The organism is Gimesia sp., assembly GCF_048262075.1.
GTDB lineage: Bacteria > Planctomycetota > Planctomycetia > Planctomycetales > Planctomycetaceae > Gimesia.
The window spans coordinates 230,686-288,356 of record NZ_JBLXFK010000008.1 but is presented as its reverse complement, the minus strand read 5'-3'; the positions used below and the strand labels follow the sequence as shown (position 1 = coordinate 288,356).

Sequence of the window (57,671 nt, the reverse complement as noted above, 5' to 3'; positions counted from 1 at the left end):
GCTTTATCAGGAATTTCAAATGACATCTACCCCCACATCAGAGCCTGTTCAGAACAGTTGGAACCAAAGCTTGTTGATCTGGACTATAAATTCAGAGCAGCAGTTTGATCTGTTCAATCAGGCATGGCTGCTGTTCACAAACAGTACGCTCGAACAGAATCTCAATGACGGCTGGCAGCAGTTCATTCATCCCAATGATTTGAATGGATTTCTGAAGTCCTGTCGAGATGCATTCGCGGCTCGAGCAGCGTTTCAATGTGAATATCGACTGAAACGATCTGATGGACAATACCGTTGGTTCCAATGTCATGCCGAGTTACGCCCCTCTGTTTCCAATGAGTTTTCCGGCTATATCGCAACCAGTATCGATCTACTACGGCAGGATCAGCAGATCGAGTCTACCAGAAATATTGAAAAGCATCTGGAGGGGCTGCTGAACTGTTCCTATCACGGAGTCTGGGACTGGATTGATCTGAAATCCAAAGAGCAATGGTGGTCCCCACGCTTTTATGAGCTGATTGGATACCAGAACCAGGAAATCGATTCCAGCATGGCTACGTTGAAACTTCTTCTGCATCCTGATGATGTTGATCATACATTTCAGGCAATTGAAGATGCTTTGATTAAAAACACCCGCTTTGATCTGGAGTACCGTTTGCGAATCAAGGGTGGCGCATACCATTGGTTTCGTGGTTATGCCAGTGTCTTGCGTGATGAATCCGGTCAGGCAATCAGAATGACAGGATCAATGACGGATATCCAACGCCGTGTACAGGCGGAAGAAGAATTAAACTATTCAAGACAGGAAGCGAATCAGGCGAAAGCGGATAAAAATAACTTTCTGGCAATGATGAATCATGAAATCCGTACCCCTCTCACTGCCATTCTGGGCTTCTCTGAAATGATCCTCGAATCAGCACAGGACCCATTTACTCAGACTTCCGCTGAAACCATTCATATCAATGGGGAGTATCTGCTGGATACGGTCAATAATTTTCTGGATCTATCGAAGATCGAAGAAGGCCGGTTTGATCTGGAGCTACTGGAATGCTCTCCCAACACTGTAATTGAAAATGTTCGAACACTGATGAGTCGAAAAGCAGAGCTCAAACAGTTAAAACTCAATGTAGCATTTGAGCAAGAGCTTCCAGAAACTATCAAGTCAGACCCGATTCGCCTCAAGCAAATACTGTCGAATATTCTGGGACTGGTAATTAAAATCACCGAAAGAGGAAACATCGATCTGAATATCAGTTCTGATTCCAATCCAGAAGGAAAAGAACTCCTGTTATTCAAAATCAACTTCGAAAATAAAAGCTTAAATATAAATCATATAAATCAATTAAAGCAGCTCCTGTCCAGTTCTCAACTGGAAGGGCACGCTTTGCCAGATTTAGGTGGAGGAACGGGGTTGGGACTGTTTGTCTCTAAGCAACTGGCAGCAATACTGGGAGGACAGATCTCAGTTTATCACCAACCAGGAGAAGCTTCTCAGACTTCGATTTTACTATCAATCGCCACAGGAGATCTCAGGCGTAAAAATATTGATCAGTATAATTCTGCCAATTTTATCCGCGAAATTAAAACGTCTAAAGTGAATTATGATCTGCTCAATCAAAACAGTCGTATTCTGCTGGTTGAAGACGGCATCTACAATCAACGCCTGATCAAATTCTTATTAAGCAAAGCGGGGGCTGAAGTAAAGGTTGTCGAACATGGTCAGCAGGCACTGGATGAACTGCAGAAAAATGAAATGCCGGATGAGGATATCGGTGCCGAGTATGATCTGATTCTGATGGACATTCAAATGCCGGTTCTGGATGGATATACGACAACACGCCGACTACGGTCCCTGGGATTTATGAAACCCATCGTCGCTTTAACAGCCAATGTCATGCCAGGCGATCGTGAAAAATGCATAGCAGCTGGTTGTAATGAATATCTTAGCAAGCCCATTGACCGCAGGCGGCTTATTTCTGTAATCAATCGCTGTCTGCAAAAGGAAAATAAGAAAAACCTGATTATGCAATAATCGACTGGAAATGCGCAGGCAACTTTTCTCCCATGAATCAATCTGTTAAAATCAGCCAAGACATACCTCTGTTGATTTTGATTTCAAAGGAGATGATTCAGCGTGAGTGACCTGCAGGCTGCCGACGATCTACCGACCGCGTTTTCTCTACCGGCAGCCTGGAAGGGCAATGAATTATTCACCCGGGACGACTGGCGTGTCACATTATCCCAATCTCATCGGGACGACCTTCAACAGGCGCTTGATGCCATCTCTCTGGAAAATCTGCAGCCGGAACAAATCACCCCGACCCGATTTCCCCTCCCCCATCTGGGACCTGTTTTACGAGAGATCCAGCAACAGTTGGAAACCGGTTCAGGGGCCTGCCAGTTACAACGCCTGCCGGTAGAGAACTATTCTGCTTCCGAGTTAGAAACCCTGTTCTGGCTGATTTCAGTTCACCTTGGTACTCCGGTATCGCAAAGTGCCAGCGGCGAAAAAATATTTCACGTGCGGGATGAAGGTTATCAGGTCGGGCAGAAAGAAGCTCGCGGTCCCAACACGCGAAAACGCTTAAGCTTCCACACAGACCGCTGTGATGTCATCGGTTTTCTCTGCCTGCAACAGGCAAAGTCTGGAGGAAATAACCAACTGGTCAGTTCCGTTTCGCTCTTTAACGAAATGCGTCTGCGTTTTCCGAAACTGACGAAAATCCTGATGCAGCCCTTTTATTATCTCCGGCATAATGTCGATGCAGGAAATCTGAAACCGTTCTGTCAGCAACCCGTCTTTTCTGTTCAGGAAGGACATTTTGCCGGCAGTTTTCTGCGGGTATTAATCGATCGAGCTTATGCTTCCCCGGAACTCCCCGATATGACTCCGCAACAACGGGAGGCATTGGACCAACTGGAAGCGGTAGCGGAATCTCCCGAATTGAGCGTTACCTTTCAGCAGGAACCTGGTGACTTACTCTTTCTGAATAACTGGGTCACATTTCATCGACGTGATGACTTTGAAGACGCAGAGGAATTACATTTGAAACGGCATTTGCTGCGCGTCTGGTTAGCCGTTCCCAACAGTCGCCCCCTGAACCCGCTGTTTGCGGACAATTATGGTAACACTGCGGCTGGCGCCGTCCGCGGAGGCATGTTGCCTTCCCGTTGAATGGATCCCAGTCGTTTTGCGGGATCTGCCTCAATATGAGTTCTGGTGTTTCGGTCTTGTGACAAATCGGGATTCAGTTAAAATCCAGAGTCACTTACTGTTTCATGTCCCATTCAGATCTTGGATCACATGCTTCGTAATTCGCAGCCGCAAAACGACCTTTCCAGTAAACCTGATCAATCCGATCACGCGTTCGAGCGCATCGCCCTGGATGAAATTCATCCTGAATTTCTCGATACACTGGATCAAGCCACCGTTCCCACTGTCACCGGCGTTAAAAAAATCATCTTCCTCATTCTGGCGGCCATGTTTTTTGTGCTCGGTGTCCTGGGAGTTGCTTTACCTGTTCTGCCAACCACACCCTTTCTCTTACTCACCAGTTATTTTCTGATCAGAACCTCCCCGCGATTAAATGCAGCGCTACTGAAGTCGCCTGTTCTCGGTCAAGTACTCAAAGAATGGCAGCAGGATGGGGGCGTACGTCTGAGCGTCAAAATTCAGGCGATCTCGATTGTGATCCTCGTCGTTACAGCTACATTGCTGCTTTCTCCGCTTTCGATTCTGCTGAAATGCCTGCTGGTATTACTGGCTGGCATTGGAATCGTAGTCGTTATTCGACTCCCCGGACTCATCTGAAAAATACACGCAACAGTACACTGGATATCCTGTCCCAGCACCCTGACCGACTCTTGCATGTGTCAGCCGATTCCATGTAAAATCGGGTGCATCCCCAGTCAATATTGGCTAGAATGATTTCTGCGATCAACTTCCACTCGAATCCAGAATTTATTCGTGTCTCAATATTCCTGAATTCGATTCTCAATATATCAGTGCATGACATCATAAATTGAGACGCATACCAGCATTTAAATCCACATCAAGGAGTTCAGCAGATGCAACGTCGAGATTTCCTGAAAAGCAGCATGGCAGCAGGTAGTGCCGCCATCTTAGCCGGGACTGCTGCGCAAGCCGCAGGAGAAGACGAGCCTAAACCGTTCCAGCTCAAATACGGTCCCCATTTCGGTATGTTTAAAAATGCTGCCGGCAATGACCCCATTGATCAACTGAAGTTCGCTGCCGACCAGGGGTTCACCGCCTGGGAAGACAACGGCATGAAAAAGAAACCCAAAGAACTGCAGCAGCAGATCGCAGATACGATGGAAAAGCTGAACATGGAGATGGGTGTATTCGTCGCCCACGGATCAATCGGCAAAACGACTTTTACCCGCAAGGATAAAGACGTCTGGAATTCCGTGCTGAAAGATATCAAAGATTCCGTAGAAGTCGCTAAGCGAGTCAATGCGAAATGGATGACCGTCGTTCCGGGAAATCTGGACGAAGGTCCCCGCAGTCGACTGGCTGAAGGCTATCAGACTGCTAACGTGATTGAATTACTCAGACGCTGTGCAGACATCTTTGAACCGCATGGAATGGTCATGGTTCTGGAACCATTAAACTGGTTTGCCAATCATGGGGGAGTTTTCCTGCAAGGTTCTCCCCAGGCTTACGCACTCTGCAAAGCGGTTGACAGTCCTGCCTGTAAAATTCTGTTTGACATCTATCACCAACAGATTACCGAGGGTAATCTGATTGTGAACATCGACAACAGCTGGGATGAGATTGGGTATTTTCAGTCCGGAGATAACCCGGGTCGCAAAGAACCGGGAACCGGCGAAATCAATTACCTGAATGTGTTCAAACACATTCATTCTAAAGGCTTTGATGGAATTATTGGTATGGAACACGGAAATTCCAAACCGGGTAAAGAAGGCGACCTGGCCGTCATCGAAGCATATAGAGAGGTAGACCAGTTCTAGAGCGCATCACATTTAAGTATAGCATCTCTCAATCGAATGTATTCGGGGCAAACAGCCTTGGAAACGCTACAATAAAACTGGACACAGTCTAATATGACTTTGAAAAAAGCAAAAAACGTTCTCGGAACAGAATTGGAAACCTGCTCGATGGATCCTGTCACTGGATTTTATCGCGATGGCTGCTGCAATACCGGCGGATCCGATGTGGGGCTGCATACGGTGTGCATTGAAGCGACTGAGGAATTCCTTGAATTCTCGAAAGAGCGTGGAAATGACCTGAGTACCCCCCATCCCATGTACGATTTTCCGGGCTTGAAACCGGGGGATCGCTGGTGCCTGTGCGTCGAACGCTGGAAAGAAGCGCTTGAAGCCGGGATGGCTCCCCGTGTCAAACTGGAAGCCTGCCATATTTCGACTCTCGAATTTGTCGATCTCGAAGATCTGCAGGAGTACGCCGTCGAAGTCTGACTTTTCTGAATTACTGTTTCAGACAAAAAAAACCACGGAGACCATGATCTGGTCTGCCGTGGTTTTTTATTGAAGTATAAATCACTTACTTCGCCTTCAGCATGAAGATTTCACTGAAAGAAGAAGAGAGAAACATTTCGCCATTCTGATCCGTCCCGAAAGTCATCATCGGGATACTGGGAGATTCAATCACATGGTTAGCAGTCACCTTTTTATTCTCGGCATCATAGTTCAACGCCCAGAATTTGCCGGAAACATAATCACCATAAATGTATGCTCCCACGATGGCGGGAATCGCTTTACCGCGATAGACAGAACCACCCGTGATCGATTTGCCGACTTCATGATTGTATTCCCAGATCGGCTCTATCAGATGTTTACGAGGCTCAACGCCATTCAGACCAAACGGGTGCTTCCCTTCACGAACTGACCAGCCATAATTTCCACCTTTGACAATCAGATCGATCTCTTCCCAGATCCCTTGCCCGACATCACCTGCCCACAGCACACCGGTTTTCGGATCAAAGGCAATTCGCCAGGGGTTGCGTAATCCATATGCCCAGATTTCCTTGCGGATGGTCGGGAACGTTGCTTTTTTTCCATCTTCAAACGGGTTATCTTTGGGAATCGCGTAGTTTAATCCTTCCGACTTATGATCCACATCGATCCGGCAGATACTTCCCAGCACGCTGGAAAGATTCTGACCGTTATGAAAAGCATCTCCTCCTGCTCCCCCGTCGCCAAAAGCAATATACAGCATACCGTCCGGCCCAAAAACAACTGTTCCGCCATTATGATTCCAGGCGGGTTGTGCAACACGCATCAGAACTTCTTCAGAATCGGCAACCGCTTTATCAGGATCATCTTTAGAAACTCGAAAACGCGAAATCACAGAATAATTATGCGATTTACCGGGCGTGCTGTAGTAGACGAAAAATTCACCATTGGTTTTGTAATCGGGATGAAAAGCCAGTCCCAGTAAACCTTCTTCGTTTTTCTTATCGTGGTACGACACCCGTTCCGAAATATCGAGGAACAACTTGCCTTCTTCCAGATCTTCATCTTCCGGCGTGTTCGGAACAACAAATATTTTCCCTTTTTGCGCGGCAATAAACAGACGGTTCGAATCATCGCCTGCATGGGTAATCACGATCGGCCGATCAATTTTCAGATAGGGAAATACTTTCACAATCTTCACAGGCGCCGGAGAAGTATCGACCTGTTCTTCAGCAAGCAACGATGCAGAAAAACACAGCATAATCAGAAACAGCAGTGTAGAAATGGATTTCATTAGATGTCTTCTTTGTAATGGTTTGGAATTAACAGGTGGGACAATCATGCGAAGCTCTCAACCAGAATAGATAAAACTGTTCCATGATGCTACTGATTGACAAGTCAACTTTTGCGTGAGATACAGAATAACGAATTCACTGTTTCTGCAGCAGAAGCGGGCGCAGCCAGTTCACATGATCATCGATATCAGCATTCTTACCAAACTCGACTTTCAGAGTCAGTTTCTGAACGCCAGTGACATCAATGCGCGGGACTTCGACCAGCCGCCTCTCGTCATCTGAAATCGACTGATGCAAGACAACCCGTTCGTCTACCACAATCAGCACTTCCACATCTCCCCGCCCGGTTGCGGAATCATCCAGCCCGATCAGGGTCTGAAAGCCGGTATATTTACCATCCAACTGGTATTGCAGTTCGCTAGCGCTGTGCATCCCCAGGCCGGAGAAATATTCTTTTCCCTCTGTAACCAGAGGCCCTCGAATAACGTTTCGATTGCGTTGCCAGTCCCATTTTCGGTTAAAATAAGGAGTAAACCGGTAAGAGGAAGGTTCCAGTTCGGAAACTGAAACGGCTTTACCACCCCGTGGCGTAATCGTTTCGATCAAGCTTAACGGGCAAGCCAGACTGTCACCAAATACAGTTTTCGCCGAGACCATCTCCTGCTTCAATGCAAGTTCCGACACGGTAACACGGGTCCCATTCGTGAGGGTCAACACATACCGCAATTGATCAGGCTGTGGAAAATTAACCAGTTCCGGATTGAAACAGAAAAACTGAATCCCCCCGCGTGGAACCGAAGTTTCTCCTGCGTTTGAGTCAAAACGAAACGAACTCTCATCGAAACTGATGAATTCCCCCAGCAGATGATCTCCATTTTTCAAAAAGAAGAGATCGGCATTTTGCTTCGGTCTGTCTGCTTTTTTTAGCAATTCGGTACGCGTGAAACGCGATGCGGGCCAGTCAAAATAAGCAGTCGTGACAGTCTCCAGTGGTACGCGCCATTCTGGCTGCCCCGGGAGTGCAGTCATTCGTACCAGCAGAAATTCCTCTTCAGAACGAACCAGTTCACCCAGAATCCGATCATTGTTTGCTAATATCAGCATGCCTGTCTTTTTCCAGGGAAGGCGGGCATGATCCAGATCGATGCGAATGGTATCAGTGGCTGGTACAGTTTTGCTCCCCGTCTTCACCTGCATCGTCAACTGGTTCTGCTTAATTTCCATCAGCGTCCCGTTCAGTGTTTTCCCACTCACCTGCTCCAGATCTGCAGCCTGCGTCTGACTCAAAATTGTGAGTCCGATGAGCGTGTAGAGAGTAAAGAGAACGGCTGATCGCATGAGGTCACCAAGAACGATTAAAGCTGAAATATCTTAACGTTGAAAGATGGGGATATTATTCCGGGGAATCTGCAGTACGATACACGACATGGCGGTACTGTATTCGACACAGTTAGAACTGTCGGGTCTCCAACTGCCGCTGGACATCTGCCCGGAAAGAAGTTCTTCACGAATTGCCGTATACCAGCCTTCCCAGTAATTTCTGCCTGCCTGCCACATTGCCTGCACGGCGTAATATTGACCGTAGTAATAATGACTGCCTCGAAAGTAACGCTGGTTCGGCAGATGTCGCATCAGATACCCCAGTCCGTTTTCGACTTCTGGGCCTTCGTAGATACCTGCACTGTATAAGGCGACAACGCCGGCAGCGGATCGGGGAAACTCACTCTCTGCCTGACGCACCAGTTGATAGCGAAAACCGCCATCCGGGTTCTGGCTCTGTTTCACATAATCAATACACCGATCGATTACATCTTTAGAAATAAAAATCCCACAGTTTCGCGCCGCCCGGAGTGCCATTATCTGGCAGACAGTCACTGAGAGATCCGCGTCTTTGCTCTCTGGCGTGTAACGCCAGCCCCCTTTGGAATTCTGTGATTTCACAATCAACTCAACTGCTTTTTCCAGTTTCGCGCGCACATCTTTGCTGTGAGTCATCCCATAAACTTCGGCCAGAAACAACGTGGCAAAACCGTGTCCATACATTGGTCCATGAGAAATACTATCCGGGGAAATGATATATCCCGAGGGCTTACAGGATGCCAGAATGAAATCGACGGCTTTCTGCACCTGGATTCCATACTTGCCTCTGCCTGGAGTACTTCCATCCGCGAGAAATGCCATTCCACACAGTGCCGTCACCGCAACATTACTTTTAAAGGTAGTACCTGACCCAAAAGAGCCATCCGTGTGCTGGCGCTCGGCCAGAAACTGCAGTCCACGATTGACGGCAGTCCGCGTTGGCAGGGTGTAATACTTTTTCCCCTGGGCATCAATGGAACGGTTGATCTCCGCCTGTGCCATCAAGTTGGGATGTCCACCTGCGATCATCAGACCTGAAACAATTAGAAGTCTCACAAAGATGATATGAAAGACTGGCAGTTGTTCTTTGTAAATAAATCGATATCGCAAAATAACCACTGACCCTGAACAGAGTTGAAAGCATCACCTCATTTACTGCATTGTACGATATGTCAAGATAATGAAAAGCAGTAGTCAGGAAAAAGCAGGTCACGTGTCCGATTAAGGTCGGATCACTTCTGGATATTTCGAATTCCCACCCGATAATTGAGGTACGGGATGCAAAGTTTCTCCCGGACGTGGCTGAACGTAAGGCCGTGTGCGTATGGACTGTTCGATTGCCAGTCGAGACTCTGTCCTCTGTGTACTGAATTCACGCGGACGCACGACACCAGGTCCCAGTGCACTGGATGGCAAGGGATCTTCCAGTTCCAGCATTTTTCTTTCTTCCATTTTATCGCTGCGAGTCATTGCCTGACGCCCCGAAAAAACACGGGAAATCCGCGTATTAGAGGCATTAATGCAACCTGCACATACAGGCAACAGCAATGTAATCAGCAACAATCGAAAACAGGGATTCATAAAACAGAATACTCAGAAAAAATCAGGTCGGTCCTCACGTGAGGAGAATTAAGCCGGAATGGGCTCTGGGATAAGAGTGAAACTATAACAGATGCTATTGACATCGAATAGACTGATTTTTCACTCATCTGTACCCGATTCTTTGTCTTAACTTACTCGTATTTCTATATTTATGAATGTACAATCAGGATCAAGACTGGAGGAACCAGGAAAACCTGCTTTTTCGAATGCTAAGCGGCTGCTGACGCTGGAAGTAAACCCGTTTTCGGAATAGCATCCTCAGTAACGAGGTGAAATGACTTCGCGAATCGAAATTGAATTGCAAAAGGATGAATTCTGCTCTTATGTCTACTCCCCCCAAAGTTTGTGTGTTACGTGCCCCTGGCACCAACTGCGATATCGAGACAGCACATGCATTTGATTTGTGTGGAGCCGAGTCGACTCGGATTCATCTGTTAAAACTTCTGGAAAACCCCAGCCAACTGGATGATTACCAGATCCTCTGTCTGCCCGGAGGCTTCAGTTATGGAGACGATGTAGGAGCAGGCGTCATCTTTGCCAGCCATCTCCAGGGACAACTGGCTGATGTTATTGGAAACTTCCTCGCTGCCGATAAACTGGTTTTAGGCATCTGTAACGGATTTCAGGTTCTGCTCAAAGCGGGAATCCTGCCCGACGGTGCAACAGGCTGGCCCCCTCAGGCAGAACAGACCCGCGATGCCACCCTGACCTGGAACACGAATGGAAAATACACATCACTCTGGGTCAATCTGGGAGTCGTAGCTCCGCAAAACGTGTTTCTGAAGGGCATCGATCAGATTGAACTGCCGATCGCTCACGCAGAAGGTCGAATTGCCGTCAGTGACCCTGCAATTGTGGAAGGCTGGAAAGCCAATCAACAGATCGCCATGTGCTACCGGACTGCCGGAGATGCAGAAACGACACTTCAGGAAGAAATCCTCCCTTACCCTGTAAACCCGAATGGTTCTGCCTGCAACATCGCGGCCCTCAGTGATCCTGCCGGTCGTGTATTAGGACTGATGCCACACCCGGAACGATTTCTGTTTGCCACTCAGCATCCACAGTGGACCCGTCTGGGGCTCACCGGAGAAGGTGCCGGCATACAACTCTTCCGCAATGCTGTAAACTATTTTGAATAGCCTGAAACGGTAACCGGCAGGTAGTCTGCAGCGACATGCTCAAATTGTGTTCCGTTCTACGCTAGCATCTGCAGGAGTATGGGAACCGAGACAATAGCACGAGAGACACTATTGTGAAATGTGATGCCTTCTAGAGCGCGTCACATTTGACCATAGCGTCTGTCAATCTAATATACTCGGTCCAAGTGGACCTGGAGACGCTACAGTAATACTGGACACAGTCTAGCGTGTCAGCTTCATCAGCAGATCATCATCGACGAGTTCTCCCTTAGGAAGCTCTTTAATGGCCTGCAAGACCCGCTGTACTATCTGCTCATTGGGCTCTTTACCGAGTTCATGGAGCCGATGCAAAATTGCTTTTCGGCCGCTATGACGCCCCAGCACCAGCCTGATACCGGTTTCTCCAACCATTTCCGGTCTGTAAGGCAGATAAGTATCGGGGTTCTTCAACAGACCATCCTGGTGAATGCCGGCCTCTGTGGCAAAAATATTGCTGCCGGCAACCGGTTTCATAGGAGACAGGGGAACCCCGGTCAATTCTGCTACCAGCTTGCAAAGCGGTGACAGACGAGACACATCCAGATGATGGGGACGCTGGAATTCTTCCTGATGCAGGTGCAACGCCATAGCGACCTCTTCCAGCGCCGCATTACCAGCCCGCTCACCAATCCCATTCACAGTACACTGCACCACATTCGCACCGGCATCAATACAGGCCAGAGTGTTCGCCACCGCCAGCCCCAGATCATTATGGAAATGGACCGCCAGCAGCACGTTTTCAATCCCGGGTACTTCATCCTGGATCCGACAGATGAAATCCTGAGCTTTCCAGGGTGTTAAGATCCCCACCGTATCCGGAAAACCAATAGTCGTCGCACCCGCGGCGATCGCTTCCCGGTAGACTTCGCATAAAAAATCCACTTCCGTGCGGCTGGCATCCTCCGGGCTGAATGCCACAATGTCAAACTTCTCTGCCGCATACTGGATGCTGTCCACAATCAGTTTCAGTACTTCCGATTTACTTTTCTCCAGCTTGAACTGACGATGTAACGGACTCGTACCACAAAATAGACTCACGCCCCGTTTGTGAGGTGGATTCCCCGCGAGCGCCTCTTCAGCTGCATCCACATCACCGGGTAAAGTTCTGCACAAAGCCGTTAACACAGGTTTTTTGATCACCCCCACCATACTCTGGATTGCATCAATATCAGCCTGTGAGGAGGCAGGAAACCCGGCATCGAGAGAATGCACTCCAGCCGCTTCGAGGGCTTTCGCGATCTGCAGTTTTTCGATGGGATCCAGTGTCGCTCCCGGCATCTGCTCGCCATCACGAAGTGTCGTGTCGCTGAATAGAACGGCTCCCGTTCGGCGGTGATGCCTGATCACAGCCCGTTTGACTTTATTCTTGATCTGCTTCTTCGCACCGGAGAAAAACTGAAACATCAAATGCATCCATACAAAGGAAAGAGTCCTGGAATCGAATTTGCCGCCGATTATAACTCCACTTCCCATTTAATACAGCGTTAGTTTTTCTGAATCACGTGGTTTTACAACCAGAGCCCCGGACCTTGAATACTCGTCTGTTTCGAAAAGAGAGGCAAGGATCGGATGACAGGATTCAGTATCATCCCCTATAATCCTGTGCCACTCACCGCCATCAATCGACCAGATGAAATTGGAATTCCCAAATCAGTCAGTTGGCCCACCCGATCGACAGGTCTACAATGACAGGCGCGGATTGATTACCAGACACGGATGTTGTGAGAGTCCAAGGATACGCCAGCGATGTTTTATTTTCCCTGCTGCAGTTTACTGCCTGAATCTTTTTCTGTTCTCGCCGTGGCAGATGGAACCATGTGGAATTCCCTGGCAGGAATCCTGGTCCTGCTGGGGGCAGCGTTGCTACTGGGTACGATCGCCGAACAACTGAGGCAGAGCGCACTGCTCGGGTACATTGCAGCGGGAACACTGGTCGGACCAAATCTGCTTGGCTGGGTTTCGAATCAAAAAGATATCTTTGATCTCGCAGAACTGGGGGTGGCACTCCTGTTGTTTGCCATTGGCCTCGAATTCTCACTCCCCCGCCTTCGTCGACTGGGACGGGTACCGCTGCTCGCGGGTTCTCTGCAGGTCATTTTCACCCTGCTGGCCGGATTAGCGGTGACTGCCCTATTCGGCTTTTCCATCGCAGAATCCCTGGCGGTGGGAGCCATGATCGCACTCAGCAGTACCGCCTGCGTGGTTCGCATGTTGAATGATCGTGCAGAACTCGACTCTCCCCATGGACGAGTTGCATTAGGTATCCTGCTCGTCCAGGATATCGCCGTCATCCCGCTGATGTTGATTGTCACAGCTCTGCTCAACGGAGGTACTCCGGGGGAGGTTATGATCCAGTTGGGATTCTCGTTGCTGCTGGCAGCTGTCTTTGTCGTCGTATTTTATGGGCTGTTCAATTTTGTCCTGCCCCGCGTGCTAGAGCTTTCTTCTCTGCGGCGAAACCGTGATTTCCCGATTCTGCTCGCAATGCTGATGGCAGCAGGATCTGCCTGGTCTGCGCATCAGCTGGGACTCAGCCCTGCCCTCGGTGCATTTGTCGCCGGAGTCCTGCTGGCAATCTCTCCCTTTGCCACACAAATCCGGGCCGATATCCAACCGCTGAAAACGGTACTCGTCACCCTGTTCTTCGCCGCGGTCGGCATGTTCGCAGACCTGGGCTGGATCGCCGAACATTTTGGACTCGTACTGGCGGTGGTCGCTGCAATCGTCCTGGGTAAACTGGTCATTACTTTTGGACTGGCGTACCTGTGTGGTCAACCGTGGCAGTTTGCCCTTGGTACAGGGCTCTGCCTGGCCCAGGTGGGTGAATTTTCATTCGTGCTGGCGACAGTGGCCCGCGGTGAACCCGGAGTCAGCAGCATCCTCTCTGAATCGACTTTTCGCGCGATGATCGCCGCGACCATCGCTACCCTGATTCTAACCCCTTACCTGATTCAGCTGGCCCCGGGGGCAGCGGGACTGATTCGTCGTTTTTCACAGCGAAAACCAAAGCAGGCAGACGGCCTGGCAGCGCCAGCGATAATCGAAGAGGAACCTGTCTCCCAAACGGAATCTGATTCCATCATCATTCTGGGCTTCGGCCCTGCCGGTCAACGGGTCGCCGGCGAACTGCTGCAGGTAGGCTTGAAGAAAATCGTCGTCATCGATTTAAATCACGAAAACCTCCAGATCGCCAAGCAATACGGATTGCATGCCCAGTTGGGGGATGCAACCCAAATCGAAGTCCTCGAACATGCGGGACTCTACCGCACACGACTGGTGATTATCACCCTCCCCAGCCCCACGATTGGCAGGCAGATCATTCACCTGGTGCGTCAAATGGCGCCCGGAACTTCGCTGTATGTTCGCTGCCGTTACCATCTGCATCACTGGCAACTTCTGGCAGCAGGTGCAGACGTGATTGTCGATGAAGAAGAACACGTCGGCGAACGTCTCGCACAACAGTTCCTCGAATCATCTCTGTATCAGCTATTGAGTAAATCCTCGCGTGAGCCAGAAGATAAACGGGATCACCAGGATTCTTGAACCACAGTTTCCCTGCTGTAAAAAAACAGGCTCCTCTGCCATTAAGACGAAGGAGCCTGCCTATACTTATTTTCGTCAGCAAATCTTACAGATTAGCTGATGTCGGAACCACGAATGGTTTACGATACTCACGAGACAACATCGGATTTGCTTTGGAAGCCATCCCACCGGTGAAGGTTTCTGACTTGCTGTCCAGTTCCAGTTTAGGGCCCATGCTGATCACAGTGTCAGTTTTGTCGAGCTTGTTGTTGCCCAGATGATCCTGGAAGCGACCCAGTGTCTCCAGAGCTTCGCTGTCTCCCTTGAACTCGCCGGCAACTTCCTTCACAGGCATTTTTTCGCCGAGTTCGTAAGAGATGTTACCCAGATGACACAGGGCACTCGATACGTGACCTTCTTCGATATCCGCATTCAGATCACTGATCTTGCGGCTGCGAACAGCGTCTACGAAGTTCGCAAAGTGGTCTGCTGAGCCGGAGAATTTCTTGATCAGTTTTCCATCCAGGTCGAAGGCAGAAGCACTGTTGTAGGAAGGAATCACAACGTAACCATCGGTTCCGTAGAAGATCACTCCTACTTTGGCACCACGGTAGGCATCTGTTTCCAGACCACGTACTTCAAAAACCAGTCGCTTGTCGCCAAACTGGTGAATGCTGACCTGAGTATTCGCAACATCGCCGGCATCGGTGTAACCCAGTCGGCCACCATATGCCTGTACGCTGGAGCCGACGTTATCGACACCCAGACCCCAGCGGGCCACATCCATCTGGTGAATCCCCTGGTTACCCAGGTCACCGTTACCGGTTGGTGTCTGCCAGTGCCAGTCGTAATGGAATCGCTGACGAGTCAGTTGTGCCATCGGTGCAGGTCCGAGCCACAGATCATAGTCAACGCTGGCAGGAACATCGTAGTTCCCTTTGGGACCGATTGATTTACGACGTTTGTAACAGGTACCACGGGCCAGTTTGACTTCACCGATGCCACCAGCTTTAACAAACTTCACGGCGTCAATCAGACCAGGTTGTGAACGGCACTGTGTTCCTGTCTGGACAATTTTATTGTACTTGCGGGCTGCTTCTACAATACGTCGGCCTTCACTCACATTGTGACTGACCGGTTTTTCGCAGTAAACATCTTTGCCAGCTTGAATGGCCCAGATCGCTCCCAGCGCATGCCAGTGGTTGGGAGTCGCAATGCTGACAATATCAATATCCTGGTCGTCAAACGCTTTTCGCAGGTCTTTGTAGTAAGCCGGTTTTTTGTCGGTCTTCTTGTAAACATTACCTACCCCTTTCGTCATTCCGACGCTCTCGTCAGGATCGACAATGGCAACGATCTCGGTATCTTTGCGACCAGCGAAGGCATTTAAGTGAGATTGACCACGACCATTCACACCCAGCAATGCGACACGCAGTTTTTCGTTGGGGCTGCTGGACTGTGACTCGGCTGCTGACAGCTGAGGAATCGAAGTGCTCAAGGCAGCGGCACCGGCTGCAGCAAACATCGATTGTTCAAGAAATTCGCGACGTGATTGTTGAGACATCTTCTTTTTTCTCCTCAATATATATTGTCAGAAGGTAGGGTTGCACTGTGCACATTCAAGGCGGGGTCGAAACAACAGCATCGTTTCTGGAAAAGGGATTCAGATCGTACTTATCTGAAAACACACCTGCCACACGCTGGGAATCGAAGACATTCTTAATACTCTTCATCAAAGTGTAACCGATGAAAGTACGAATTTTCAAGGTTGAACCAAAATTCAGCTACCAGACAGGCTTATTTTCCACCCGAAGCAGCGGTAACGACTCGATTGACGAAATCAGCATACCTAACCATCTCTACGCTCATTCCGCAGACGTTAATGGTAGAAAACTCTGAATTCCGATCTCTTCCCGACTGGCAAAAGGTTCACCATAAGCCCGATGAATCGTCCAGCCCCAGTACCGGGCTCGATCTTTGATGTCGTCCAAGACGGTCGGATGTTCGGTCGGGCGGCCTGTAATCAGCTGGCTTTCATAACACTGCACCGCCTGCATTTTCTGGTCAATATACTCAGAAATATCAAAAACAAAGCTCGGCTTGGGATGAATCCGCAAGTGGATACTCCAGAAATAATACATCTGAGGCGGCCAGTAACGTTCCCCCGGCATATCCGTTTTACTCAGCTTTGCCCAGAAACGAGCCGCATCCACCAACTGGCTGGCAGCCACATGATCGGGATGCACGTCTTCCCAGTACGGAGCCAGAATAATCCGCGGACGCTGTGTCCGAAAGACAATCGCCAACTCACGCCGTGCTTCCAGGTTCGACTCCAGACTCCGGTTCGGCAGTCCCAGATTCGCACGCCAGTCCAGATCCAAGACCGCGGTAGACGCAGCCGTCTCCTGTTTCCGGATCTCCGGGCTGCCATAAGGCGTTGGTTCACCATTGGTTAACTCCACAACCCCCACGCGCATCCCTGAAGCTTTGCAGGCCAGAATCGTGCCTCCCACACTGATTTCCGCATCATCAGGATGCGGAGCCACCACAAGTACATCTAAAGCAGAATCCACGTAAACTCCTTCACAGCCGGGCTGAAAGACACCTGAGTCCCCTGTCTCAAACAGGGGTAGACTCAGTTTTCAAAATCACTAAAATGCCGCACTCTCTCTCACGGGGATCTCCCCAACTCAACAATTATCACATCTAAAATTAGGTGACCATCAATCTTAACGGTTGAGGACCCGCTTGTCCTCATCTGGCGTGGATTGTATGGAGGAACATCTCATGAAATCGTTGATTTTGACCTCTCTCGTCCTCTCTTCAGTGTTATTTATTGGTGCCGGTTGTAATGCCATCATGCAGCCTATCTCAGAACTGAACCGCGAAACCATGCGGGCCTTCAAACCCAAACCGTTCGACGCAGACTGGAGTGGAGAAGAGGAAATCGACCAGTGGAGCTATGTCGGCGATGAAGCCCGCGGCGATCGCCCCAAAGAATCCGATCCTGATGGCTGGTGGCAAAAATACGTCATGAGCAACAAAGCCCGTAATATCGAACGTAATCTGGGAATCGAATAACCCCAGAGATCTGAGTTCATTCGTGAGTAACATCTCCCGGCAAAACGGGACATTTTCTTGCATCTGCTCACTCCGGAAGTTAAGATAAGAGGTGGCTTTAGAGCCTCCTACTTTATTTGAACTTACCTGCTGACCGTTTTCCAAACCGTCAGCTACCGTTGATCTTACTGACCGACGGACTGGTGTCACCAAACCTGAAATGGCAATAAGGGAATCAGGCGACACTCTGATGCGACTCTGCAAGAGTGTCAATTCACCTGCGCTCCCGCCTTGCATTCCTACCCGAAGGTGAATACCCATGTTTGATCTCTCCCTGAGACCAGTTTCTCAGGCAGGCCTCGCATTCCTGCTCATCACCGCTACCACTGCGGTCTACGCGGAATCTCCCGCAACAAAAGTACCAGGGAAATCCGCAACCAATATCGACGTCGATTTCAATCGCGATATCCGTCCGGTCCTGTCTAAAAACTGTTTTCACTGTCACGGCCCCGATGAAGGCACCCGCGAAGCCGACCTCCGACTCGACGAGCGTCCCGCCGCCATCGCCAAACTCCCCAGCGACGCACATGCGATTATTCCCCACAAGGCTGAGCAAAGCGAACTCTTTCTGCGCATCACTTCCACTGATGAAGACGCCGTCATGCCCCCTCCCGATGTCGGGGAAAAACTGACCGAAGCACAGATCGCAAAGATCAAAGCCTGGATCAACCAGGGCGCCCCCTACTCAAGGCACTGGTCCTTCATTCATCCAGAACGTCCACCACTCCCGAACATCACACAACAGAAGTGGCCGACCAATCCCATCGACCACTTCATCCTCGCGAAACTGGAAACATCCGGCTTAAAACCCAGTCCGCAAGCCAATCGCTATACTCTCATTCGCCGCCTCAGTTTCGATCTCCGTGGCCTGCCTCCTACCCAGACAGAAGTCGATCAGTTTATCAACGACACCTCGTCCGACGCCTACGAAAAACTCGTCGATCGCTGCTTAGCTGATCCCGCGTACGGCGAACGCTGGGCCCGGAAATGGCTCGACCTCGCCCGTTATGCCGATTCCAAAGGTTACGGATCCGATCCCCTCCGCATGACCATCTGGCGTTACCGCGACTGGGTCATCTCCGCACTCAACAACAACATGCCCTACGATCAATTTACGCTGGAACAACTGGCCGGCGATCTCCTCCCCGAAGCCACACTCGAACAGCAGATCGCAACCGCCTTCCACCGTAATTCGATGACCAATACCGAAGGCGGCACCGATGATGAAGAATTCCGCGTCGCCGCCGTCAGCGATCGCGTCGATACCACCATCCAGGTCTGGATGGGCCTGACCATGGGTTGTGCCAAATGTCATACTCATAAATACGATCCGATCTCGCAGAAGGAATACTATCAGCTCTACGCCTTCTTCAATCAGACTGCAGACAACGACCAACCCACCGATGCCCCTACCATCGCTGCTCCTACTAAAGCGATGCTGCAGGAAACCAAACGCATCAATTCCGAAATCGCCGCCCTCAATAATATTCTGCAGACACCAACCGCAGAACTCGCTGCCGCCCAGCAGAAATGGGAAACCACTCTCCAGGCGAAACCCGACTGGCAGACGCTGACGCCGCTCGCCGCGACTTCGTCCTCCGATAAAACGAAACTTGAAATCCAGGAAGATCAGTCCCTCCTCGCCAGCGGACCCCCTTCCAACGAAACCTACACCATCGAAACCCAGGTCGATCTGCAGACCCTCAAAGCCCTGCGACTCGAAGTACTCCCCGACCCCAGCCTGCCCGCTCAGGGACCGGGCCGCGCCGCAGATGGTAACTTCGTCCTCTCCGAAATCAGCCTCACCAGCAAACCACTGGCAGCAGACACCCCCGTGCAGGGACAGTTCCTGCGTATCGAACAACAGGGAACCCAGAAGCAGATCCTCTCGCTCGCTGAAGTCCAGGTCTTCCAGCATGACCAGAACATCGCCGGCCAGGGAACCGCTACTCAATCCAGCACCACACATGACGGCCCTGCCAGTCTCGCGATTGACGGCAATACCGACGGCCACTTCTTCAATGCCAAATCCACCACTCATACCAACACCGAAGTCGCTCCCTGGTGGGAACTCAAATTGAAAGAAAATACTCCGCTCGATCGCGTTGTCATCTGGAATCGCACGGATGGTTCCGGCGAACGTCTCGCCAACTTCAAAGTCAGCCTGCTCGACGCCGAACGCAAGGTCGTCTGGCAGACCATTGTCACCGACTCTCCTAAACCGTCGGTCACTCTGCCTGTTTCGAACGAACGTTCCCTCCCGGTTCGCCGCGCCTTCGCTTCCTTCTCGCAGACAGGTTTCCCGGTCACCGCCAGCATCAATCCTGCCAGCAAGAATCAGAAAGGCTGGGGCATCGCGCCACAGTTCGGCAAACCCAACTCCGCTTACTACATCCTGGAAAACAAACCCACCGCAGACACCGGCAAACAGCGTCTGCTCATCACATTGGCTCACAACTATAAAGATCCTCAATACGCCCTCGGACATTTCCGACTCTCCTATACGACAGAATCCAAACTGGAACCCCGACTCAAAGTCAGCGATGACCTCCTCGCCATCGTCGACACAAAACCAGCAGACCGCAGCCCCGCCGACCAGAACAAACTCGCCGCCTACTACCGCAGCATCGCTCCTGCTTTGAAACCAACGCGAGATCAGATCGCCAAATTGAATAAAGCCAAGCCCGTTTATCCGCAACTCCCCGTCATGCAGGAACTCCCGGCCGACAAACAGCGCGAAACCCACATCATGGTCCGAGGCAGCTTCCTTACTCCCGGCGATCGCGTGGAACCCGCTGTGCTCAGTTCCTTCAACTCGCTTCCCCCAAAAACACCCGCGAACCGGATCGCCGTCGCCCAATGGCTCACCGATCCTAAAAATCCGTTAACCGCCCGTGTCGCCGTCAATCGCCTCTGGTCTCAACTGTTCGGCAAAGGACTCGTCGTCACCGAAGAAGATTTCGGCACGCAAGGCGAACTCCCCAGTCATCCGCAACTCCTCGACTGGCTCGCCACCGAATTCGTCAGTAACGGCTGGGACATGAAAGCACTCCTCAAAACCATCGTCATGTCCAGCACTTACAGGCAGGATTCCACCACCCTGCCCGTGCATCTGCAGCAAGATCCCAACAACCGTCTGCTCTCGCGGGGCGCCCGTTATCGACTGGAAGCTGAAATGATCCGCGACCAGGCACTCGCCCTGAGTGGCCTGCTTAACCGAAAACTCGGCGGCCCCTCCGTCTACCCCGTTCAACCCGAAGGCATCTGGCGGGCCGCGTTCAACGGTCAGCGAACATGGGCTACCAGTAAAGATAATGACCGCTTTCGTCGCGGACTTTACACCTTCTGGCGCCGAACCGTCCCCTATCCGTCCATGGCCACCTTCGATGCCCCCAGTCGCGAAATCTGTACGATCCGACGCATCAGCACCAACACGCCACTGCAGGCGATGATCACCATGAACGACCCCGTCTTCATCGAAATCGCCCAGGCACTCGGCGAACGCCTCTTCCTCTCGGGAGACTCGCCACAAGCCCGCATTGAATATGGATTGCAACTCTGCCTGGTTCGTCCTCCCCAGCCCGAACAGATTGAACCGCTGCTGAAACTCTACGAATCGGAACTCGCGTTTTACAAAGCCCATCCCGAAGAAGCAGAGAAACTTCTGGAGAACCCGCTGAAACCGATTTCCGCTCAATACGACAAAGCCGAGCTCGCTGCCTGGACAATCATCGCCAATGTACTGCTCAATATGGATGGTGTGCTCACCAAAGGATAAATCATGAATCTCAAACAACAACAGCTGCAGGCAGTCACCCGACGACATTTCCTCGCCCAGGGTTCCACCGGCATCGGTTCTCTCGCGCTGGGCGCTTTGCTCGCCGAGAACCAGCCCCTCGCCGCCAGTACGCCTGCCAAACAAGATGCCGAACTCCCCGCGTATCGGCTGCCGACCAAAGCCAAAAGCGTCATCTTTCTGCACATGGCCGGCTCCCCTCCACAGCAGGAACTGTTCGACTACAAACCCGAACTCATCAAACGCAACATGCAGCCCTGTCCCGATTCGTTCCTCAAAGGTCGTGGCTTCCCCTTCATCAAAGGGCACCCCAAGATGCTGGGGACCCCCTACAAATTCAAACAGTACGGCGAGAGTGGAACCTGGATGAGCGAACTGCTCCCTAACTTCCAGCAGGTCGCCGATGAAATCACCGTCATCAAATCGATGCACACCGACCAGTTCAATCACGCGCCCGCCCAACTGTTCCTCTACACCGGCTCCCCCCGTTTCGGCGGCGCCTCGATGGGTTCCTGGATCACCTACGGACTCGGTTCTGAAAACAAGAACCTCCCCGGCTTCATGGTTCTGCTCAGTGGCGGCAGCGATCCCAGTGGCGGAAAAAGTCTCTGGGGCAGCGGCTTCCTCCCTTCCGTCTATCAAGGCGTACAATGTCGCACCACAGGCGACCCCATCCTCTACGTCTCCAATCCCAAAGGCATCAACCGCGATGTCCGCAGACGCAGCCTGGATGCCCTCAAGTCGCTGAATGAATTCGAACTCAAACAGTTCGGCAACCCCGAAACCCTCACCCGCATCAACCAGTACGAACTCGCGTTCCGCATGCAGATGTCGGTTCCCGAAGCCGTCGACCTCGCCAGCGAAACCAAAGAAACCCACGCACAATATGGCACGACCGGCGGCGCCCCTTCGTTCGCCAACAACTGTCTGCTCGCCCGTCGCATGGTCGAACGCGGCGTCCGCTTCATCCAGCTCTTCGATTACGGCTGGGACATGCACGGCACCGGGAAAGGCAACGACCTGATGACCGCCGTCCCCAAGAAAGCCAAAGACATCGACCGCCCCCTCTACGCGTTGATCTCCGATCTCAAACAGCGCGGACTGCTCGATGAAACGCTGGTTGTCTGGAGTGGAGAGTTCGGCAGAACCTCTATGAACGAAGAACGCAACGGCTCCAAGTTCCTCGGACGCGACCATCACCCCCACTGCTACACCATCTGGATGGCCGGCGGAGGCATCAAAAAAGGCTTCTCCTACGGCCAGACTGACGAACTCGGTTACTTCGTCGCCGAAAACAAAACCAGCGTCCGCGATCTGCAGTCCACCATCCTGCACCTCACCGGATTCGAAGCCCGCAAATTCAATTTCCCCTACCAGGGACTCGACCAGCGTCTCATCGGCCCCGCCGACGAAGACCACCTGATCAAAGATATTCTCGCGTAAGCAGTCAACACGTTCTCTCGCTACAGGAGAATCAAGATGACCGTCACCGAAATCATCGCGCAGCTGGAAGACCTGGGAAGCGAATCCACCAAAAGAGTCCTGATGAACCACGGCGCCTGCGAACCTGTGTTTGGCGTCAAAATCGCCGAACTGAAAGTTCTGCAGAAGCAGATCAAAACCGATTACCAGTTGGCCCTCGATCTGTACGACACCGGGAATTACGACGCACAGTACCTCGCCGGCCTGATCGCCGACGCCGACCGCATGACAAAGAAAGACCTGCGTCGCTGGTTGAGCAAAGCCAACTGCATCACCCATTGTGGCACCGTTGTCGCGGGAGTGACCGCCGAAAGTCGTTACGGTAACGAACTGGCACTGGAATGGATCACGGCCAGCAAAGAAGCCAAAGCCCAGACAGGCTGGACAACGCTCAGTAATCTCGTTTCGATCAAAGACGACGCCGACCTCGACCTGCCCGAACTCAAGCGACTGCTCAAACAGGTCGCCCAGACGATTCATCAGCAACCCAACATGGTGCGCTACGCCATGAACGGCTTTGTGATTTCCACCGGCTGTTATGTCAGCAGCCTGACCGACGTCGCGTTGCGCACTGCTGAAAAGATCGGCACTGTCTCGGTCGATATGGGTCAGACCGCCTGCAAAGTCCCCGCCGCCGTCGACTACATTCACAAAGTTCAGCAGCGCGGCACCATCGGCAAAAAACGTAAGACAGCCCGCTGTTGAAAGGCAGACAATACTCAATTGATGTTTGAAGACGCGCATCTGGTCACTCCTCCCTGAGTTCACCTGATAAAATAGTGCTGTATAAAGTGAGTCGCTACTGAAAAGATTCCTCTTGACGCTTGCCCGCCGTTTCCCATCATTCCCGCTTATAAGTGTGTCGCGCGCGTGGTCCAGTATTTTTGCAGTTGATCAACCCGAACCACTGAGAAGATTCGCACTATAAAAGTCCCCTGTTTCAGAACCATTTTGAACCAAAGCTGCTCAAACATTCTCTGTGTATCGCCACACATCGCGCCCCTGTCACAACGGAACGCCCCGGCATCGCCCCCGTGTCGGCACAGGTCAGCCAATATCGCCACAAATTTTGTAGCATCAGCTCTTGACCTGCCCACGCCCCTGAAGAAAATCTCACCCACTGGCACAACATTTTTCCGTCCCCCCAAAGTTACAAAGAAAGTTTTCATTTTCTTCCAGGCCTTCCATTCGAAAACACGAGCATTCCATAACAGAAGCAGAAGCGCATCACATTTACCCATAGCGTTTCTCAATTCGAACTGTTGTTAGATAAGCGGGACAACCGACGCGAATGTCCTGCGGCTAATCAGTCATACCGGCTGACGAATCACCCCCAGAAAATCAGCCGCACGGCGTTAGCCGCGGTTAACATTGATATTGAAAAACAGAAATTAAGTAATTCACGCTCGGAAAGAAAAAAAACGCTGTCTGCCCCCACAATCAGCTCATGTGTGGCACTGTTGGCCCGCCAACAGTGATCGAGCAACCAGCCTCCACCAGCAACAAAATGGTTGGCCCAAATAAAATTCAAGCAGGAAGCAGCCAGAACAATAACCCGCTCATGATACGGAAAGCCATCAGCCAGGCGAGGTGAAGATCGGGAAGTAGAACACCTTCAAACCTGAAGCCTACTGTATATATCGTCAATTTTGAGATACCGCGTTCCTGGGCGAATATTTACGGAACAATGACCGGACAATAGCTGTTACCCGGTCCTTAAATGTTAGTTCAAGACCAACATGCTCATAACAACACTGTAGTGAACAGTAAGAAAAACCGATAATCGATATAGGAAATTCATTCTAAAATCAGTAAATGGGATCTCCTGAAATAGTCTTTATTATTTCAAAGGCATCCAACTAAGTTATTGAAAATGTTTCACAAACAGATTCTAATCATAGCAATAGCACTTTAGTACATATGTTCAAATGTGAAATCAGAGTACAACTGTATGAGTCATAGAATCAAACATATTGGAAGCACTTAGCTCCAGGAGACTCTTAATGCCCACTATTAGTCGTCGTAATCTTGTCCTGTTGATGTTGGGAATAGACCCAGACGGCGAGATCGCTAAAGGCATCGGTGGAATTACACGTTTGCAAAAACTTCTTTATTTATTGGAGCGTGAGGAGAATCTGACTCCTACTGAAAATGGATTTGATTTTTCTGCATATAAGGCTGGTCCATATTCTTCAAAACTATATGACGATTTGGAGTTTTTAGAGAACCTCGGATTTGTTGAATCTGAAGTGACCGCTGATGCTACTCTTGGAGAGGCAGCAGAAGTAGAGTTGCTCGATTTTGAAGAATTGCTCGGTGACGGGGCAGAGAACTCCAATGATGAAGCTGTGGATGGAATAGCTGCAGCTGATGCTTTTGAAGAACGTCGATTTAAAATTACAGATGAAGGAACGCAACGGATACAGTCCCTTCTGGAATCTGAAGAATACAAACCTTTAAGTGAAGGAATCCGTCGCGTCAAACGGAAATATGGCACATACTCCCTATCTGATTTGTTGTATTATGTCTATGAAAAGTATCCAGACATGACCGTAGAATCGGAAATTAAGGATCAGGTTTTTCGAGGACGAAATAAATAATGTGTCATTCCGAATTAATTGAACTGTTACTCGGAATTCATGTCGCTGTATTACTTGGATCACTAGCAGCTTTCTATGCTTACAGTGACCGAACTGATGGCTTTGCTGCATCACTCAAGGGGAACAACGAAACACTACGAGAACTACGCAGAAAAATTTGTAGAGCTCTAGAAATAAATTTAAATCCGGTTTTTGAGAGTCCGGGTGCTGTTCCTTCACCGGTTCTCGGACCAAATGGTGGAACTTATGTTGAACGCTCAGTAAATCCAGTTGGTAGTGAAATTTACCGTGAATCCATTCGCGATTTTCTAGAGGATCGAATTGAATTCATTTGCGATTATCATTCGCTTTTTAATGCAAGCAAAAGATGGTGTTTCTGGACTGATTCGTTCAGAAATATTGTTTTGGGTTTGTTCTGCTGGCAACTTTTTTCGAGCTTTATATTTCTAATAGACAAAGCAACAAAAGTTGATATTTCATTATGGGTCCTTGCATCATTTAGCACGATTTCTGTATTAGCAATTATGTCTGCAATTATATCTGTCATATTTCGATTAATTCATTACCGAACAATAGTATCCGTGAGGTTAAAATATGCTGAGCTTTGATCTTGAATCAAATTTGCTCGAACCAGTTGCTAATTATCAAAGACGCAAAACGTTCAGACGTCAATATGACGAATTGCCATTTTACGAATATCGAATTGACCTTTTTGGGTTTTCGCAAAAATTAGGGAGCACTGTGGCTGTAGAGTTGAAATTGTCTAAATGGAAAAGAGCTTTTGAACAAGCAAGTATTTACCAGCTTTGCGCGGATTTCGTTTACATTGCACTTCCCTCTATAAACATCGCTAAAGTCGATATATCTTTGCTTCAAGAAAACGGTATTGGTTTGATTAGTGTCTTTGAAACAGGACGCTGTCGCCAAATAATTGAACCACTTCCCTCACCAGTTGTTCGTCCCCATTACCGTGATCATTACATTGACCTATTAATGGGAACTGAATGATGCCAGTTGTTGAACCAAATTTGATCCTACGTTTGGGAACTCATGCTGAAAAAGAATACTTCGATAAGACCCTGCGTTTTTTTGATGGTTTGGCGGTCAATGCCAATTTAGTTGAAGCTACACCTGGAGCAACAGCTAGTCTTTTGGTTAGGTTCGGTGGTAAAAAAAGGGAGCTTCCTTTTTACATAGACCCTATGACTTATGCCTTCGGAGAATATGCAGACAGAAAAGGAGTATTACGACGTGATCTAGATTGGATAAAATCTGATCAAAAACGAAATGGTGAACTAATACGCGATTACAAAAGATCATATAGTAAATTAGCAAATCAGCTTGGCGATCCATTTGCAGAGGCACTAGAAAGAAATTCATCTGTTACTTGGAACGATTTCAATAACTCAAATATAGAATCTGCATGTAGTCAAGTTGCTGAATACCAGTTGCACAGAATCGCAGAGGAATTTTCATCAGATTCTGAATTAGTACAATTTATTGATAAAGTACCAAGACCAGTCGCTGTTTATGCACCTTACTTCTACATCGAACCTAGCAATGAGAACGAATGGCTTGATCTTAATCTCAGATTAGCTACTACCACTGCCAGAAATATCACATCGCATCCCGTCCATATAATGATCTGTGCTGATTCCTCTTTTCTGTTAAATAAGAAATTCATCGAACGAATCAAGGCAGAGCTACCAAGTACTGGTGTGAAGGGAGTTTGGTTTTGGTTTAGTGCTTTTCAGGAAGATTCTGCAAGCATTGAGCACTTGACCGCTTTTCGAAATTTAGTAGAAACATTAAGTGACAAGGTTTCTGTTTATAGTCGACATGGTGGTTTTTTTAGTATGGCTCTTAGTAAACATGGCCTTTCAGGCCTCAGTCATGGTGTAGGTTATGGCGAACAAAAGGATGTTATTCCTATAATTGGGCAGTCTACCCCCACAGTTCGTTACTACCTTCCACAGGTTCGCAGGCGATTTGGAGTACCTCAAATTGAACGGTGCTTTGATTCATTAGAGATTAAAACCCCCAAAGATTTCTATAAAAAAGTCTGTGGGTGCGTAATTTGTAAAGGGATTATTTCTGATGAAATACATGCTTTCGCAGAGTTTGGTGAAATGCATCGATCTACCCCAAAATCTAAAAGACTAGCACAGACACCAGCTGCAGCAAAACGTTGTCGTTATCACTTTCTCCTTTCAAGAATCGCAGAACGCGACTGGATTAAATCGGCAAGTAACGAGGAAATAATCGGCAAATTGAAGGCTGCAGCAGAACTATGGGGAACACAAACCACACTTAGCGGAGGCACTACTCATCTTGAAAGATGGCAAGAAGTACTAAAATAATTAGGGAAGTATTAAAAGTTTCAGCGACTCTGTTTCCACTTCAGCCCCCCTTTTGCCCGTTAGATATGTTTCAAGTTTTTTTGCGAGTGTTTGACTTCTGTGATGTTAGCTTCTTTGTACTCTTTTTAGATTTACTCATTGTAGTTCTACGTTTCCTAAGTGCCTCAGCCTTTGTCGGCAATATATAAATTGTATTAATCAATCCTTCAACAATTTCTAAACCATCCTCTATATCCTGACTTGATGGAGTGGTCATTTCATGTAAAGCAGAATTTCCAATATATCGTTCTTCATGAAGTAAATCTGCTTGTGCCTTTGTTAGTAAATTGCGTTTTGCCAATTCATCAATTTTTTTCTGCAAATTCCCATTGTTAATCTTTTGGCTAAGACAGATTGCTTCTACAGTAGCCCGAAGCCCACCTCCAGCCATTGTCCTTGCATTCACATTGAAACAATCAATTGTTTCTCGGTACATCTTCCATACGTTTTCTGGGACTAAAGGTTGTTCTTCTTCAAAATTGTCCCCAAACTGAATTGGTTTGCGTAATTCAGACTCAGATTCATCGTTTGGGTAAATCTGAATATCATACGGATCACTTCGATGATCTGGCGGATTGTACTCTAGTTCGATTCTAAATCGCCGATATCTAAATGTATCACATCCCATACATTGTATTAACTGATTGAATTCATCATGAGTCCAACCAGTATCTGGATCACCATACTCTTTCTTCGTTTCAAACAATACTAAATGGTTTCTGTAACCATGCCCACATTTGGAACATCGAACCTTAACCACTTTTTCTCTATCGTTCATAACCTTTCTCCAATGGGCCGACATATATAAATAAAGAATTAACGGGAGTAACGTCTACTCTCTGCAAAGAACTCATCAAAACGAAGGGATTTAAAGGGGTCAGACCCCGATTCCCTCTTCAGTTCATCATTCTTCCTGTCATGCTACCGCGGTACATTAAAAGTTCGGTTGAGTGGCTGACCCTGCGCGTCTCGATTCATTGTGGCCCGCCAATGCTGGATGTATAGTACAGAATAAGAATGTTCAATTGTTAATATCCAGGTGCGCAGAATCAAGCGTAAGCATCGATAATTAAGGAAATCAGCTCCTGTAGCCGTCTCCGTTTCGATTTTTGTTATGTGGGCAAGATTTAAGGGTTCAGGAATTATTTGTTTGACTCCTGAACCCTTTTTATCTTCTTGTTTATCTGCGGTAGCTCGTAGTATGGGGACAGTTAAGTGACAGGCTTACGCCCTATCCTCGCGCGGCCTGAAGATCCTGAGATCGGGTTGACGGTTTGAGTCGAACCGAACCCCGCGAGCAGGTTGCGATCAGTAGTTATGGGGCGTCTGTTTTGCCCTGCCCCGTGAGGCCCAGCCGGCTGAGCATCGGCCCAATGCTCAGCCCGCCGACGAGGATTGAGAAGGCGACGACGACGTAGGTCATGGTCAGGATGAGTTCACCGACGTTGTCGTACTGCGATTGCCGGGCGTGGATCTCTTCCTTGAGCGAGAGCGCGAGGGCAACACTGATTCCGCCACGCAGGCCGCCCCAGGTCATGACCTTGATCGCGTGCGGCGTGAATTCCCGGCCGGTCACCTTCTTCAAAATAGTCATCACCGTGCCTACGGACAGGAACCGCGCCAGCAGCGCTGCGGGGATTGCCAGCGCCCCGGCCAGCAGGTACTGCCCCTTGAACGACAGCACCAGGACCTCCAGCCCGATCAACACAAACAGCACTGCGTTGAGCAGTTCGTCCACCAGCTCCCAGAACGTGTCCAGGTGCTCGCGCGTTTTATCGGACATCGCCAACGTGCGGCCATGGTTACCCAGGATCAGCCCCGCGACCACCATTGCCAACGGCCCGGACAGATGCAGCTTCATCGCCAGCGCATATCCGCCCGTCACCACCGCCAGCGAAAGTAAAATCTCCGTCGCGTAATGATCAATTGATCGCAGCAGAAAGAACGCGAGCAGTCCCAGCACAAAGCCCAGCGCAATCCCGCCGCCCGCTTCGAGGGCAAAGAGCTTCGCGACGTCGACAGGTTTCGTCTCTGCCTGCTCCCTGCTTTTTTGAACATCGTGCGGAAGTTCACCTGCGCTCTGCTGAACGATGCGATTAGACTCATCCGGCTTATTTAGGTCTACAGGCGACTCATCATGCCCACCCAACCCTGCGATGCCCAGGAGCGCAATAAACACCACCACGCCCACACCATCGTTAAACAGCGATTCACCGGCGATCTTGGTCTCCAACGACTTGGGTGCGCCGAGACTCTTGAAGATCCCCAGGACCGCGATCGGGTCGGTGGGAGCGACGATCGAGCCGAAGATCAGACAGTAGATGAAACGGACTTCAATGCCGAGCCAGCCGGTGATGACGTAGGTGAGCCCGCCGACGATGAACGTCGTGGCGAGGACGCCGATGGTTGCGAGCAGGGCGATGACCGCAGTTTGTTTCTTGAGGTCGTTGAGGTTGACATGTAACGCCCCGGCAAAGAGCAGGTAGCCGAGCATCCCCTGCATCAGCGTCTGGTCGAAGTCGATCGAGCCCATGAGTGTTTCGGCCGCGGTGAGCACATAGGCCCCCGGTACGATCCAATCAATCAGCAGCAGGGCGACCGCGTGCAGCATGGCCAGCAGCATCAAGCCCACCGTCGTTGGCAGCTTGAGCAGTTTATGGTTGATGAACGCGAAGGCCGCTGCAAGGGCCACGAGGATGCCGGTGATATCGAAGAAACTCATGGGCATCATTATACGGTACTTTACCCGGAAGAAAAGGGGCAGGCCTGAATGGCACTGTCATTTTTCGATTTGTGCGTACTTTGACGTTGGTCTATAACAGGCAGATAGAAAAGGGGTCAGATCAATCTTACTGTCATTCAACTGTGCTGCGTTAAAATTCGGTTGAGTGGCTGCTCCTGCGCGTCTCGATTCATTGTGGACCTCCGATGCTGGATGTATAGTACAGAGTATTCATGTTCAATTGTGAATATCCGACTGCGCAGATTCAAGCGCAAGTATCGATCGTTAAGGAAATCAGCTCCGTAGCCGTCTCCGCTTCGATTTTTGTTGGCCGATATGTGAAACGGGGGAGCTTGATCTCATCAAGTTCTCACCAGGAGTACTGACCATGGCTGCTCAACACGACAAACTTGTGACTGTGACCACCGCTGCGAATGAACTGGAAGGAGAACTGATTGTTTCTCTCTTGAAAGAGCACGGGATAAAAGCGACCAGCACCGGAGGCCTGACCGCGCAGTTCCGGGCGGAAGCACCCGGAGTGGTTGAGGTGCTCGTCATGCAGGATCAAATGGCAGCAGCCAGTTCGATCGTCGCGAAACAGAACGGCTAACGTGGGCAGCAGCAGGAATGTACGAGCCGATCCCGAGCAAATAAGTCGATACCACGGGCTGACACATACGTTGGCCCCTGCTCTCAGGTACTGAAAGACAAACGGGGGCAGACGGGAGTCGTAGTTGTAAAACGACGAAATTTCGTGCCGTCTTTGCTTTGGAAGGACACACTGTTAAAATAAAGTTGATTCCTGGTTGGGGTCGGTTTCAGAGTGAGGCCATCTGCGAACTGTCAACAACCAAGTCAGACAAGTCACGGATAACATCATCTCATTTTTGTGTCCGCCCGATTTTGAATCCAAGACGTTATGAGAGAGAGAGTTTTTAAAACTTCTCGCGAATTAACGGCACGGCTCAACGCAAATCGTGACTACTATCGGAGATCGAGCAAATGAAGTCAGAGACGACGAAAAAGTCCGAGCTGGGCGAGCCCGACTCGCACGTGATGATGCGGCATGCAAAAACGATCATTCGTTTCCTGTTAATCGTCGCACTGATTGCGACGAGCGTACTCTTATTATTCTTTCGCCCGGCGGCCTATCTGGCAGCTATACCAGTACCTGTATTGCTGCTTGGTTACATATTAGTAAGTTATCTGGAACGGCAATCCAAAGCCAAAGTGCTTCGCAGTAAAAACCTGTCGACCATTTCCCAAGAAGAAGTAGAAATGGATGTCGAATACGCGGGCATTTATACCGCCCTGGCCTTGACGCTGTTATTAGCTTTGGGAACTTTCATCGTGGCTGCGACGATGGTCGAAGATTGGTCGATGACAGGGCTGGTCGCAGCAGTCTTTTTGCTCCTGTCGGTCTTTATCCTCTTTCCTTACATCCCACTGTTTATTGCAGACGCAGCACATGACGAGCGCGAAAAGCTTCAACACGAAGCTGAACTGCGTGAAGAGCCAGAAGAATGAACCCGCTATGAATACCTTAAAGGTGTTGCCCTCCATTCCTGCCCACTTTTAATCGTCCTCGCAGCAACGGGAATCGGTATATTGATGAGTTTTCTGCAGTCACTTGAAATTGATCAGATCCTCAATTTGGCTGAAGGGATTCTCTGGATTTCCATTGCGTCGGTATTTCTCTTCCGACTTCGTCACACTCAGAAAAACAGGGATTTATCGATCACTTGTGTCATCGCTTTTGCGCTCTTCGGAGTCTCCGATTTTATCGAGATAAACACTCGGGCATGGTATCAACCGGCTTCACTATTCATTCTGAAAGCCTGCTGCGTTTTGACGTTGGTCACCGTATACATCATCTACGGCAGACGTCGGAAAATTCACTCTGATACTTAGAAGCGGTCAGAACTTTAGAGCGCATCACATTTAACGATAGCATCTCTTAATCTAATAGACTCGGGTCAAAGAGCCCTGGAGACGTAACAGTAAAACGGGACACCGTCTGGAAACGTGAAAGGGAGCAAACCCCGAGACCCCGTCTTCCGAATTGAAAACGAGCGACTTTGCGGTCCTTTTTTTACTCACGATAAGGGCTTACCATTCACTTGTGATCCGTTCGCCATCGTTGCGCACACATAACTGGCGGAAGAGTTTATTGTTTATGTTTTTGGCCATCGATTTGACAGAACCATCGGCAAGTGCAAAAACTACGACACCATCGTGCCACGAACTGAATGTCAGATAGAGGGGACAGCCAGCCATCTTATCCTCCACAAGACCTAAACAGAATCCTTTGGGGCGGCCTTCCAGGTTGTAACCCTCATGATATAACCATTCGCCATCATCTGAGACGATGCTTCCTGCCAGAGCACTGTGGCTGTCTGCCCAAAAACCATAGGTAGACTCTCCTATGAGAAGTGTATTCGATTCGCCATCAGTGATGTCACGAAATCGGGTCCCACTGTTTACATTTAAAATGCCTCCTGAAAAAATAGTGCGCCCCGGTCTCACTTCGACAAAACCTTTATGAACGCCGCCGACGCCACGATAGGTGGAGTAGCCAAGCCCCCCCGGACGATTGGAGGGCAAAGGGGCGCTGGGGCATACATAACTCTCAACATTCATTCGACAGGCCTCTTTACTGTCTGTCGAAAACTTGTCGATATTGTAATTCACATGGATCATCGACTCCCCCATTTGGGGAAGAATCAATGCCTGCCAGGTCCACCAGGGCGAGATTTCCCATTCTGAAATGTGATATGCTCCCTCGAGACCACCATTGATCGTGGCTTCCCGAAACGGAATATAGACTACTTCCGGGAGCCTGACATTGGCATTCGCAGGACCAATCTCTGAACCATCCAGAACCCAATCCTGAATCCAGCCAGACGGAAAACTGCGAAAGGAAATTTCATAGTTATGAGTCGCCAGGGAGATCTGCTTAAGATTGTTGATGCACTCGGAGATTCGTGCCGTTTCGCGAGCCCGCTGAACTGCGGGAAGAATCAGTGATGCCAGCAAAGCGATAATCGCCATCACCACCAGAAGCTCTATTAAAGTAAAACCGCGTGATCCGCGACCGCTTTGAGTACGGTATTTTATTGCCGTAGCCATGGGGATTCTCCTCAAGTTAATAACGGTTCAAAAACCGAAATTGATAGAATTCCCACGAATCGATGAAGCTGGCTGATGGGCTGGCAAGAGTCGTGGCAGAAAACGAGATGCAATCTCTACATATGTATATTGATGTATTCTCATTTGAATTCAAGAGCAAAAAACTCATTCGATCAATTTTTTGCAAGATCACATGTTGAATTCGTTGATGCATTGAAACGAAGGGGGCGAGCCCCTCTCATCAGCCGAACGGCGTGAACCGCGGCTTCTGCTATCACGCGACTAACCGGGGTTTATGTTCTGTGGCTCAACAGGAATGTCGCTTTGAACCATACAAACCTAATCACGTTTGACTGGTGAAACAAAGCCATCCGAATCAGACTTGCCAGATCCCTGATTTTCAGGAGGCGCGCTGCCGATAAAGCATGGTCCTGAGGGATCGGGCGCGACACGGGGTTGCCTGTCGAATGAGTTGACGTTCCCGATTTCCAGATTCCAGTAATTTTCGCCTCGACTCACGCCTAACGAATATTCATGCAGCCTGCCCTCCACTGCTGTGCCGTACCAGCTGATCGAGTCAAAGCCCGTCGGTACATTTTCGTAGAGCACTCCCTCCCAGGTCACGCCGACGTCTGTCACCAGGTTCTGGCACATAGGGTTGTAGCGTCGTTCCGGAATGCAATAGGTGTTGATGTCATCCAGCGACCAGCGCGCTTCCAGGGCAGAGGTGACTTCTTCAGGAGACGCGAACTTCTGCTCTGTCTCCGTTGTCACTTCCGAGGAATTTCCGGTCGACTTATCGGGAACCGCCTGAGTGCAGCCCCACATCGTCATCAGGATTGCCAGGTTGAGTATCAGATGACGCAGCATTCGGTGACAGCACATAGGATTCCCCAGAGATTTCACATCATGGATTGATGTGACTTTTGGTTCGAGCATTCGTTCCATGATACCAGCCTTGTACAGTAACACAATCAAAAGTATTTCCGGGGATAGGTTTTTTAGAATCTGTTTATTCTGGACCAATGCGTTTCAATGTTGTCGAGCCTATACTAAATCAGCGTGATTCAGGTAGGGTTCTTTGATCAGGCCAGTCTGGAAAATCTGGTTTTCGTGGAAATGAGTTGATAAGTCGAGAAGCCAACAGGAAGCCGGCCTCTGTGATCCGACATGCTGTGAACGTCGGATCGGCAGGAAGTGCGAAATCTCCATTCCCTTCTATCAGTTCAGGATGTTCGTGAATCAGACGAATCAATGCCTGGTATCGGGATTCGATCTCTTCCGTCAGTTCCCCCTCTGCGGTATACAACTTCTGAAGACAGGAACGCCGTGCGAAACGACTCACACATTCTTCGGAAGTAATATGCCCGGTATAAAAGAGCGAGAGTGTCAGAATCTGATCGGTATTCGACGTCCAGGTGTGATCTTCCGGGCTGCCACCACGAAAATAAGCAGCAAGTACCAATGGATTTCTCAATTGATGTGAGATGCATAGTCTTTCTCGTGAGGTCTAAGTTCACAGGGCATTTTTATTGATGCGAAATCAAACCACTTTATTTATTCTAATGCACACGGAGAGAACTCACTTCTGCTTCGCATCCGGACCGACGTCTTCCGGTTTCAATCGCTTGAGTTGTGGCTTACCCGTTCGGCGGGTGTTTTTGATCGTGATGTTCTCCGGCAGCAGTGTGCGCGAGCGACTCCCCAGACCGTGCCCCTGGACGATTTCTTCGCCCGCGTTATCGATCAGCGTGTTGCCTTCGATGAGTACGTTCTTAACCTGCGTATGCTGATTCAACTTCGGGTTCGGCACTCCCGCACTTAAAGCAATCGCGCCGTCAATCCGGTCGCCAACCCCTTCGATATGGTTGCCGATGATCTGGTGCCCTTCTCCGACAACGCGAATGCCACCCGAATGCCGGTCGCCGTCACCCAGGATCAGGTTTTCGCGAACGATGCAATTGTTGCCGTGCCGCAATGTCAGAGCGCCTGCGCAGCCGACGATGGTGTTGCGTTCGTAAATATTGTCGCATGACTTGTTGGAAATGAGTTCCACTTCGCCGTCACAGTTTTCGAACAAGTTCTCAGCGACCACACACCGGGCTGATTTCATGGACGTTTCACTGGTGCCAATCCGCAGCGTTTCAAAGCCGTTGCCATTCCCCCGCGAACGATTGAGAAAGTGATTGTGTTCGATCCGATGCCGCCCCACTTCGCCATCGTCGTCCAGCCAGACCACCAGCGTGGTGCCGGAATGATTCTGCCCGGTAAATCGGCAATGATCGACGCGATGATGATGGCCGTACAGACTCATCCACTGGTAGCGGACGTCGATGCTTTCAGGGTTATAGCCTTCGATGGTACAGCGGGTCACCCGGTTATGAGCGCCCCGCACTCGGATGACATGCCCTGTCTTCAGACTGCCGTTTCGAAACGTGAAGCCGTCGAGAACCACATATTCGCCGCGCAGATTCAGTTCCGACGCGCCCGTGAACGCGACCTGCGACTGCACGGTAATCGGTTTTGCTTCCGTTCCCTTGAGTATGAGTTTTATTTTGACATCGGACCAGTCTGCGCCGACGAGTTTGATGATGTCCCCCGGTTTCGCTAACTTCGCAGCGGTTTGCAACGCGGCCGGCGTTTCCACGCGGACCTCTTCCGCATTCGCGAGCATCGGGCAGATTGCCAGGAAGAGAAAGGGCAATAACACACAACGTCGTTTTAGCATTTTAATTAATCTCAGTAACATGTATCTCATCAGGAAAGACATTCGGCTCTGCGCAACCTTCATCTCGGTATTTGACTTTCCGTTTAACTTACGAGGTTCCCTACTCCGACTTTTCTCTCTCAAACGTCACTAGAATGTGCTGATTCTCGGCAGTCGAGGAAAATTCGGTCGGACGACTCTGACCAGCGGCAGCGAAACACAGCTTGCGGGTATTCTTTTTGAGTTCGTAGATCCCCAGCAGCGTTTGTCCCTGGTCCTGCCCTGAAGTTGGCATGAAGTCGATCGTCTTGGGTTTCTGTGTCGGATCAATGGTGCTGGTTCCCTTGGCGATCTCGTTCCCTTCAGATCGCAGGCTCCAGGTTCCATCCGCAGCGTTAACCACTGTGATTTTTCTGGCATCCTCGTCCTTGGATTTGTTACCATTGACTTCCAGGGTCTTGATCCTCCAGGTTCCTTCAATCAGCTTGTGGTCTTTTTTGATCGCGGCCTCTTTCGCATCGTCGGCGGAAGCAATCGTTGTCATCGACGTGAGCAATAGAAATATTCCAACGAACAGAAATCCGAAATGAGCGCGTTTCATGATATTCCCCTGGGTAGAAGTCCGGGCTGGCAGTCGTCACACTGAATACGATGCTTCATCATAGCCGACCTGCTGGTAACCCACAACTTTTTAAAATAGAAACGAAAAACAGGCTGCCGATAAACCAATGAAAATGAAGCATAATAACGTTTCGAAAGCATAATAAAGGAAATCCTGAAAGTCCCCCCCACCTTACAGAAATTGAGGAAAGCACCAATATGCAGAGCCTTTCTATCCGCCTGTTAACCAGCAGTATCGCATTACCAGCTCTCTTTTTCCTCTGCCGGGTTTCTTCCGGTCAGGAACCAACTTCCCCCGAAACACTTGACCGTCCGCTGCGGGTTCTGACGGCGAACATCTGGAACTATGCAGAACCCTACGACGTACGAATGAAGTTGTTACGCACTCAGATCACCGCACTGCAGCCTGATGTGATCGGCTTTCAGGAAGCGGGTTGGAAACCGGAAGAAGAACACCAGGTCAAACAGTTGCTGCGGGGCATGAACTACTTTATTGAACATGAATCCGATGGTTCTGATACCAAAGAACGCCGGCTGCTGGATGTGGCGGTCGCATCCCGCTGGCCTTTGAAACGCAAGGCATTCCAGAAACTACCCGGCAGTGGCAAAGCGCTGGCAGTGGAGATCGCAGTACCACAGCCCATCGGGCGTCTGTTGTTTGTTTCCACATTCGGGACGGCGCGCTGGCAGTTTGACCGCGAACTCCAGCGCGAACGCGATGCCGTAGCGTTGGACCGCTTCATTCGCGAAATCAGCGATCCCAACGGCTTCCCCCCGATCATTGCCGGCGACTTCGACGCCACGCCTGACTCTGCCGGTATCCGTTATCTTACCGGACTTCAAAGTCTGGATGGACACAGCACGCATTACTATGATGCGTGGAAAGCTGCGGGTAACCGGGGTGCGGGCTATACGTGGACCACGCAGAATCACTACGCTAAAAAAACCACCGAACAGTTCTGGCATCTGCCCGACCATCATCGCCGCATCGATTACATCTTCCTCGGTTCCCCTCACCATTTCCGCGGATATGCACGTGTTGTCTCAACGCGCGTCGTGCTCAATCAACCTGTCGGGAAAGACTGGCCCAGCGACCATTTCGGCGTTCTGGCAGAGATCGCGACGACACCAGAGGGCCCCTGAAGCGACAGGCATCCACAAATAGCAATCATACAATTAACGCATTTTTCATGAGCCATGAAACAGCATCGTGCTTCCGTGGTCATTACAATTACTGATCAGTTCGATCATCTATAGTTCGTGAAAACTGCGTCGACACGAAGAGGTCGACCTGCGATTTCGTTTCAATTAAAAAAGTAAGGTTCATTTCAATCATGCGCTGGCATCTGATCGCAGGAATCGTGACTTCACTGTTCGGCCTGTTTTTAATTGCGGGCGGCCTGTTGCTGCTCGGTTCGCTGGCATACTACAATATTAAGCATGGGCCCCTCGAATTCAGCAACGGTGAATACGCGGCGCTCGACAGCGTCGCTCTCACCTGGAAAAATATTTTACGAGGCAGTTCCTCGCTGCTTACAGGCATAGGGATGTCCATCTCGGGAGTCTGCTGGTTAAAACAAAAAATCCGCTATGGGCTGATCCTGTTTTTCATTACGCTGGCTTTCTCAGGGATCACGAGCGCAGTCATTCGCAATATGTAAAGCCATTCAACCTATGCTTGGGAGCATCAGCGACGCCCCATGTAATAGAGACCGAGTTGAATGCCATGGCCAGCGGTTCAGACCACCGTCAGCAGGATTGGCTTGCCCTTCGAAATGACCAGGGTATGCTCGAACTGGGCTGACAAGTTTCCTGCCTCCCCTGCCAGGGTCCAGCCATCATTGCCTTCCGTGACGATTCTGCTTTTCGTTGACAGGAAAGGCTCGATGGTAATGACGAGCCCTTCATGCAAAACCCTGGTATCTCCTGGTACATAATAACCGGGTATCTCACCAGGTTCCTCGTGCAGACCTCGCCCGACACCATGGCTACACAGGTTACGAATGATGCGAAAACCGGTTTGTTTCGCGACTTTCTGAATCGATTTCCCGATCCCATTCAGCGGACGACCTGCCCTTGCAGCGTGACAGGCCTCGGTTAAAGCCATCTGAGTAGAAGCGATTAATTTGTCTTTGAGAGGATTACCCGGAGGCACAACGAAGGTGCCGCCCGTGTCTGCAAAATAGCCGTTCTTCTCAGCAGAGACATCAATGTTGACGACATCTCCTGGCTGAATCACCCGCTCTCCGGGAATCCCATGCGCGGCTTCTTCATTGACGCTGATGCAGGTATAGCCGGGAAAATTGTATGTCAGTTTCGGAGCGGACCTGGCCCCGAGAGATTCCAGCAACGCTTTCCCCACCAGATCCAGTTCACCTGTGGTCACGCCCGGTTGTGTACAGGCCATCATTTCCTGCAGGGTAATCGCGACGATTCGGCCGATCTTTCTTAATTCCCTCAGGTCTTTAGCAGTTTCGATTGTCACGAAATATTCCTCATTCGTTTTTAAACCAGTAATCCAGTGCACGACTTTAGCATAAACAGATCAAGTCGCAAACAGCTGCGTTTCGATATCTTTGAAGGCTTTGAACTCCAGGGCATTGCCGCTGGGATCCAGAAAGAACATCGTCGCCTGTTCTCCCGGCTGACCGGCAAAGCGAATGTAGGGTTCAATCACGAATTCGATCTTCTGTTCGCGCAATCGATCCGCCAGCGAATTCCAGCGGTCCATCGTCAGCACCACGCCAAAGTGGGGAACAGGCACGCCATGTCCGTCAACAGGATTGGCGTGCGAAGCGATTTTCCCCTCGGGTCCCAAAGCCGGATTCAGATGGCAGACGACCTGGTGCCCGAAGAAATTGAAATCGACCCACGTCTCGGCACTCCGACCTTCACTACAGCCCAGCAGATCGCCATAAAAGGCTCTGGCTTCAGCAATGTCACGTACCTGAAAGGCAAGGTGAAATGGATCCACGGGCATAGGAAGTCTCGGCTGCTGGAGATAGTGGGAAGAAAACCTGTGACATCAATTTAACAGGCACATGCGACAGCAGCAAGCAAAAGAGACAATCGTTATTCGGCTGTCTGGGCCCCTTTGGCTTTGGTAATCAGAAAGTCTTCCAGTGAATCATACGGACTCTTTTCAGCAGGCATGCCAGGCGCCGTCACCGTACATTCCAGACCCTGCGCGTCCATCGCTTCCTTCAACTTGAGCCCCAATAGTACATGGTGCACCCAGATAGCCGATTCCGTATCACGAGTGACTTTCACATTGGGACGGCTGTATGTCATGTAAACACTCGCACGATCATCACTGTCGAGATGGCTGATCGGAGACGCGTCCTGCATCAATGCTTTAACGGCAGGTTTATCAATGTCCGCCTCACCTTCAATATTATAAAAAGCCGGCATCGCAGGCCCCATGGCCAGATCAGGAACGCCAAACCATTTTCGAAAGGTATGAATATCATAGGAGGGCTGGCCATTCATTGCCCCCGCTGCGAGGACGCGTGTTGATTGACGGGCGATCGGATCGTCACTGTCCGGATCGGCCAGATCATCATGAAAGGCGAGCCAGAGACTGATCCCGGCTCCCGCAGAACCACCAAAGCAGACCACGCGTTCCGGGTCAATATTCCATTCTTTCGCGCGATGTCGAATGGTCTGCAAGCCGCGGGCGGCATCGTGCATCTGCATAGGATACGGGCCCGTATCGGTCAGACGATAATTCATCGCTGCGACAGCCACGCCCGCTTTGTGACAGGTTTCCACCAGCCCCCGTTTCAACAGCGATTTATCTCCCCCGCGAAAACCACCGCCATGAATAAACAGGACCAGGGGAGTCGGTTTCTTCGCATCGGGAACCGGCCAGAGATCAAACCGCTGCAATTTATGTTCGCCATAAGCAACATCAGGCATGGTCGCAACGATCTTGGACGCATTATTACGTCGTGAGCGCGGGGTCCCTTTATTCTGGTTGCCTGCCCGAAATTTCCGTAGTTCTTCCCCACTTAATTTGCCATCTTTGTCCATGTCGGCTTTGGGAAATCGCTGCAGCATGCGTTTGAGTCGCGCCTGCATTTCCGGGCTGTCCTGCTGTTTTTTCACATGCGCCGCCAATTCACGAACCGACAGGACACCGTCTTTATCGGTATCGCTTTCCGGAAACCGTTTTAACAGTGCCGCGCGACGTGATTCCCTGTCATCGACAGGCCGCTTCGACTCCTGACTGAATCCCGTGGTACATGAAAAAAAACAAATTGAAATGATGATGTAATGTTTCATGCTGTTATTAACCCCAAACGACTGATCTGGTTTCGCGATTCATTCACATTTTTCAAATCAAAGATGCCTGGCCACCTAACCAGACGGACAACGTCTGACAATGATAACCAGAAACCATATCTGGATATTACATTCTTCACCGGAATTAAGAGCTTGTTGTCTGCTAACAATCTTATTTTTTGCAATATCATTTCAGTGTGAGATAGAATATACTATACACCAGTCTTGAGGACTCAATCATCAGAAGTCCTGTTGATTAAGCTTGTGTCTATTTTGCTCCAGGGTTTAAGCATGTCAGAACAGAATCTCAATTCTGATTTCCAGCAAAAGTCGTCTCTGCCAGTCGACATTGTGAAACTGCTGATGGTTCTGGCACTCATACTCCTGGCTGGAGCGCTCTCGCACTATTGGCAGGGTGCCATAATTTGCCTGGGGGCCTCCGTCGGCATGTTTCTGGCAGAACGATCTGGTTCCAGTCGCAGGCGGGAATTTCTGTTTCTGCTGGGTATTCCGCTGCTGTCTTACTGGCTGGTGCTCATGTCCTCCTTCCTGTTGCATTCGGATGGAGTCACTGCAGGCCAGATCAGCGTTTGGGCAATAATTGGTCTCTGTACCGGGATTGTTCCAGCGGCCCTGTCCGTGGTCGTTCTCAGTATTGCATCCGCTCTGATTGATTGGCTGACGGGACTGCGTCTGTTGAAACATGACTGGAATCAAAATAACTAACGAACAATTAAGAGATTACTCAATCTTAATACTTTGCTCCTCACAGGTTTGCTCTTAAGAAGTCTGCTCTTCACGTTCAATTTCAAAATGTCGGACCGCGGTATCATTCAGGGCACGAGTGGCAATCGCTACGGAAAGACCCACCGCCAGCATGCCGATCAGGCCAATTCCGACACTCACGATTTTTCCGATGGTCGTCTCAGGAGTGATATCACCATAGCCGATGGTCAAACCGGTGATGCAGGTAAAGTAAATCGCATCCCCAAAATCGATATTCTCATATCTCCAGATCAGAATCGCTCCCAGGAAAAGAATCAATAGCAACCCGTAGATAATCTCCTGAATATATGACGCATATCGCCTGAAAGCAGAGAGAAATTCGAGGAACAGAGGCAGACGCTTTTCGAGCAGATGGCGTAACATGGGACATTTTTCACTTTGCAAAAACGATTGAGAGAATCATAGACAAGCAATAGTCTGACTGTCGCTGATACGAATTCGAACCGGATGACATGTTGTAGAGGTAAGATAAACTTCTGCCACCGCTCCAACAAGCTTACCCGAATAGATCTGAAACGGCTTCGCCGTTATCGAGTAGTGGCAGCGGACGGTCCAGTCGATCCTGGAGCATCACCTTTTGCGGATCAATGCCCAGATGACGATAGATGGTGGCGGCGACATCCTGCGGACTGATGGGGCGTTCCACAACCGTTTCTCCATACCGGCTGGAACGGCCGATGACCTGCCCCATTTTCATCCCGCCACAACCCATGAGCACACTGAAGGTTCTCCCCCAGTGATCGCGGCCCGCGTGGATATTCATCCGCGGAGTACGGCCGAATTCGCCCATCGCCACGACCAGCGTTTTCTCATACAAACCACGATCCATCAGGTCGCGGATCAGTCCCCCAATCGCCGCATCCAGAGGCGGAATCAGTTTGCGGGATCCTTCTTCGGTTCGATACCGCCCTGCAGAACCGTGGTGGTCCCAGGGGACACAGTTAACCGTCACAAAAGTCACGCCATGCTCAATCAACCGCCGCGCCAGCAAAGCACTCTGGCCGAACGTGTGTCTGCCGTAACTGTCGCGCAGCGCATCGGGTTCGGTGGAAATATCGAATGCGGAACGGACTCCCTTGGAGTTGAGCAGTTCAAACGCTTTCTGCTGATGTTCGTCCACATCCAGAATCATTTTTTCGTGAGCATGCGGCAGCCTGTCGAGAGAGCCCAGCAGTTGCCGACGATTCTGCAGTCGATCAAACGTCAGTCCTTTGGTTAGTGTCAGGTTCTGCACGCTGAACCCGTTTGTGTTCGGATCAGAATTCACGATGAACGGATTGCTGCCACCACCAATGTAGGAGGAATAGTGAAACAGGTTATCGGTTCCCCCTTTTAAGTGAGGCACTCCCACATAGGGGGGCATGCCCGGCTGGTTCGCTCCACGTAAAAAGGAAGCCGCCGAGCCCATCGACGGGCGTCGCTGCACGCGATTGTCGGGCGCATTGAACGCGGGGCCTTCAAAGCCGGTCAGCATCCAGTGATTCCCTTTGGTATGATCGCCCGAACCATGATTCACTGTCCGTAGCACTGCCAGATGTTCCGCCAGCTTCGCCTGCTCGGGCATCAGTTCACCGAAGCGAACGTCTGTCAGACTGGTGGCGATCGACTGAAACGGCCCGCGATAGTCAGCGGGTGCATCCGGCTTGGGATCCCAGGTCTCCATATGCCCGGGGCCGCCACTCAACCAGAACAGGATGACGTTCGTATCCTGCTGCTTCGCGGGAATCGACGCTTCGGCCTTGAGCTTCATCAGGTCAGCCAGCCCCAGGCCCCCTGCTCCCAGCAAACCGGCCTGCACGAAATTACGCCGCGTGACGCCTGAGCAATCTGATAAGTTTCGAGCCATAAGGTTTCCAGCGGATAAAGTCAGCAGGTGAGAAATTGTCAGCTTAGTTCAGACAATCGAACAAACACATCAAAAGACGTTGATATTATCAACAAAAAAACAACTCAGGTCAAGAACGAGGTTGTGATGTTCTCATCCTTCAACATTTGTTCTACCCTCATTACAGTTAGTCAAGCCGCCATAAAAGCTTCTGACTGATCGTTACGATGTTTCTGAAGCGTAAGAGAAAGTGAATGAGTACGCAGGAGTCTTAGTTTTATTTGGCAGCGGGGAAGGAAACGTGAAAGGGTCAGTCCTCTGAAGAAGAATCAATGTCACGGTCTGCATAGGCTCTGGCTGTTGCATACGCCATGGAGTCGTTTATTTTGAGATCATTCACTCTACTGATCACAGATATCACGTCTTTGTCATGAAAAGGTTCATCGGAAGATAAGATTTTGCAAATCTCATTATGTCTCACTACTAATTCATATTGGATGGTTTCTTGAACTGTGCCGCCACCCAATGCAAATCCATAAATCGGTGATAAAGCCTCTTTAGCTTCTTCAACTTCACGTTCAAATTCAGCTAACGCTTCTTCCGCGTCTTTTCGCATCTTCTCAAATAGACCTAACAGATAATTACAACCAACATCAAGCAGGATGAGTAAAACCAGGGCAACACAGGATTCAATAAAATAGGATTGACTCACTCCTGAAGAATTATAACCGATGGCTCCCAATGTCAGTGCGAGAAAGACAATCACTGAGTATGTGTATCTCTGCTGCTTCCTGGCCAAAGCAAAGACGACGGGAAACAACGAGAAGACTGCAAATCCTGCTGCGATTTCGATACACAGAGATTGCCAGAAAGAATCTGCTGGAAGGTAATAGGCCCCGATTCCGATTGAAACACTGATAACCGCCAGTCCCACATAAAGCAGGATCGAAAGCAGCCCCGCCGTACCGAGGTTGGTACTGAGTTTCAGACGATTAAAGCCTTCAAAGTTTAAAAAATGCGCAGCAAAGTAGGTTTTCATTACAGGATGATCATAGTCATAATCACCTGATGCCGGGCTAAACCAACTGTGAGGATAAAACGGCTCATCTTCCGGATCTATATCCACTGATGCTCCCTCTCTTTCCTGTTAACCTGATACCTGCTGCCTTAACTGATCAACTTACAACCTCTTTTCAAACCTGTCTTACCTATTGCCGCGGAATCAGGAAATTAGATTATTTGGTTTGAATATGAAACGTATCACACGGAAATAACGTGTCAACGTCGAACTTATCTAAATCCGGTTCACTCTCTCCCATCGCTGCGGCCTGCTTTCAGATACTGTTTCAAAATCGCATGCATCTGTTTGGCTTTCTTGGGGTGTTTGCCTGAAACATCAGTCGACTCGGCAATATCCTGATCCAGGTCATATAGCTGATATTTGACCGGGACACGCTCGTTCAGAACCTCATTGATGGTTTTGGGCCCCTTGATCATCAGCTTATAAGATCCCTGGCGAACCGCGAAGTGGCCGTTGTGGTGATTGTGGATAAGCGCTTTGTGAAACGAAACAGGCCGCGATGCACCCGTTAATGCCGGATAGAAACTGACGCCGTCTTCAGCAGTGTTGCTGTCTAACTTGACGTTCAACATTTCCGCCAGCGTGGGCAGCACATCGTTGAAGACAATCGTCGTCGCACACTCTTCTCCCGGCTTGATGATGGCGGGCCAGCGCACAATAAACGGCACGCGGTGTGCCCCTTCTTCGAGGCCCCCCTTCCAGCCGCTGCAGTCGCCGGTACTGTCGTGACCGTAAATTTGCGTATCACCCCGCACCCAGCGCTGCGAATAACCGCGTGTCCGATCGACGGGGCCGTTATCGCTGGTGAAGAATAACAGCGTGTTGTCCGCAATACCCAGTTCGTCGAGTTTACTGAGCAGTCTGCCGACATGGTGATCTAGTTCGACGACGAAATCTCCGTACGTACCTGCCTTGCTCTTCCCGACGAATTCCTGGTTGGGAACAATCGGATTGTGGGGCGTCGTCATCGCGTAATACAGGAAGAACGGTTGATCGGGTTTCGAGCGGACCGCGGTCTCCACAAACTCGCACGCTTTGTTCGAAAGCGTCGGCACCAGACGATCCATCGAATAGCCCTCGGCGATGATGTTATCATCCCGGCCAAACCATTCGCCGTGTATTTTCTTCGCCTGATCCGTCGTCAGCGTGGGAATCACGGTCACGCGATTGTTCTCGATCCACGCCGCCGGGTTCATCTCCGCAGAACCAGCGGTGCCGAACGAGTAGGCGAACCCATAGTCTTTCGGTCCCTTTAATGCGGGAACAGCGAAGTCGATGTTTTTGAAGTTCTGGTAATTGGGATCAACGCGAATTTGTTCCCGCTCACTTTCGTCATGCAGCTTCCAGTCAAGCCCCTGATGCCACTTGCCCACCAGTCCGGTCTGATAACCGGCGTCCTGCATCAGATTCGCAATCGTCCTGCGTCCCGGTTCAATCAACGTGCCGGCGAAGTTAGCCAGGTTGCCCCCCGACCCCAGCCGGGTCCGCCACATGTACCGCCCGGTGAGCAGACCATAGCGTGAAGGCACACAATACGAGCCCGCGGCATGCGCGTCGGTAAACACCAGACCCTGCCGCGCGAGCTGGTCCAGATGCGGCGTCGGTATACGGCTCTGTCTGTTGAGTGCCGTTACATCTCCCAGTCCCATATCATCAGCGAGGATGATTACGACATGGGGCCGCGGTGACTGATCCACCGCGGATACTGCAAGCGATACAGAGAGTAACAGCATGTTGAAACAACAGGCCAGCGCCAATAAATACCTTCGCATCATATTTTCCTCAACAGTGTGCCTGTGACAACAGGCGTGGAGTGCGGTTATAAGTTCTATTTATAAACTACACAAATAGGATGGTGAATGGAATTGAATCACAGATCAGGGCAGGTCCAGCTGTATTACACTCCTTAACACCAGAAGATTTGTCAGCTAGCGACGGAGGGAATACAGAGGTTGGGACACAATAAATCTGTACCTGATTCTCTATCAGTACCCTGACTGATTAACTCCACAACCTTTTGGTAAAGGTAAGTGCTTCCCCAGTTCCAGAGACATTGTATCCCATTACATCGGGGCCTTGCATCTCTGGATTACGGCCGAGAAAACTATCGAGGACAATCTCTTTACGATCTGGAGTGGCATACTCTGCAGCCTGCTGTAGTATATCCTCAGGGTTCACGCCGAGGTCATTGGCACATGCTCCAATAAGAGATAAAGCTACCAGTAAATCGCGCCAATCGACCCGGGAAACTATCATCAAACAAAGGGCGCTGACCTTCAGCAATTCAGGCGTATAAGTTCTCGCTGCAAATATCGCGATCCGTACAGAAAAAGTGCGCAAATCATAGGTTTCATGCAGACTAAGTGTTCCCCTGACAACCTCAATCATTTCCTGTGAAAAGGGCATACCTGCCTCAATTTCAGAACTCACTTCACACTCTCTCTGCGTAGGAATTAGAAAGTCTTCATTTTCAAATGATGTGATTTTTTTGGGGTATGATTCAAAAAGTTTACGAAGGAGATCGCCCAGACCATCAGATTGCGTCTTCATATGAGCTTTATCCCTCTGCAATCAACGTGTCACCGCTTGATAAAACACGTCACGGCTATAAGCCAGGAAATATTTCTACTTGGCCTTGTTCATTAACTTCATAGATGATTGTATTTCCCAGAAAATGGGAGTGCTCGTCCTCTTCAAAGACGAAATAGACCTTCCAACCAGATCCTTTCAACATTGAAAGCCGACGAATTGGTCTAGCAAAGATTTCTTTCAGAGACTGATCAGATGCATCTAAAACAAATTTGTTGATCACTTTGGCAATCGCTTCGGATTCGTTGATAGCTGGCATCAATAGATTGTTCCGTTCCTATGAAATAGAGATCACAGGGACAACAGGCATTACCCATTTAGATCCCTCCTGTGTCTGCCATCCATTCCCCCTTTTGCTTCACAGTGCCTCCTGCCTTTTCAATGACATACTGCAAGGTCCATGTTGATATGGGTAGAGAGTCTGACTTAAGATCGATCTTGATATATTGTTCCATGGTTGCTCCGTTCCACCTGATCCAGTCACGATCATGTAGATCATCCATCCAATTTGTTACTTCATAGTCTGGCTCTGAAGTGAGACACTCAGCAAACCACACTGGTAGTTGTTGCATCGCATCTACCGTATCAGGCCAATCTCCTGAATCTTCGTCACACCATCGTCCCCAACCAGCAACAGTTCGCCAAACTTGGATGATCCGTTCGAGTACTAATTCGGGAGACACACTTTCCGACACGCTCACTACAAATGTCAGAGCGATTCCATCAGGATGTTGAGTCGAACTCCCCGTTTCGACGGATTCGGAATTCAATGTCATGTTGAATCGGCGGTATAAGAATGGATGATCGCTCGAAACATCCAGATGGCGAGAGGCGCTTCAAGAAGAAAGAGCAATACATTTACAAAATATCGTACCAATATCTTCTTTGAGGGACGACAAATATAGTCGGCTAGAATAATGAAAAAAAAGATAAAACTCATGCCAACAACCATCATCAATGGAACCAACTCAGTACCAAACCCGCTCCGATGATTACTGGCATTCACATATTGGATGATTTCTAATCCCAGGTAAGTACAGATCACTGGAACCAGTAATGGTAACATTGCCAATATGAAAACAGGATAATATTTTTTCATCAAAGTTCCAGGATTAAATTCTCGCCTTCCATTTTATTTCTACTCAACCCTGTCAAAGGCAAGCGGAACTGCACCTTTACCATCTTGAATTAATGAAATGTCTCGCATGTTTTGAATGCCTGTATTAAGGCATTATAAAATTCATCATTGGAACAATTTAAATCAACAAATATCTGATCCTCTTGCTTGCCTCTCCCGCTGCCATTGAGGTCCGTTTTCATTGGTGATAATCGAAGTTGTTCTTCATCACACATACTGATACAAACACAATCGTGATTTTTTAAAAACGTGAAATGTTCTTCCTGCGACATTTTATCAATCTCTGAACGCCCGTCTGCATTGCGATCATGGTATGCTTCCAGGTCTTTCATAATTATCGATAAGCCCTCTTTCTGCATTTCAAGTTCAGTGATCTCTAGAAGGTTTCCCCAAGTAAAGTTGGCCCCGGTCTCAGGGGCAAGAACTTCAGACACTAATAAATAATGTCCTGATTTGAGATTCTTATTGACACAACAACTAGGAATTCCCTGTTTGTTTTTTTTCTTTCTGAAAAACATGGATCACTTTCTAAACCATTTATTAACAGAAGAGTTGAAAGAGAGACCGGTTCAGATTCCTTCAGACCGGCCTCCCATATCATACTCCCGATTTTCATCATTCCTCAACACCAGTAGATTCCTCTGGTGGGGGTGGCAGCAACTCCTCTTCCGGCGGCGTTTCTTTCCGGGGTATCAACCAGGCATATTCGGGCAGCCAGCGGGCTTTGTGGGCGCTGATCAGGAATGCGAGCAATAACGCGCCCACTGACCAGAGGAACGCAATCACCGCCGATTGATCCAGCGTGCGCGTTGCCAGTCGAAATCCGTAGGTCGCGCTGGTGTAGAGCAGAATACTCAATGTCGCAGCAAACGAATACGTAAACCAGCGATTCGACCAGAGCCGGGCAATCAACAGACAGCCTACGGCCCACGTGGCGACATAAGAGAGTCGCCACGCCAGCGGAATTTCTGCCGCACGCTCATTCAGAATCACGACGACCGCCACCAGCGGGACCAGCAGCGCACTAGCACATTGCAGCACGCGACTGAAGTCATCTTTCATCGTCAGACCCAGTACCAGCATTGAAATCCACAACAGATGAAAACAGATCGTGAACCGGTACTCGAACAGCACCGTGTCCGGAATCACCAGCCAGATCCCCGCTGTCGCCGCCAGAATACCGACAGTACAGAGGCCAGAGGAACGTCTATGGAGTCCCAGCATCAGCAGCACGATTCCATCCAGGAGCAACGGCCAGGGCGTCGGCTCAACCAGCGTCCGCGAACCCAGCGTCTGCGGCCCCACAATCGAAAGGAGCGCAACGGCTCCCAGCCCGGCTGTGAATGCGCCCGGTACACGTCGCACCGCTGCCAGCAGATAAAAGCCGATTAACAACCAGACGGTCAGCCAGATCGGTCCGCCCAGCACGTCCGTCACTTTGAAAAGAAAACCGGTGTGAACCGGCCCCGTTGTCGCCGGCATTGCCAGCAGAAGCAGTAACGGCGAAAAGCGGATCACGCCCGCCTGAAAGGCTTTGTTCTTCGTGACCAGCCCCCCTTCCAGCAACAGCAGAAGCAGGACAAAGCCGAGTGGAATCAAAAAATAGAAGCCCCACAACGTATCAAAGGATATCAGTCGGGGCCCACTTCCCGAAGTAATCCACATCGGCCCCGCCGGTCCAAATGTCAAACACAGCGCAAACGAGCGCAGACTGACACAGGCGGCAAACATGCCAAACGCAATCCAGGGAAACCACGGCCAGCCCCAGGGAGTCCCGTTTCCTCTGACATACGAGACACCTCCGCGGACGGCAGGCAGCAGAAACAAAAACAGAATCGCGCCGACAACAGGAAATAAAAACAGCATCCATTCGAGTTCGGCAGCGGATCGCGGATGCATTTCCGGAGAACACCACCAGGGTGCGAAATAAAACAACGCCAGGAACAGGTGGAAGGGAATGCGATAGCGGGCGCCCAGGCGAATCCCGGCGCCCCACAATACGGCTTCAGAAACAATCGCCGAAAACAAAAAGCCGCCGATCATTAACATCATTCCCTGATCGGGAGTAATCCGCGAGAACAGATCATCCATACTGACCGAAACCCCGAGAAACAGCAGCAGCAGGAGCAGCAGAATCGAGCGGGCATCTTCCCAGACCTTGCCCCAGCGCACAATCAGCACGCCGATCCCCGCCAGCAGCAGGGTATACCCGGCAAGCACTCCCATCATCACCCAGCAATTGATGGAACCGATCTCAATGGTTCCGTAAGCAGACCGCACGGCGAACAACATCAATACCGCACTAATGACATAGAACGGATTGTGGTTGTAGAGGTAACGCAGGACCGAGCGGTGAGAAGCAGACGCAGACATAACAGCCTCCTCTCAAGAAATGAAAATAAATAAGACCCCAAGAACAGGGGATAAAAAGACAGGTTCACTTCTTATAGAAACTGCAGTGTAACATATTTGTTTGAACAGTGACAGAAAATTCTGGAAGGGCAGGCTGCAGTCAGGGTTGATCAAGTCAAGGATCACCAATAAAAAAGGACCATCTTTGCATGAGATGATCCCGTGAGACAGTCGTCGTTCTTGAAAGTGAACCTGGTGATTCAGCAATTGAAAAGATGAAACAGGGAATAACAGTGGACCATCCCTTCAGGACCGAACAGCGCGAGGAAGAGGCCCCCCGGATGTTCGAACTGGATCTGGCCAGTCGTGCCTTCACTTTTCCAGTAGACTCCCCCCTGCCTGGTAAAATCATCCTGATCGGCAATCGCGCGAAAGACCCGCAGTGTGGACGGCGACAGTCTCTCCTCCCGGGACTTTCTCTCCTCCTGGGACTCTCTTGTCGGATTGCCATAAGCAGAAGTAAAAAACACGGCACGATTGGTCTTCGGTGCCTGAAACGATACCTTCTCCAGGAAGTAGTATTGAAATGGATTTTCAATCGCCCTTCTCAGCTCCTTATCAATCTGATTTGCATCCGCTTCCGATTGCTGATCGGGAGCCGGTGGATGGTTTGACGCCTGATTGGGTTTCGCGGCTGCTTCGCTGTCCGATCCCCTGGTTGCGATGACTCCGGCACCAGTGGCAACAATGCCAAGCCCCGCCACCATTTTCACAGCATCTCTTCGACTCAGATTACTCATGACTGCCTCCCGCAGGCCCGTGTTGGCACTGAAAAGATCAATGTGCCCTGTACTGCCGGCTCAATGTGAAAGAAAAAAAACAATAAAATAAGGTCTGAATGAAGAAATCATATCAGACTGCTGGCTCAGATCAACGGGAATTTCCCCCCAGGATGAGTCCCGCAGACGAGGCATGACACGATCAGAAGACCCACGCACGCGTTACGGTTTCTGTCCCGATCACAGCAATCTCCTCAAGATCCCTGAATCTTGTGTTGCATCTCTGACGAAACTGATATAATCCACACATCAACTCCAGTCTATGCGAATCGAAGCGAGGTTGAGGATGGATGAATTCCAGATGAACCGACGACAGGCCCTGATTGCGAGTGGCTTGGGAACGCTCAGTCTCGGCATGCCGGGCATGGTCATGGGGAGCGACAAAGTCGACGCGTCGGGCAAAGCGGTCGCGGCGGAAAAGTCCTGCATCTTCGTGCTGCTGTGTGGCGGGCCGAGTCACCTCGATACCTGGGATATGAAACCCGAGGCCCCGCTGGAATACCGCGGGCCTTACATGCCCATCGACACCAAAGTGCCGGGCATGCGCATCAATGAGATGCACACCGAACTGGCCAAGCTGACTGACGAGTTCACGCTGATCAATTCCATGTCGCATCCTGGCGCGATCAGCAACCATTTCGACGCGATGCATAACCTGCTCAGCGGCCAGTCGAACAAACGCGTGCAGCAGGGCATGTCGAACGAACAACCTTACCTGGGCTCGCATGTCGCCCGACACAAACCCAGCAAACGCAATTTCGTCTCCAATGCCTGGCTCATCAAATGTGTAGGGCCGCCTGTGTTTTGCGCACCCAATATCGGCATCGGCGGTTACCTGGGTTCCGCTTATGCGCCCGTGTTTGTCGGCTCTGCGAATAACCACCCGGCGATGAAAGACTTTAAGCCACCTGAAATTTATGCCCCCTACGATGAACAGCGATTCGAAAAACGAAAAGCCGTACTGAGCAACCTGGAATCCAATCGCCTCGATCGGGACCAGACCGTCAAAGACTGGTCTGACCTGCGCGAGAAAACCTACGAAGCGTTAACGCGCGCCGAAGGCCGCAAAGCGTTTGACATGCATGAAGAGCCCGATAAAGTACGCAACCGTTACGGTATGCATCCCCTCGGACAGAACCTGTTACTCGCCCGCCGCATGGTCGAATCGGGGGTCCGCTTTGTCACCGTCAACGGCTGGACTGGTCAGGCAGATCATGACAAACAGGGTCCGCCCAGCAGCAGTTGGGACATGCACGGCGGCAATATGGGGATGGGCAACGCCTTCGGTAACGGTTCGTATGGCATGGGCTTCTGTCTGCCACGCCTGGATCAGGCGCTGGCTGCGTTGCTCTCCGACCTGAAAGAACGTGGCATGCTGGAGAATACACTGGTCGTCGTGACTGGCGAATTCGGTCGCACGCCGAATGTGCTCAAACAGAATCCCCCCGGTCGCCAGCATTGGCCCCGCTGTTTCTCATCGATTCTCGCTGGCGCTGGCATCGCCGGAGGCCAGGTCTACGGCAAATCGAATAAGTACGGCCAATACCCGACCGATAATCCCGTCCGCCCCGAAGAACTGGCCGCGACGATCTATCACGCCCTCGACATCCCCATCAACGATCCCAAAGACCCGACAGGTATCCTGCGCACACTGACAACAGGCAAACCGATCATGGAACTGTTTGGCTAAACGCCCCCAGTGGAGGAGCTTCTTCTCCTGGTTGTCGCTCCCCCACTCTGCGGCACACTAATCCTGTTTCAAAACACCATGATATTGTTCTCACACATCTCGAGCTGGATGTGCGCTCTTATCGGGAACCTTGAAATCGGGATTCAGGAGTTCGAAGTCGGCGTCCTCTACTCCTGCCGGTGGTACGTCGAATTCCAGCGTCGTATCTGAATTGTACTGCGAAGGAATCGGGTTGGGACCTCGCTGGTCTTTTCCGGATTCGTCAAATGAAGGCAGAATTTCTTCAAACACATCGAGCGTAATTATAACATCATTCGGACCAACAACTGCTCCCGTATCGCCAGTCATGACCACAGAAAGTTCATAGTGGCCATTTTCATCCGTTTTGCCGTACGACTCAGCCGCACCTTTGAGGTCACTATCCTTGTCTGTCGTTCGAGGTCGATACAGTACTGTCGCCCCCGACAGCGGTTTGCCGTTCATTGTGACCGTCCCGGCAACAGATGCCAGCGGCACATCATCAGACCCGCATCCCGTAAACACCACCACTGCCAGGATGATTAGAATCATTCGGAATTTTGAAAAGCATTTCATCTGTGATCACACTCCTTCATCAGAACTTGAACGATGAGTTTTCCACTCATCTGACACCTGCCATCGGGATAAAAACGGAGCGATCACCATTCTCCAATGATTTCTTCCCCTTCTGGTGTTGCCAGGCTTTGAAAGAGAGTCAAATCGATGTTCTCACTCATAAAGCGACTTGAGCCGTCTGCCAGAAGAACTTGCATTCCCCCCACATGCATACTGCCCCAACCGCGTTTACATGCGTTACTGCCTCCGGTACCTCCGATCGCCACACAACGATCATAATCGGGGATAAGAGTCCGACGTTGGGCCGTAAAGGAAGACTGACTGTAAGAAGTGTATGTGTAAGCCCAGAACGTCCCGCGGCGGGGAGTGGTTTTCGTATGATACTCCGCCACGACTATGGTATTTGAGGTCCCGTCGGTTATCGTATTAAACTTCTCCACTGTGAAACCATTCATACCAATGCTATGCAAAACTCCTCTCCAATTACTCGGGAGTGCCGACCCATCAGCGTTGTCCATCCAACCGCTCGTGTCCGTTTTACCAGATACGGCACGATAGGAACTCATACGATATTGCACGCCGCTCCCCGGCCCACTCTCCGGCTGTAATAATTTCCCGGCATTCTTATCTGACGGACAGTTGTAGACGACCATATTTTGCTCCCGGACGGTTGCGTTCTCAGGATCTTCATTGAATGCACTGGAATCATACTTTTGGAATAAGGATGCCTGATCGAGATAAGGGAGTATCGCGATGGCCCAGTTGATACCGCTTTTGGTTGAACAACATGAACCGAGTGTAACTCCCCCCGGCGGGAACGAACGATACGTCTCGTGGTAATTATGTAAGGCTAATCCAATCTGTTTCAGATTGTTCTTGCACGAACTCCGCCGCGCTGCTTCACGGGCCTGCTGGACCGCCGGTAACAGCAGCGAAACCAATATCGCGATAATCGCGATCACGACCAATAATTCAATCAGTGTAAATCCACGCTTTAATGTATTCATAGTTGGCCCCACAAAAAAGAATTGAATCTGAGTGATCATGTCTCAATACAACATTCTCTTTCTCACTATATGGTTTTTTAATCAGAATTAAACATAAAACTCACATAAGGAGGTTTACCCTTCAACCCGGATATAAATTAGGCTTAGTTAATAACATCGCTACCAATGGCTATTCAGATGCCTGAGTCAAGCAACAGCGCACTGAATGTACGCGATCACTGAATTTGATCCTCTTTTTAGTTCTGACATTAATCAGTCATACAGACTCCGTTCTCTCATTGAAGTGCCCCACCAATAAAATAGAAACCTGGTTATTTTTCGTTTTTATGATTGACGGCCCCCACCAGGTGTATTAGTGTAGTAATACACATAAGGTTTTCACAGATGGTAATCAATGCAACACAATTTGAAGTGCATCCCTCTGCCGGCGTGCCGATCTACCTGCAGATCATCGGACAGATTAATACGATGATTGCGGGGGGGCATTTAAACGCCGGAGACATGCTCCCCAGCGTGCGCCAAATGGCGACAGTACTCGGGGTAAATGCGATGACGATCTCGAAAGCCTATTCCAAACTGGAAGCGGACAAAGTCGTAGAGCGGGTGCGCGGCAAGGGAATGCTGGTACGCAAGTCGATTCCTGCGGGAAGCTCGAAAGAGCGGATGCAGGACCTCAAGCCGCTGATGGAGCAGGCCGTTGTACAGGGACGTCAACTCGGGCTCAGTAATGAGCAGATTCTGGCAGTCGTCAACAAGCTGTTACGGGAATACAAACCATGAGCAATGCAATCATTCAAACCGTTGATCTGCACAAGCAGTTTCAAGACACTCCGGTACTGACAGGCCTGGATCTGCAAATCAACGCGGGGCAAGTCGTTGGTTTGCTGGGTACCAATGGATCTGGGAAAACGACGTTAATCAAATGTATCCTGGGATTAATCAGAACGACTTCAGGAAAAAGTTCCGTTTTTGGTCAGAATTCCTGGGATCTGGATGAAACAGCAAAATCACGCTTAGGTTACGTCTCACAAGATTCCGTGTTGCTCCCCTGGATGACAGTCAAAGGCCTGACAGAGTATACGGGCGCGTTTTACGCTGAGTGGGACCAGGAATATGTCAACACTCTGTTGAAGGAATGGCATCTGAATGAGACACAACGCGTGGGCGCACTTTCGACCGGGCAACGCCAGAAACTGTCCGTAATCTTAGCGTTGGGCCACCACCCGGAACTGCTGATTCTGGATGAACCGGTTGCCAGCCTTGATCCCGTGGCCCGCCGTCAGTTTCTGCAGTCTTTGATTGAGTTCACAGAACAGGAAGAGAATACGATTCTGTTTTCGACTCACATCACATCAGACCTGGAGCGCATCACTTCGCATGTTGCTTTTCTGGATGACGGGAAACTCGGCTTCTTTGGCGAACTGGACTCACTGATGCACCAGGTGAAACGCATCCGCATCACGGCCGAACACGACTTGCCACAGAATCTGAATCTGCCAGGCACACTGCGTTCAGAGATCGACGGCACGCATGCACTAATAGCGGTCAAAGATTTTGATGTCACTGCGTTGGAGATTCTCTCGAACGAATTGCAGGCCACAACGACCGTCGAGGACCTGAATCTGGAAGAAATCTTTCTGGAACTCTCTGGAGTTCCCTCTCAGGCAGAAGTGGAGGTCATTCAATGATCTTTCGCACCACATTATATCAACAGATCCTCAAAACCTACTGGCAGCGCCCGCTCATACTGTTACTGACAGTCATGTTTTTCATACTTGTATTATCTCTGGCATTTGGTCCGACTGGCGGCAATGTCATGCAGGTCGGTGCGCGACCGCATGCACCCGGGCAGATTGAAAGAGTTTATACTGCTGCATCCTCCCCTGATACTGAGAATTCTCCCAGACTGCAAACCCTCCCCGATCTACTGCAACAGGTTGCCCCCGCTGAGATTCAATCACTCAGCCTGGCCAGAGTGAACATGGACGATTCACTACCAGACCTGAAGCCGTTTCGAAATCTGGTTTATCTGGAACTGAATGACTTCGTACTGACGGCAGAGAACGTCGAACAAATCTGTCAACTTCCCAAACTGGATGCACTCGTGTTGATGGGCACCCTGCTCCCTTCCGGTGCCTTACAACATTACGGTGAAAAAGTGTCGCAGTTAGAGATACAAGCGACGACATTAGAAGCACACTCCTCTGAAACCCCGAACATGACCAACGTGAGATTATTGGCGCTCCATTATAATAACACATCACCGGAACTATTTCAGCATGTCACGCAAATCCCCGCACTGCAGCAGCTCTCTCTTGTTGCTTCTCTCAACTATGATCCCCGTCACGAGCAATCAGGAAATCCGCAGACCTGGAACGCCATTGACCTGTCACAGGAACAAATTGAATTGCTGCGCTCGTCTCCTACACTGAAAGAAGTCTATGCAGACTGGTTCTTAATGAAACGCATACGAAGATTTCATGAGTCGGATTTGCTT

Annotated in this window: 54 protein-coding genes (1 of these 54 running past the window's edge); 24 read left to right on the top strand and 30 right to left on the bottom strand. The window is 50.1% G+C overall.

Annotated features, from left to right (window positions below):
- Positions 1–19: 19 nt before the first annotated feature.
- The 5 genes from ACN0YH_RS17360 (at position 20) to ACN0YH_RS17340 (ending at position 5,460) form a co-directional block, all read left to right on the top strand.
- Positions 20–2,032 (top strand): PAS domain-containing protein, encoded by a 2,013-nt coding sequence (locus ACN0YH_RS17360; RefSeq protein WP_417380840.1) that lies wholly within the window; start codon positions 20–22, stop codon positions 2,030–2,032.
- Positions 2,033–2,134: 102 nt separating this feature from the next.
- Complete coding sequence (locus tag ACN0YH_RS17355) at positions 2,135–3,175, top strand: TauD/TfdA family dioxygenase (RefSeq protein ID WP_417380839.1); 1,041 nt, start codon at positions 2,135–2,137, stop codon at positions 3,173–3,175.
- Positions 3,176–3,304: 129 nt separating this feature from the next.
- Positions 3,305–3,811: a YbaN family protein gene (locus tag ACN0YH_RS17350; RefSeq protein ID WP_417380838.1), complete on the top strand. Its 507-nt coding sequence runs from the start codon at positions 3,305–3,307 to the stop codon at positions 3,809–3,811.
- Positions 3,812–4,068: 257 nt separating this feature from the next.
- The gene (locus ACN0YH_RS17345) at positions 4,069–4,992 is read left to right on the top strand and encodes a TIM barrel protein (protein WP_417380837.1); all 924 of its coding nucleotides are present in this window, start codon (positions 4,069–4,071) and stop codon (positions 4,990–4,992) included.
- 93 nt (positions 4,993–5,085) lie between these two features.
- A complete protein-coding gene (locus ACN0YH_RS17340; RefSeq protein WP_417380836.1) occupies positions 5,086–5,460 on the top strand; it encodes a DUF2237 family protein in 375 nt (124 codons plus the stop codon).
- 85 nt (positions 5,461–5,545) lie between these two features.
- On the opposite strand, the gene ACN0YH_RS17335 is transcribed toward ACN0YH_RS17340, so the two are convergent.
- From ACN0YH_RS17335 to ACN0YH_RS17320, 4 genes are all read right to left on the bottom strand, one after another.
- Positions 5,546–6,751: a PQQ-dependent sugar dehydrogenase gene (locus tag ACN0YH_RS17335; protein WP_417380835.1), complete on the bottom strand. Its 1,206-nt coding sequence runs from the start codon at positions 6,749–6,751 to the stop codon at positions 5,546–5,548.
- A gap of 136 nt (positions 6,752–6,887) precedes the next feature.
- Positions 6,888–8,090 carry an NPCBM/NEW2 domain-containing protein gene (locus ACN0YH_RS17330; RefSeq protein ID WP_417380834.1) on the bottom strand — a complete coding sequence of 401 codons (1,203 nt, stop codon included), beginning with the start codon at positions 8,088–8,090 and terminating at the stop codon, positions 6,888–6,890.
- A 33-nt stretch (positions 8,091–8,123) separates the two neighbouring features.
- Complete coding sequence (locus ACN0YH_RS17325; RefSeq protein ID WP_417380833.1) at positions 8,124–9,221, bottom strand: prenyltransferase/squalene oxidase repeat-containing protein; 1,098 nt, start codon at positions 9,219–9,221, stop codon at positions 8,124–8,126.
- A gap of 111 nt (positions 9,222–9,332) precedes the next feature.
- Positions 9,333–9,581 (bottom strand): hypothetical protein, encoded by a 249-nt coding sequence (locus ACN0YH_RS17320; RefSeq protein WP_417380832.1) that lies wholly within the window; start codon positions 9,579–9,581, stop codon positions 9,333–9,335.
- 455 nt (positions 9,582–10,036) lie between these two features.
- On the opposite strand from ACN0YH_RS17320, the gene ACN0YH_RS17315 reads away from it, so the two are divergent.
- Positions 10,037–10,852, top strand: a complete 816-nt coding sequence (locus ACN0YH_RS17315) for a phosphoribosylformylglycinamidine synthase subunit PurQ (protein ID WP_417380831.1) — start codon at positions 10,037–10,039, stop codon at positions 10,850–10,852.
- 222 nt (positions 10,853–11,074) lie between these two features.
- On the opposite strand, the gene ACN0YH_RS17310 is transcribed toward ACN0YH_RS17315, so the two are convergent.
- The gene (locus ACN0YH_RS17310; protein WP_417380830.1) at positions 11,075–12,295 is read right to left on the bottom strand and encodes a 2-isopropylmalate synthase; all 1,221 of its coding nucleotides are present in this window, start codon (positions 12,293–12,295) and stop codon (positions 11,075–11,077) included.
- Positions 12,296–12,637: 342 nt separating this feature from the next.
- Between ACN0YH_RS17310 and ACN0YH_RS17305 the strand changes: the two genes are divergently transcribed.
- Positions 12,638–14,434, top strand: a complete 1,797-nt coding sequence (locus tag ACN0YH_RS17305; RefSeq protein WP_417380829.1) for a cation:proton antiporter — start codon at positions 12,638–12,640, stop codon at positions 14,432–14,434.
- 85 nt (positions 14,435–14,519) lie between these two features.
- Here the strand turns inward: ACN0YH_RS17305 and ACN0YH_RS17300 are convergent, their stop codons facing one another.
- Positions 14,520–15,977 (bottom strand): Gfo/Idh/MocA family protein, encoded by a 1,458-nt coding sequence (locus ACN0YH_RS17300; protein ID WP_417380828.1) that lies wholly within the window; start codon positions 15,975–15,977, stop codon positions 14,520–14,522.
- 301 nt (positions 15,978–16,278) lie between these two features.
- Positions 16,279–16,986, bottom strand: a complete 708-nt coding sequence (gene bshB1, locus ACN0YH_RS17295) for a bacillithiol biosynthesis deacetylase BshB1 (protein WP_417380827.1) — start codon at positions 16,984–16,986, stop codon at positions 16,279–16,281.
- Positions 16,987–17,200: 214 nt separating this feature from the next.
- On the opposite strand from bshB1, the gene ACN0YH_RS17290 reads away from it, so the two are divergent.
- The 8 genes from ACN0YH_RS17290 (at position 17,201) to ACN0YH_RS17255 (ending at position 27,771) form a co-directional block, all read left to right on the top strand.
- On the top strand, positions 17,201–17,494 hold the full coding sequence (locus tag ACN0YH_RS17290; protein ID WP_417380826.1) for a hypothetical protein: 294 nt from the start codon (positions 17,201–17,203) through the stop codon (positions 17,492–17,494).
- 298 nt (positions 17,495–17,792) lie between these two features.
- Complete coding sequence (locus ACN0YH_RS17285) at positions 17,793–21,311, top strand: DUF1553 domain-containing protein (protein ID WP_417380825.1); 3,519 nt, start codon at positions 17,793–17,795, stop codon at positions 21,309–21,311.
- 3 nt (positions 21,312–21,314) lie between these two features.
- On the top strand, positions 21,315–22,772 hold the full coding sequence (locus tag ACN0YH_RS17280; protein WP_417380824.1) for a DUF1501 domain-containing protein: 1,458 nt from the start codon (positions 21,315–21,317) through the stop codon (positions 22,770–22,772).
- Positions 22,773–22,808: 36 nt separating this feature from the next.
- Positions 22,809–23,516, top strand: coding sequence for a DNA alkylation repair protein (locus ACN0YH_RS17275; protein WP_417380823.1), 708 nt, complete (start codon positions 22,809–22,811; stop codon positions 23,514–23,516).
- 1,298 nt (positions 23,517–24,814) lie between these two features.
- Positions 24,815–25,411 (top strand): hypothetical protein, encoded by a 597-nt coding sequence (locus tag ACN0YH_RS17270; RefSeq protein ID WP_052301238.1) that lies wholly within the window; start codon positions 24,815–24,817, stop codon positions 25,409–25,411.
- Positions 25,411–26,019: a hypothetical protein gene (locus tag ACN0YH_RS17265; protein WP_149303050.1), complete on the top strand. Its 609-nt coding sequence runs from the start codon at positions 25,411–25,413 to the stop codon at positions 26,017–26,019. Before ACN0YH_RS17270 ends, ACN0YH_RS17265 begins: the two co-directional genes overlap by 1 nt.
- The gene (locus tag ACN0YH_RS17260) at positions 26,006–26,419 is read left to right on the top strand and encodes a hypothetical protein (protein WP_002645525.1); all 414 of its coding nucleotides are present in this window, start codon (positions 26,006–26,008) and stop codon (positions 26,417–26,419) included. The genes ACN0YH_RS17265 and ACN0YH_RS17260 overlap by 14 nt, the downstream gene beginning before the upstream one ends.
- Positions 26,416–27,771: a hypothetical protein gene (locus ACN0YH_RS17255; RefSeq protein WP_417380822.1), complete on the top strand. Its 1,356-nt coding sequence runs from the start codon at positions 26,416–26,418 to the stop codon at positions 27,769–27,771. Before ACN0YH_RS17260 ends, ACN0YH_RS17255 begins: the two co-directional genes overlap by 4 nt.
- Before the next feature lie 70 nt (positions 27,772–27,841).
- On the opposite strand, the gene ACN0YH_RS17250 is transcribed toward ACN0YH_RS17255, so the two are convergent.
- The gene (locus ACN0YH_RS17250; protein WP_417380821.1) at positions 27,842–28,588 is read right to left on the bottom strand and encodes a DUF4145 domain-containing protein; all 747 of its coding nucleotides are present in this window, start codon (positions 28,586–28,588) and stop codon (positions 27,842–27,844) included.
- 537 nt (positions 28,589–29,125) lie between these two features.
- Complete coding sequence (locus ACN0YH_RS17245; protein ID WP_417380861.1) at positions 29,126–30,532, bottom strand: cation:proton antiporter; 1,407 nt, start codon at positions 30,530–30,532, stop codon at positions 29,126–29,128.
- Positions 30,533–30,920: 388 nt separating this feature from the next.
- Here ACN0YH_RS17245 and ACN0YH_RS17240 point away from each other — a divergent pair, with 388 nt between their 5' ends.
- Positions 30,921–31,142 (top strand): DUF2007 domain-containing protein, encoded by a 222-nt coding sequence (locus ACN0YH_RS17240; RefSeq protein ID WP_417380820.1) that lies wholly within the window; start codon positions 30,921–30,923, stop codon positions 31,140–31,142.
- A 392-nt stretch (positions 31,143–31,534) separates the two neighbouring features.
- Positions 31,535–32,059 carry a hypothetical protein gene (locus ACN0YH_RS17235; RefSeq protein WP_417380819.1) on the top strand — a complete coding sequence of 175 codons (525 nt, stop codon included), beginning with the start codon at positions 31,535–31,537 and terminating at the stop codon, positions 32,057–32,059.
- A gap of 582 nt (positions 32,060–32,641) precedes the next feature.
- Here the strand turns inward: ACN0YH_RS17235 and ACN0YH_RS17230 are convergent.
- From ACN0YH_RS17230 to ACN0YH_RS17210, 5 genes are all read right to left on the bottom strand, one after another.
- A complete protein-coding gene (locus ACN0YH_RS17230) occupies positions 32,642–33,661 on the bottom strand; it encodes a DUF1559 domain-containing protein (RefSeq protein WP_417380818.1) in 1,020 nt (339 codons plus the stop codon).
- 339 nt (positions 33,662–34,000) lie between these two features.
- Complete coding sequence (locus tag ACN0YH_RS17225; RefSeq protein ID WP_417380817.1) at positions 34,001–34,609, bottom strand: hypothetical protein; 609 nt, start codon at positions 34,607–34,609, stop codon at positions 34,001–34,003.
- A gap of 109 nt (positions 34,610–34,718) precedes the next feature.
- The gene (locus ACN0YH_RS17220; protein WP_417380816.1) at positions 34,719–35,138 is read right to left on the bottom strand and encodes a hypothetical protein; all 420 of its coding nucleotides are present in this window, start codon (positions 35,136–35,138) and stop codon (positions 34,719–34,721) included.
- A 105-nt stretch (positions 35,139–35,243) separates the two neighbouring features.
- Entirely contained in the window at positions 35,244–36,389 is a 1,146-nt protein-coding gene (locus tag ACN0YH_RS17215) for a polysaccharide lyase 6 family protein (RefSeq protein ID WP_417380815.1), read from the bottom strand.
- A gap of 100 nt (positions 36,390–36,489) precedes the next feature.
- Positions 36,490–36,969 (bottom strand): TIGR03067 domain-containing protein, encoded by a 480-nt coding sequence (locus ACN0YH_RS17210; RefSeq protein WP_417380814.1) that lies wholly within the window; start codon positions 36,967–36,969, stop codon positions 36,490–36,492.
- Between the two features lie 218 nt (positions 36,970–37,187).
- Between ACN0YH_RS17210 and ACN0YH_RS17205 the strand changes: the two genes are divergently transcribed.
- Both ACN0YH_RS17205 and ACN0YH_RS17200 read left to right on the top strand, forming a co-directional pair.
- Entirely contained in the window at positions 37,188–38,132 is a 945-nt protein-coding gene (locus tag ACN0YH_RS17205; protein ID WP_417380813.1) for an endonuclease/exonuclease/phosphatase family protein, read from the top strand.
- 191 nt (positions 38,133–38,323) lie between these two features.
- A complete protein-coding gene (locus ACN0YH_RS17200) occupies positions 38,324–38,650 on the top strand; it encodes a hypothetical protein (protein ID WP_417380812.1) in 327 nt (108 codons plus the stop codon).
- Positions 38,651–38,727: 77 nt separating this feature from the next.
- Here ACN0YH_RS17200 and map read toward each other — a convergent pair whose 3' ends face one another.
- From map to ACN0YH_RS17185, 3 genes are all read right to left on the bottom strand, one after another.
- Positions 38,728–39,474: a type I methionyl aminopeptidase gene (gene map / locus ACN0YH_RS17195; protein WP_417380811.1), complete on the bottom strand. Its 747-nt coding sequence runs from the start codon at positions 39,472–39,474 to the stop codon at positions 38,728–38,730.
- A gap of 60 nt (positions 39,475–39,534) precedes the next feature.
- Complete coding sequence (locus ACN0YH_RS17190; protein ID WP_417380810.1) at positions 39,535–39,969, bottom strand: VOC family protein; 435 nt, start codon at positions 39,967–39,969, stop codon at positions 39,535–39,537.
- Between the two features lie 92 nt (positions 39,970–40,061).
- A complete protein-coding gene (locus ACN0YH_RS17185) occupies positions 40,062–41,273 on the bottom strand; it encodes an alpha/beta hydrolase fold domain-containing protein (RefSeq protein WP_417380809.1) in 1,212 nt (403 codons plus the stop codon).
- A gap of 291 nt (positions 41,274–41,564) precedes the next feature.
- Between ACN0YH_RS17185 and ACN0YH_RS17180 the strand changes: the two genes are divergently transcribed.
- Positions 41,565–41,999 (top strand): hypothetical protein, encoded by a 435-nt coding sequence (locus ACN0YH_RS17180; RefSeq protein ID WP_417380808.1) that lies wholly within the window; start codon positions 41,565–41,567, stop codon positions 41,997–41,999.
- A gap of 54 nt (positions 42,000–42,053) precedes the next feature.
- Here ACN0YH_RS17180 and ACN0YH_RS17175 read toward each other — a convergent pair whose 3' ends face one another.
- From ACN0YH_RS17175 to ACN0YH_RS17125, 11 genes are all read right to left on the bottom strand, one after another.
- Positions 42,054–42,422 (bottom strand): potassium channel family protein, encoded by a 369-nt coding sequence (locus tag ACN0YH_RS17175; RefSeq protein WP_417380807.1) that lies wholly within the window; start codon positions 42,420–42,422, stop codon positions 42,054–42,056.
- A gap of 133 nt (positions 42,423–42,555) precedes the next feature.
- Positions 42,556–43,905 carry a DUF1501 domain-containing protein gene (locus ACN0YH_RS17170; RefSeq protein WP_417380806.1) on the bottom strand — a complete coding sequence of 450 codons (1,350 nt, stop codon included), beginning with the start codon at positions 43,903–43,905 and terminating at the stop codon, positions 42,556–42,558.
- A gap of 289 nt (positions 43,906–44,194) precedes the next feature.
- Positions 44,195–45,010, bottom strand: a complete 816-nt coding sequence (locus tag ACN0YH_RS17165; RefSeq protein WP_417380805.1) for a hypothetical protein — start codon at positions 45,008–45,010, stop codon at positions 44,195–44,197.
- A 179-nt stretch (positions 45,011–45,189) separates the two neighbouring features.
- The gene (locus tag ACN0YH_RS17160; RefSeq protein WP_417380804.1) at positions 45,190–46,740 is read right to left on the bottom strand and encodes a sulfatase family protein; all 1,551 of its coding nucleotides are present in this window, start codon (positions 46,738–46,740) and stop codon (positions 45,190–45,192) included.
- A 226-nt stretch (positions 46,741–46,966) separates the two neighbouring features.
- Entirely contained in the window at positions 46,967–47,515 is a 549-nt protein-coding gene (locus tag ACN0YH_RS17155) for a hypothetical protein (RefSeq protein ID WP_417380803.1), read from the bottom strand.
- Positions 47,516–47,570: 55 nt separating this feature from the next.
- Positions 47,571–47,813 (bottom strand): hypothetical protein, encoded by a 243-nt coding sequence (locus ACN0YH_RS17150; protein WP_417380802.1) that lies wholly within the window; start codon positions 47,811–47,813, stop codon positions 47,571–47,573.
- Between the two features lie 58 nt (positions 47,814–47,871).
- Positions 47,872–48,057 (bottom strand): hypothetical protein, encoded by a 186-nt coding sequence (locus ACN0YH_RS17145; RefSeq protein WP_417380801.1) that lies wholly within the window; start codon positions 48,055–48,057, stop codon positions 47,872–47,874.
- A 269-nt stretch (positions 48,058–48,326) separates the two neighbouring features.
- The gene (locus tag ACN0YH_RS17140) at positions 48,327–48,653 is read right to left on the bottom strand and encodes a hypothetical protein (protein ID WP_417380800.1); all 327 of its coding nucleotides are present in this window, start codon (positions 48,651–48,653) and stop codon (positions 48,327–48,329) included.
- An 89-nt stretch (positions 48,654–48,742) separates the two neighbouring features.
- Positions 48,743–49,210, bottom strand: coding sequence for a hypothetical protein (locus ACN0YH_RS17135; protein ID WP_417380799.1), 468 nt, complete (start codon positions 49,208–49,210; stop codon positions 48,743–48,745).
- A 97-nt stretch (positions 49,211–49,307) separates the two neighbouring features.
- Positions 49,308–51,065 carry a hypothetical protein gene (locus tag ACN0YH_RS17130; RefSeq protein ID WP_417380798.1) on the bottom strand — a complete coding sequence of 586 codons (1,758 nt, stop codon included), beginning with the start codon at positions 51,063–51,065 and terminating at the stop codon, positions 49,308–49,310.
- 239 nt (positions 51,066–51,304) lie between these two features.
- The gene (locus ACN0YH_RS17125; RefSeq protein WP_417380797.1) at positions 51,305–51,844 is read right to left on the bottom strand and encodes a hypothetical protein; all 540 of its coding nucleotides are present in this window, start codon (positions 51,842–51,844) and stop codon (positions 51,305–51,307) included.
- A 340-nt stretch (positions 51,845–52,184) separates the two neighbouring features.
- On the opposite strand from ACN0YH_RS17125, the gene ACN0YH_RS17120 reads away from it, so the two are divergent.
- Positions 52,185–53,573, top strand: a complete 1,389-nt coding sequence (locus ACN0YH_RS17120) for a DUF1501 domain-containing protein (protein ID WP_417380796.1) — start codon at positions 52,185–52,187, stop codon at positions 53,571–53,573.
- A 90-nt stretch (positions 53,574–53,663) separates the two neighbouring features.
- Here the strand turns inward: ACN0YH_RS17120 and ACN0YH_RS17115 are convergent, their stop codons facing one another.
- Positions 53,664–54,143, bottom strand: a complete 480-nt coding sequence (locus ACN0YH_RS17115) for a hypothetical protein (RefSeq protein ID WP_417380795.1) — start codon at positions 54,141–54,143, stop codon at positions 53,664–53,666.
- A 107-nt stretch (positions 54,144–54,250) separates the two neighbouring features.
- On the bottom strand, positions 54,251–55,174 hold the full coding sequence (locus ACN0YH_RS17110) for a DUF1559 domain-containing protein (RefSeq protein ID WP_197994119.1): 924 nt from the start codon (positions 55,172–55,174) through the stop codon (positions 54,251–54,253).
- Positions 55,175–55,558: 384 nt separating this feature from the next.
- Here ACN0YH_RS17110 and ACN0YH_RS17105 point away from each other — a divergent pair, with 384 nt between their 5' ends.
- The 3 genes in view from ACN0YH_RS17105 to ACN0YH_RS17095 are tightly spaced (each overlapping or abutting the next) and all read left to right on the top strand, a layout consistent with a single transcriptional unit that may run on beyond the window.
- A complete protein-coding gene (locus tag ACN0YH_RS17105; protein WP_417380794.1) occupies positions 55,559–55,954 on the top strand; it encodes a GntR family transcriptional regulator in 396 nt (131 codons plus the stop codon).
- Positions 55,951–56,862 carry an ABC transporter ATP-binding protein gene (locus ACN0YH_RS17100; RefSeq protein WP_417380793.1) on the top strand — a complete coding sequence of 304 codons (912 nt, stop codon included), beginning with the start codon at positions 55,951–55,953 and terminating at the stop codon, positions 56,860–56,862. The genes ACN0YH_RS17105 and ACN0YH_RS17100 overlap by 4 nt, the downstream gene beginning before the upstream one ends.
- On the top strand, positions 56,859–57,671 hold the 5' end (the start) of the coding sequence (locus ACN0YH_RS17095) for a hypothetical protein (protein WP_417380792.1). The gene runs 1,341 nt beyond the window's last position; only the first 813 of its 2,154 coding nucleotides appear in the window; the start codon lies at positions 56,859–56,861; the stop codon falls past the right edge of the window. Before ACN0YH_RS17100 ends, ACN0YH_RS17095 begins: the two co-directional genes overlap by 4 nt.

Bases quoted from the DNA above. Each gene is read 5' to 3' on its own strand.
- ACN0YH_RS17360 (WP_417380840.1), top strand. From the start codon at position 20: ATGACATCTACCCCCACATCAGAGCCTGTTCAGAACAGTTGGAACCAA.
- ACN0YH_RS17350 (WP_417380838.1), top strand. From the start codon at position 3,305: ATGCTTCGTAATTCGCAGCCGCAAAACGACCTTTCCAGTAAACCTGAT.
- ACN0YH_RS17345 (WP_417380837.1), top strand. From the start codon at position 4,069: ATGCAACGTCGAGATTTCCTGAAAAGCAGCATGGCAGCAGGTAGTGCC.
- ACN0YH_RS17340 (WP_417380836.1), top strand. From the start codon at position 5,086: ATGACTTTGAAAAAAGCAAAAAACGTTCTCGGAACAGAATTGGAAACC.
- ACN0YH_RS17335 (WP_417380835.1), bottom strand. From the start codon at position 6,751: ATGAAATCCATTTCTACACTGCTGTTTCTGATTATGCTGTGTTTTTCT.
- ACN0YH_RS17330 (WP_417380834.1), bottom strand. From the start codon at position 8,090: ATGCGATCAGCCGTTCTCTTTACTCTCTACACGCTCATCGGACTCACA.
- ACN0YH_RS17320 (WP_417380832.1), bottom strand. From the start codon at position 9,581: ATGACTCGCAGCGATAAAATGGAAGAAAGAAAAATGCTGGAACTGGAA.
- ACN0YH_RS17315 (WP_417380831.1), top strand. From the start codon at position 10,037: ATGTCTACTCCCCCCAAAGTTTGTGTGTTACGTGCCCCTGGCACCAAC.
- ACN0YH_RS17310 (WP_417380830.1), bottom strand. From the start codon at position 12,295: ATGTTTCAGTTTTTCTCCGGTGCGAAGAAGCAGATCAAGAATAAAGTC.
- ACN0YH_RS17305 (WP_417380829.1), top strand. From the start codon at position 12,638: ATGTTTTATTTTCCCTGCTGCAGTTTACTGCCTGAATCTTTTTCTGTT.
- ACN0YH_RS17300 (WP_417380828.1), bottom strand. From the start codon at position 15,977: ATGTCTCAACAATCACGTCGCGAATTTCTTGAACAATCGATGTTTGCT.
- ACN0YH_RS17290 (WP_417380826.1), top strand. From the start codon at position 17,201: ATGAAATCGTTGATTTTGACCTCTCTCGTCCTCTCTTCAGTGTTATTT.
- ACN0YH_RS17285 (WP_417380825.1), top strand. From the start codon at position 17,793: ATGTTTGATCTCTCCCTGAGACCAGTTTCTCAGGCAGGCCTCGCATTC.
- ACN0YH_RS17280 (WP_417380824.1), top strand. From the start codon at position 21,315: ATGAATCTCAAACAACAACAGCTGCAGGCAGTCACCCGACGACATTTC.
- ACN0YH_RS17275 (WP_417380823.1), top strand. From the start codon at position 22,809: ATGACCGTCACCGAAATCATCGCGCAGCTGGAAGACCTGGGAAGCGAA.
- ACN0YH_RS17270 (WP_052301238.1), top strand. From the start codon at position 24,815: ATGCCCACTATTAGTCGTCGTAATCTTGTCCTGTTGATGTTGGGAATA.
- ACN0YH_RS17265 (WP_149303050.1), top strand. From the start codon at position 25,411: ATGTGTCATTCCGAATTAATTGAACTGTTACTCGGAATTCATGTCGCT.
- ACN0YH_RS17260 (WP_002645525.1), top strand. From the start codon at position 26,006: ATGCTGAGCTTTGATCTTGAATCAAATTTGCTCGAACCAGTTGCTAAT.
- ACN0YH_RS17255 (WP_417380822.1), top strand. From the start codon at position 26,416: ATGATGCCAGTTGTTGAACCAAATTTGATCCTACGTTTGGGAACTCAT.
- ACN0YH_RS17250 (WP_417380821.1), bottom strand. From the start codon at position 28,588: ATGAACGATAGAGAAAAAGTGGTTAAGGTTCGATGTTCCAAATGTGGG.
- ACN0YH_RS17245 (WP_417380861.1), bottom strand. From the start codon at position 30,532: ATGAGTTTCTTCGATATCACCGGCATCCTCGTGGCCCTTGCAGCGGCC.
- ACN0YH_RS17240 (WP_417380820.1), top strand. From the start codon at position 30,921: ATGGCTGCTCAACACGACAAACTTGTGACTGTGACCACCGCTGCGAAT.
- ACN0YH_RS17235 (WP_417380819.1), top strand. From the start codon at position 31,535: ATGAAGTCAGAGACGACGAAAAAGTCCGAGCTGGGCGAGCCCGACTCG.
- ACN0YH_RS17230 (WP_417380818.1), bottom strand. From the start codon at position 33,661: ATGGCTACGGCAATAAAATACCGTACTCAAAGCGGTCGCGGATCACGC.
- ACN0YH_RS17225 (WP_417380817.1), bottom strand. From the start codon at position 34,609: ATGGAACGAATGCTCGAACCAAAAGTCACATCAATCCATGATGTGAAA.
- ACN0YH_RS17215 (WP_417380815.1), bottom strand. From the start codon at position 36,389: ATGCTAAAACGACGTTGTGTGTTATTGCCCTTTCTCTTCCTGGCAATC.
- ACN0YH_RS17210 (WP_417380814.1), bottom strand. From the start codon at position 36,969: ATGAAACGCGCTCATTTCGGATTTCTGTTCGTTGGAATATTTCTATTG.
- ACN0YH_RS17205 (WP_417380813.1), top strand. From the start codon at position 37,188: ATGCAGAGCCTTTCTATCCGCCTGTTAACCAGCAGTATCGCATTACCA.
- ACN0YH_RS17200 (WP_417380812.1), top strand. From the start codon at position 38,324: ATGCGCTGGCATCTGATCGCAGGAATCGTGACTTCACTGTTCGGCCTG.
- ACN0YH_RS17190 (WP_417380810.1), bottom strand. From the start codon at position 39,969: ATGCCCGTGGATCCATTTCACCTTGCCTTTCAGGTACGTGACATTGCT.
- ACN0YH_RS17185 (WP_417380809.1), bottom strand. From the start codon at position 41,273: ATGAAACATTACATCATCATTTCAATTTGTTTTTTTTCATGTACCACG.
- ACN0YH_RS17180 (WP_417380808.1), top strand. From the start codon at position 41,565: ATGTCAGAACAGAATCTCAATTCTGATTTCCAGCAAAAGTCGTCTCTG.
- ACN0YH_RS17175 (WP_417380807.1), bottom strand. From the start codon at position 42,422: ATGTTACGCCATCTGCTCGAAAAGCGTCTGCCTCTGTTCCTCGAATTT.
- ACN0YH_RS17170 (WP_417380806.1), bottom strand. From the start codon at position 43,905: ATGGCTCGAAACTTATCAGATTGCTCAGGCGTCACGCGGCGTAATTTC.
- ACN0YH_RS17160 (WP_417380804.1), bottom strand. From the start codon at position 46,740: ATGATGCGAAGGTATTTATTGGCGCTGGCCTGTTGTTTCAACATGCTG.
- ACN0YH_RS17155 (WP_417380803.1), bottom strand. From the start codon at position 47,515: ATGAAGACGCAATCTGATGGTCTGGGCGATCTCCTTCGTAAACTTTTT.
- ACN0YH_RS17150 (WP_417380802.1), bottom strand. From the start codon at position 47,813: ATGCCAGCTATCAACGAATCCGAAGCGATTGCCAAAGTGATCAACAAA.
- ACN0YH_RS17145 (WP_417380801.1), bottom strand. From the start codon at position 48,057: ATGGATGATCTACATGATCGTGACTGGATCAGGTGGAACGGAGCAACC.
- ACN0YH_RS17140 (WP_417380800.1), bottom strand. From the start codon at position 48,653: ATGAAAAAATATTATCCTGTTTTCATATTGGCAATGTTACCATTACTG.
- ACN0YH_RS17135 (WP_417380799.1), bottom strand. From the start codon at position 49,210: ATGTTTTTCAGAAAGAAAAAAAACAAACAGGGAATTCCTAGTTGTTGT.
- ACN0YH_RS17130 (WP_417380798.1), bottom strand. From the start codon at position 51,065: ATGTCTGCGTCTGCTTCTCACCGCTCGGTCCTGCGTTACCTCTACAAC.
- ACN0YH_RS17125 (WP_417380797.1), bottom strand. From the start codon at position 51,844: ATGAGTAATCTGAGTCGAAGAGATGCTGTGAAAATGGTGGCGGGGCTT.
- ACN0YH_RS17120 (WP_417380796.1), top strand. From the start codon at position 52,185: ATGAACCGACGACAGGCCCTGATTGCGAGTGGCTTGGGAACGCTCAGT.
- ACN0YH_RS17115 (WP_417380795.1), bottom strand. From the start codon at position 54,143: ATGATTCTAATCATCCTGGCAGTGGTGGTGTTTACGGGATGCGGGTCT.
- ACN0YH_RS17110 (WP_197994119.1), bottom strand. From the start codon at position 55,174: ATGAATACATTAAAGCGTGGATTTACACTGATTGAATTATTGGTCGTG.
- ACN0YH_RS17105 (WP_417380794.1), top strand. From the start codon at position 55,559: ATGGTAATCAATGCAACACAATTTGAAGTGCATCCCTCTGCCGGCGTG.
- ACN0YH_RS17100 (WP_417380793.1), top strand. From the start codon at position 55,951: ATGAGCAATGCAATCATTCAAACCGTTGATCTGCACAAGCAGTTTCAA.